The following is a 57,671-nucleotide window of genomic DNA, read 5'->3' as shown; positions in this document are numbered from 1 at the left end:
ATTTCGACCATGTGGGGCCGGTTCTGGACCTTGCCAACAAGTGGGACGTGCCTGTCTTCGCGCACCCGCTTGAGCGTCCTCACTTGGACGGGACAACATCCTATCCGCCGCCGGATCCGTGGGTCGGGGGTGGACTGATGGCCCTGCTTTCACCGCTTTTTCCACGCGGGCCGATCGATCTTGGCAGCCGTTTGGAGATCTTGCCGGGCGACGGATCGATCCCCGGAATGCCCGGATGGCAATGGCTGCATACACCCGGGCACGCTCCTGGGCACATCTCGCTCTGGCGCGAGGAAGACGGCTCGCTGATCGTGGGGGACGCGTTCATCACCACCGGCCAGGAGTCCGTCTATGAGGTTGCAGTCCAGGATCTCGAGATGCATGGCCCGCCGCGCTACTTCACGCCGGACTGGGAAGCGGCAGAAAGATCCGTTAAGCAACTGGCTGCGCTAAAGCCGCGGATGGTCATCAGTGGACACGGCGCGGCTGCTGCGGGAGCGGGCATGCGTCAAGCTCTCGACAGCCTGGCGGAGCGGTTCAGGGAGTTCGCCGTCCCGCCCAAACTGAAATTCGTGCGCGAGCCAGCGACGGTCCCAAATAGTTGAGTTCGGTCTGTACGAACGGCAGTAGTCCGCGGCTGCTCCGATAATCCGCGGGGCGAAATCGACGGGATCCAGAACCCCACACTGCGACCGCGACCGACAACGATGCGCAGGCGCGTCGGGAACAAACCAAGGCGGCGCCAGTTAGGACGTCCGTTCGCGGCGGCGAAGTGCATCGAAGTTCTGCGTCAAGGTTAGCCTTCAGATGGAAAACGCGATGAACGCGTGCCCTTATGACGCGTCCTCTCCAGGGTTCAAGGCGAAGCCGGTGTTGTTGCCATCCAGCGCCAAGTTGGCGAACGCACTGCTCTGGATCCCGGCAATCGCAGTCTTGCCCGGTTGCGCGGGCGGTGTGCTCGACGCGCAAGGGCCCATTGGCTGGGGCAACCGCACGATCCTGTTGAACTCGCTGGCGGTGATGCTGGTGATCGTTGTTCCGACGGTTGTTGCGCTCCTAGCCTTCGCATGGAAATTCCGCGCCTCGAACAGCAACGCCCGCTATGATCCGGAGTTCACCTATTCGGGGCGCATCGAGTTGATCGTCTGGTCGATCCCGACGCTCACCATCCTCTTTCTTGGCGGGCTGATCTACTACGGATCGTACCAGCTCGATCCGCGCAAACCGATCCCTTCCGCGCAGCCACCGCTCGACATTGAAGTGGTGGCGCTCGACTGGAAATGGCTGTTTCTCTATCCCGAGCAGGGTGTGGGCGCGGTCAACCAACTGGTCATCCCGGCCGGCGTTCCGGTGCGTTTCAAGCTGACCTCAGGCAGCGTGATGAACACGTTCTTCGTGCCCCAGCTTGGCAGCATGATTTACGTTATGAACGGCATGCAGACCGAATTGCATCTGCAGGCCGACCGCGAAGGCAGCTATTTCGGTCAGTCGGCGCACTTCAGCGGCGACGGCTTCTCGGATATGAACTTCAAGGTGAGCGCGGTTTCAGCTGATGCCTTTGCCCGCTGGGCCTCGTCGCTGCGCGGCGGCGGCGGCGTGCTCAACGCCAATGCGTATCGCGAGCTCGCCCGGCAAAGCACAAACGTGCCGCCGGCCGCGTTCGGCCATGTGCAGCCTGGGCTGTTCGACGCAGTTGTTCAGCAGACACTGCCGCCCGGTCCGGGACCTTCTGAAAGCGCGTCCAGCGGCGAGCCACAGGTGAGGCCAAAGGCAAGCCCCGCGGCGGCGGCGCCACCGATGGCGCATAGTCCACAGGCAGAAGGGGCAGAATGACGATGCTGGGCAAGCTCGATTGGTCGGCCATTCCTTTTGATCAACCCATCCCGCTCGGTGCAGCGCTCGGCGTCTTTCTGGCAGCAGCCGCCGTGCTTGGCTGGATTACGGTGAAGGGCTATTGGCCCTATTTGTGGAGCGAGTGGATAACCTCTGTCGACCACAAGCGCATCGGCGTGATGTACATTGTGCTGGCGATGCTCATGCTTCTGCGTGGCTTCGTCGATGCCATCATGATGCGCACACAACAGATGCTGGCGATCCACGGACCGGGCTACCTGCCGCCGGAGCATTACGACCAGATCTTTTCCGCACACGGCACGATCATGATCTTCTTCGCGGCGATGCCTTTCATGGTCGGCCTGATGAATTTCGCTGTACCGCTGCAGCTTGGCATACGCGATGTCGCTTTTCCGACGCTCAATTCCGTCAGCTTCTGGTTGACGGCTTCCGGAGCCCTGCTGGTCAACATCTCGCTTGTCGTCGGCGAATTCGCGCGCACCGGCTGTCTGCCCTATGCTCCGTTGTCGGAAATCACCTACTCACCGGGTGTCGGTGTCGATTACTATCTGTGGTCGATCCAGATCTCCGGTGTCGGAACGCTGCTTACCGGCGTCAACCTGGTGACGACTATCCTCAAGATGCGCGCGCCCGGAATGGGTTATCTGCGAATGCCGATGTTCTGCTGGACCTCGCTCGCATCCAACCTGCTCATTGTCGCGGCCTTCCCGATCCTCACCGCCACGCTGGCGATGCTGACGCTGGACCGCTATCTCGGCTTCCATTTCTTTACCAATGAAGCCGGCGGAAATCAGATGATGTTCGTCAACCTGATCTGGGCCTGGGGCCATCCCGAAGTATACATTCTGGTGCTTCCCGCCTTCGGCATCTATTCCGAGATCTTCTCGACTTTCTCGTCAAAGCCGCTGTTCGGATACCGTTCGATGGTTGCGGCCACGATGTTCATCTGCATCGTATCCTTCATGGTTTGGCTGCACCATTTCTTCACCATGGGCGCCGGAGCGGACGTCAATGCAGCCTTCGGTATTGCCACGTCGGTCATCGCCGTCGGCACCGGCGTGAAGATCTACAACTGGCTCTTCACCATGTATGGCGGGCGCGTTCGCTTCGACACGCCGATGCTTTGGGCGCTCGCTTTCGTGACCACCTTTACTGTCGGGGGCATGACTGGCGTTCTGCTTGCCGTCCCGCCGGCCGACTTCGTGCTGCACAATTCACTTTTCCTCGTCGCACATTTCCACAACGTCATCATTTCGGGCGTGTTGTTCGGCGCGTTCGCCGGCTTCACCTACTGGTTTCCCAAGGCGTTCGGCTTCCGCTTGCACGAAGGCTGGGGAAAGGCGGCATTTTGGGTCACCTTGGCCGGCTACATGCTGGTCTTCGTACCACTCTATATCGTCGGTCTGCTCGGCATGACGCGGCGCCTGCAACATATCGACATGGATCTTTGGGCGCCATGGCTGGTGGTGGCCGCATTCGGCGTGCTGGTGATGATCGCCGGCGCCGCACTGCAGATCGCACAGCTTCTCGTCTCGATCCGGCATCGCGACGAACTCCGCGATCAGACCGGCGACCCGTGGGATGGGCGTTCGCTGGAATGGTCGACATCGTCGCCTCCCCCCGTCTTCAACTATGCGCGGCTGCCTCACGTCGAGGACGAAGAGCCCTACTGGCGCATCAAGCAACGAGGGATCGAGCAGAACGCAGCCGAGGAAAAGGAATACGAGCCTATCGAGATGCCGCGCAACAGCCCGACAGGCTTCGTCACCGCCTTCTTCAGCACGCTGATCGGTTTCGCGCTGATCTGGCACATATGGTGGCTAGCGATCGTCGGCTTCATCGGCGCCTACATCACCTTCGTCGTCTTCGCCTGGCGCGATCATGGGGACTACGAGATCGCCGCTGACGAGGTCGCGCGCATCGACCATGACCGCGAGGCCGCGCAGTCGGCCTGGCTGCGGCGCTGGGAGCGGCCGGTATGAGCAATCACGCATTCTCCAGCGTCATCACCGCCGGCACCCGGACACGCGACCCCTACCGGCTTGATCGCGCCGATCGGCATGGCGCGCGATCCGCGACAGGCCACGGAGAGGGTGGCCCAGCCTCCAAGTTCGTCACCGTGGCCTACGGGTTTTGGATCTTTCTCCTGTCGGACATCATCATATTCTCAGCCTTCTTCGCCGCCTATGCCGTCCTCGCCAAGGCGACCGCCGGCGGACCCACCGGCAAGGAATTGTTCGAGCCCACCCGCGTTGCCGTGCAGACGGGTCTCCTGCTCACGTCGAGCTTCACCGGTGGCCTGGCAACGCTCGCGACCCACCGCAGATCGATGGCTGCCACGCAGTTTTGGCTTCTCGTCACCGGGTTGCTCGGGGCAGCCTTCCTGTTCCTGGAGGTGCAGGAGTTCGCGGCAATGATCGGCGAGCAGGCAGGCCCCTCGCGCAGCGCATTTCTTTCAGCCTTCTTCGCGCTCGTAGGCTGCCACGGGACCCACGTCGGACTTGGCCTTCTCTGGCTAGGCACAATGATGGCGCAGCTGTGGGTAAAGGGCTTTCGGCCGGACACTTTGCGACAGCTCCATTGCTTCGGCCTTTTCTGGCACGCACTCGACATCATCTGGGTTGCCATCTTCACCCTGGTCTATCTGCTGGGAGTATCGCCATGACCGAGACTGAGAGCAGGCCCGGCGAAGTACAGGACCGCCGCGATTCAGCACCGGGCGAGGAACGCATCACAGAGCACGAAATGGCTGGGGGGCTTTTTGGCTACCTGCTCGGCTTCGGCCTCGCCATCCTGCTGACGATTGCCTCATTCATGGCGGCGCTAACGAACCTGATATACCAGCCGGCGGTGATCTCGGCCCTGGTGGTGCTCGCGGTCGCGCAGATGGGTGTGCATCTCGTCTTCTTTCTGCACCTGACCACCGGACCGGACAACACCAACAACATCCTGGCCCTCGCCTTCGGCGTGCTGATCGTGGCGCTAGTGGTTCTGGGCTCGGTCTGGATCATGGCCCACCTGAATGAGAACATGGCTGCCATGACGGCCCATCAAGCCGGAACGATGCCTTGAGCGAGCAGCACCCCCGCGCGAGCACCGGAGCTCATCTACCGGGATTCAACAGGCCAAACGAGCGCTCTCTTCCAGCTCATTTGGCCGACACAAGGGTCTCTTTCCTGCGCGCCGGTGACTTGCGGCGAACGCGCCGCTTGACAACGGTGCTCAGCGCAACCGGCGGATCTCTCGATAGCGCCCCTGTCACCGCGCTCACCATGTCGAGCGCGACGAAGTCCGCATTGATGGCGTTGGCTAATTTACCGGTCGTCTCTCCATGGTTCTCGCCGTTTCCTCCCCAGAACACAACGCCCACCCGTATCGCTGGATTGATGCGTTTTAGGCGCCGCACCATAAACCGCGCATGTTTGACGGAGTTGCGGTTCAAGAACCCGATCACGACAGTGTTCAGCCCATCCAGCTGCAGCCGGCGAATGCTAGCCGGAAGCAGCTCTGCAAAACTGGCCTTTGACGTGACCGCGCCTTGGGTCAGCAACACCTGCCCTAGCATCGCTGCCGCCGCGTCGTCGAGTTCGCCGCGTCCGCCGGCACAAACTACGGCCAGGCCGGTACCGTCCGGGAGATCGATGTCCTGTCCCGCTTCCGCATCGATTGCCTTCTCCTTGTCCGAACCAGACGCATCACCGGCGGCGAGATCGTCCTCCTCCGCTTCCTCCTGAGCGCTGTCGTCAAGATTCGCCACCAATATCTGGGCGCTGGCAGCCAGCTGCCGCAGTTGGTGATCATCCATCACGCCCCTGACGCGGTCTTGTTCTCCGAGCAGCAGGGCGGGAACCGCGACCTTGCCGTAGAACTCGAACAGATATTGTTCCTCTAGAATTTCCTCGGCGTGGTCCGTGGCTTCATCTGGATCGCCGGCCAGCAGCCGCTGATACAGCCGGGCATGTGGCTCGAGCACCGGTTCGTTGCCAAACAGAACGTCAAGGAACTCGAACTGCGCCACATGCCTGCCCAGTACAACGAGACAGACCGTGAGCGGAGTAGACAAAACCAGGCCAAGAGGTCCCCACAGCCACGTCCAGAAAATCGCGGCGACAATGACGGCCAAGGGAGAGAGCCCTGTGCGGGATCCGTAGAGCCAGGGTTCGATGATGTTGCCAGTGATAATTTCCATGATCACGAACAGCGCGGCTGTCCATAGTACGAGCGACCATCCGGGAGCCACGGCCAGAGCAAGGAACAAGGGCAGCAGTGCACCGATGATAGGACCAATATAGGGAACGAAGCGCAGCGCTAATGCCAGCAACCCCCACAGGAGTGCATTGGGGATACCAAGGACCCATAACCCGATCGAGATGGGAACGGCATACAAGATGTTCACGACCAGTTGCATGAGCAGATAGCGGCCGAGCCGCTTGCCGGCGTCCTGTAGCGCTTCGGTGGTTCTGTGAAGGTCGCCGTAGCCGACCAACCTTATGAACCGATCGCGAAGATCCTCGCGCTCAAGTAGCATGAAAATAACGACGACGATTATGAGGCCCGCCGACGCCAGCGGACTGACAAGCGGGGCGATCAGTTTTTGCAGGATCTCGAGCGGCCTTTCGCGCGATACGATCTCAACGGGTACCGGCTCGCGTTGAGGCTGGCTGGCCGCTGGCTGCGAGGGCTCCTGCTTGTTGATCTCCTGGCCGACGCGCTCGATCACCCCGCTCAACCTAGCGATGATGCCGCCGCCGACGCCGGTTTCTTTAAGGGACCTGACCTTGGTCAGGATATTCGCTTGGTAAAGCGAAACATTCTGTGCCAGCTCGCCGACTTGCGTAACGACGACGAAGGAGAACAGGGCGAGCGCCGCGAAGGTGCCAAGCACGCTGGAGATGACGGCCGCAAGGCGGGGAATGCCGATCCGTCTGAGCGCGGAAACCACCGGCGCAAGCGCGAAGGTCAGCAGAAGCGCGATGGCGATGGGAAGGAACACCTCGCGACCGAAATACAAGGCGGCAACGACTGTCACGACAGTCGCCACCGTGGGCAAAGCAGTGCGCGGGTGTGCCGTGATACCTGTGTTGATGTCCCTCAACAGAGGAACAGAGGGTTGCGCGCCGTTTAGCCGACTTGTCGCCATCCAATTCTCCTGCCCAACTTCGCATGATCAGACATATTCAGGCGGAGCGCAACTTGTGCTGCCAGCTCGAGGGGAGTCCCGCTGGAGCCGGTAATCCGAGCAAATGCCCCATGCGCGGCTCCGTCGCAAGGCGCCTTGGATCCGGCCGAATTCCCACGCACGCCGCAACAGTTGCGGGGGTGATATTGCGCGCTCGACAGTCGCTGCAGATTCAATCAATCATGTCACTCGACTGGCGGCGCGCATGGCGTCAAGTGCCATGCGAACTGCTGCGGTGTCTGACACGCGGGACTGGGTCGGCCTGAAAATCAAGCGGCCGTTTCGGTATTCCAATCCCTTTCTATTGCCCGATTCGGACGCCACCGGCTTGTTGCGCAAGGTGATCGCGATGGCTTCAGGACCCACATCGACTTTGGCCACACCCAGTTCCGACGCTGCTATTCGCAACCTGGTAAGCTCCAGCAAAACGGCTACTTCGCCGGGCATGTCTCCAAAGCGGTCCTCGAGCTCTTCGCTGAACGCGTCGAGGTCCGACTCCGAACGCATACGAGAGAGCCGCGCATAGAGGCCAACACGCACCGTCGGCTCGTTGACATAGGTCTCGGGAAAAGCCCCTCTTTCCAGGCCAGCGATGTCGGCAAGTTGCCTGTCAGGGCCGGGTCTTCTTCCAGCCGCCGAAACCGCCCGCTTCAGCAGATGCGCATAGAGGCCCGCACCGATCAGCTTCATATGTCCAGCCTGATCTTCGCCGAAGAGATCTCCGGCCCCGCGCAGGTCAAGGTCCCTTTGACTGATCGCCAGGCCGGAGCCAAGCCGATCGAGCGCAAGCATCGTCGAAAGTCGGGCCTTGGTGCTGTCGGCCAGTTCAACGCCAGGCTCGGTCAGAAGAAACGCAATGGCCTGCACCGCTCCTCTACCGACCCGGCCGCGAAGCTGGTGTAACTGTGCCAGACCGAACCGATCCGCTCGCCACACGATGATTGTGTTAACCCGTGGAACATCGAGCCCGCTTTCGATGATGTCGGTGCTCAACAAGATGTCGCCATCGCCGTCGGCGAAACCGACCATGATTTCGTCCAGCTGTCTCCCTTTCATTTCGCCATGCGCCGTCTTGACCTCGAGTTCCGGCGCCAGTCTGTTTAGCTGGTCGCGGACCTTGGCAATCTCCTCGATGCGCGGGAGCACGAAGAAGCTCTGTCCACCCCTTTGAAATTCACGCAAAAGGGCCGCGCGCACCGATGCCGGATCGAACGCCGCCAAGATCGTGCGGACGGGGCGCCGTTTGGCGGGCGGAGAGTTTAGCACGCTGACATCCTGGATACCCGACAACGCCGATTGCAGCGTCCGGGGTATCGGCGTGGCGCTCATGCTCAGCGTATGAAGGCAGGGCGCCCTGTTCCGCAGGGCCTGCTTCATCTTGACACCGAAACGGTGCTCCTCGTCGATCACCATCAGTCCGAGATCGGCGAAGGTGACGCTCTTGGACGCCAAGGCTTGGGTGCCCACAACGATCGCAACATGGCCGCTCCGCAGGCCCTCTTTTGCCGCTCTTGCTTGGGCTGCCCCGACCATTCTTGAAAGGTGAGCGACCTTGAGCCCCGTTCCCGCAAAGCGGCGGCTGAACGTCTCGTAATGCTGGCGCGCCAACACAGTTGTCGGCGCTGCGACCGCAACCTGTTTTCCGCAGAGAGCGGCTGCCGCGCAAGCACGCAGGGCAACTTCCGTCTTGCCGAAACCGACGTCGCCGCAGACGAGCCGGTTCATTGTTCTTCCCGACGCAAGATCGTCGAGCACAGCGCGGATCGCGACAGCCTGGTCGGGCGTCTCGGTGTAGGGGAATTTCGCCGCAAAACGGGCCAAGTCCGCGCGGGAGGGCTTCATGATCTCGGCAGACTGGCTGGACCTGACCTTTGCGAGGCCTACCAGGCGCTTGGCCAGCCTATCGATCTCGCGCAACGCAGCTTCGCGTCGCTTGGGCCAGCCCTCGCCGTTGAGGCGATCGAGCGACACTGCCTCCGGTTCCGAGCCGTAGCGCCATATTCGCTCAAACTCATCGACCGGAACCAGCAAGGAAGCGCCGCCATCATATTCCAACCTGACGACGTCCTGTCTTTGGCCGGCCACGTCGACCTGTTCGACGGCCATGAGCAAGCCCAGGCCGTGATCTTCGTGGACGACGACGTCGCCGATGCGCAGCTCGGGTTCGGGCATGCCTGTGGCCGCGCTCCCATTCGCCTTCAAAGCGGGACCAAACAGGTCGGCCGCGGTCACCACCGCTATATCGGATTGCGCGTCGACAAACCCTTCGTCGAGAACGAATTCAGCCTTGAGAAGAGAGCCTCTCGCGGCCGAAAGGATCTGCGGCAAGTCGGCGGCTTTCTCGGCCCGTCGACCTAGCTTCCTATCGAGCAGCCGATCTGCTCGCTGCAACTCGGAGGCATCGCCGGTGAACACCACGCTGGCCCCGGTGCTCGTCTGCCTTTTGACGAATTCCGCGAATTCATGCCCTGGTCGGGCCCGGCGAAAGAATTTGGGAACTGGGGCAGCAGAAACGGCAAGTCTTGTGGAACAGCGGCTACGCACAGCAGCATCCCACTCGTCTCGCGACAGGTAGAAATGCTCAGGCAAAGGTTCTTTCCGTCCGGCAGCTACCTGCCTGGCACGGCCTGCATCCTCGACCAGAGCCAGAACCCTGCCGAGCGGCTGATCGCCGGCCTCCTCAAGGAAGGAGATCGAGGCGCCCGACGCCGCATCGAAGACAGACGGCATATTGCCGTACAAGGCGACTAGGCGTTCTTCCATCGAGGTCGTGCGCATGGCTGCCAACGCGGGGTCGTCCCCGGCTTCAAAAATGAGCTCGGATGCCGGTCCGACGGTAATCGAGTGACGCGTCCGTTCGCTGAGCTGACTGACTGGATCAAAGGTCTTGAGTTCGCGAATGCAGGTGTCCGGGCCGACGACGATGCGAACGGGGCCATCCGCGCCAGCGGGAAAGATATCCACCACATCGCCCCGAAAAGCGATCTCACCCGGTTCATCAACCCTCTCGTCGACAAGATAGCCAATTGCTTGGGATCTAATTCTGAAACCGTCCCGGTCAAACTTTTGTCCCACCTCCAGAACCGCGAAACCGCCAGCAATGACCGGAGCAGGCGGCACCCGTTGCAGGCTGGCTTCGATCGACATTACAGCGATCCGCGGGCGTTCGGGCTCTGTTACGATCTCACGCAACGCGCGAAGTCTCCGCCCCATATTGGCGCGTGTCGGCCACACCCTGTCGTAAGGCAAGCAATCCCAGGACGGCAGGAAGATGATGTCCGCGCGGGGGAGGAACTGACGCAAAGCCCCGACGATCTCCTCGGCGCTGTGTTCCGAGGCAGCTATATGGACGATGTGCTTGTCGGGACTGGCCTCAAGCCCGCCGGCCAGCGCTGCCGCCATTGCCGAAGATGGCGGGACGACGTGCTCTGTCGCGAAGCAGTTATCATCCGTGTGACCGATTTGTCCGACATCCGTCCGCGAAACATGCCTGTTCACTGAAATCTCACCTTGCCCGCAGGAGAACGCCAGCGGAGCCACCCTGTTCCGTGGCACGCATTGAAAGTGTCCCAGGACCGGGCCGCGGTGCGGGCTTGCAATGAGAGACGAGTGGCAAGGTCAAAGCCGAACCACCATGGCGAGTTCCCGAAGCTGCTCACCAGCGGGACAATTTGGGACCGAGCCTATGTCATAGGTTAATGCACTGCTGTCCGGGTCCCTTTATGGCTGCCCTGAAAAGTTGGTGGCTTCGATCATTTCCGGAATCTTCAATCGCGCTCGACGTCGGCAGGATGCTCTACGCGTGAACCACGCCGATCGGTGCCGTCTCCGCCGCCTCGCCGTACCTCACCGCGCGATGCATCGGTCCGGAAACTGGCCTACCGGAACTTTTGGCGCGAATAATAGTTCGATCACCAACATCAGCTAGGTAGTCAGTTTGTCTCCCACCTCATCCTCGGATGTGCTCGTTCGCAAACTTCAGACCATCTCGGATATTCGGGAGGCTGATATCGGCGTCCTAAGAAGCATTCCGATCCAAGAGAAGGATTATTTGGCCAACCACGACCTGGTGCGTGAGGGCGACCGTCCTGTTTACTCGTTTGTCGTGCTGGATGGTTTGGTCGGTTCGACCAAACATACAGGCGAAGGAAAGCGACAGATCACATCCTTCTTTGTGGCCGGCGACATTCCTGATCTGCACGGGCTGCATCTATCGATCATGGATTGTAACTTCTCAACTCTTACGCCGGCCCGAATAGGTTTCATGCGGCACGACACGCTACGCTCCATCTGCGACCAACACCCCCGCATTGCCGCCGCATTTTGGCGATCGACATTGATCGACGCCGCGATTTACAGGGAGTGGGTCACCAATGTGGGAAGGCGGGAAGCATACACCCGCATGGCTCACATTCTGTGCGAACTTATTTTTCGTTTGCGCTCGGTCGGACGAATCCGGGATCACGTGGCGGATATTCCCATCACACAGGCAGCCCTCGGCGATGCACTGGGCTTGTCTACGGTCCACGTCAATCGCATGCTTCAGGAACTACGACGGAGAGGCCTCATTGCCACCTCTGGGTCACAAGTGCATGCCCTGGACTGGGCTGGCCTCACTCATGCAGGAGATTTCGACACGACCTACCTGCATCAAAGGAACCCCGCAGATTAGTGGTGACGGAAGCTCTCCGATGGCACGATTTTACTTCGATAGCGGCGATCGTGATTTGTTTTTCGAGGATGAGATAGGTGTCGAGTGTGCTGGCCTCGATGAGGTGCGCCGCGCGGGATTCGAGGGCCTTATCGACCTCACGAGAGAGTCCCTGAAGAGCGTCGACGGGGAGCAATTGTTTGTCGAAGTGCGTAATGAGAATGGCGATAAGATTTTGCGGCTGAGCCTCTCACTTCAGGTCAAATTGATGAAATAGGTCTGGACGCTCCCATTCGCGCCAGGCCGGCCGGATTGGGACTGCATACATTTGTTGCGGGCCACATCTGCCCCAGGAATACGGCATCGGCGATCATCGATACGGGAAAGTGATGATCCGACCCGCCTCCAGGCAGCATCTTCATGCCGGTCGACCATCGGGGGGCCAATCAGCTGACCGCCTGAACCTGCGGCGTGACACGCGCCGGTTTCTCCACCCGCCGCGGTTTGTGATGCAAGACCGGGAACCATCAAAGAGCCGCCGAGTTCGACCCACGGACAAGCCCGGGTTCTCAACATGGAAGAAATCGGCAAGGCACAACAGAAGGCCATCGCCCGTCTCATACGTCAGTGGATTTCATCGGACGCCAGTCGCCGCCAGTTGCGCCAGTTGCTGGATCTGCCGACCGACGCCGACATACCCAGCGAGCATCGGTCATTGCTTGACGAGCTCGACCGAAAGCTCGAGCAGTGAGAGCGCCCTGCTTTCAGGAGGGCTCCCGAGAGGATTGATTGTGAGGGGCCAATTTTCTTTGAAGCCCTTGGAACCGCAATCCCACAGGCTGGTTCATGTTATCTGACCATGGACACCGCAATGAAACGAAAAGCAGACAAAGTGAGCCGGGTGGCGAAAGGACAGGAGCTTGAGGTCGAACATCTGGTCGAGGTCACCGACGTTGACCCGAAGCAGGCACGCACGCTACTGCGCCGACATGGCGCCGATTGGCCGAAACTCAAGGATCAGGCGGAAGCCCTGAAGAAGGAAGACTAGCAGTTACCTTCCCAGCGGTTGTCGAGAAAGCTGTTCGAGTTCGGTCTCGTCGGTTATCCCCGCTTGGTAGTAAGCCAGGATGCGCGATGCCCGCTGTTCTCTCTCGGTTTCAGTTTCGTTTTTGATATTGCTGCGTGCCAGGACGCGGCTCAGTATGGCAAGCTCTGACGGGGTGAATGCGTCTCTGTGCATTGGATCTCAACTCCGCGCCGCCCGCCCCGCGAGGGAGCCGAGGCGATCTGAAGCAGTGGGGTTCCTACCACCGACGCCGGACAATATGGGATTGTGCAACAAGGATTGTCCAGCGTGCGCCAACGCTGGACAGGAAAGAATGTTCCGTCGGTTTTCGCGGGATGATGAAGGCTCGGGCAGCCAGGAGCTTGCGGATGTTTTTGGGAATTGCGCCCAGGAACATGACGCGGGATACGGGATTCAAGACTTCGAGTTGCGGCATGTGAACCGAGCCGAGATCCGATACCTAGACGTGAGCTTCTGGACCTTGCTGGGCGTTTAAGAGTTGGGAGACGGCTGTTATGATCTGCGGCAGAAAGAAGGGTTTGGTGATCATTATGCTGTTGGGCACACCTTCCGCTCCCCAGTGTTCCGCGCTATCGCCACTAATATAGACAACCGGGATGGTCGAATTGGACCTTCGCAAATGCCGAGCGACCTCCCACCCCGATTGTCCCGGTCCCAAACGGATGTCCGTGAGGACGGCCCTGAACTTGGTTGGATCGGGATCGAAAGCCGCCAGCGCCTCGGCGGTATTCCGAGTGCCAACGACCTGGAAAACGGCCTCCTCCAAGGCTGACTCTAGGTCGAGCAGGATCATGGTCTCATCTTCGACGATCAGACAGCACCTTCGCTCAACCGGGATTTCCCAAGTCGCCACCGCTACTACGATTTCGGCATCAACGTGGTTCCATCCGACACGCTCCGGCCGGTTGGTTGCATTTGAACTCCGCGCTGCCGCGATTGCGTGACGTCATGAAGCCGACTTGGAGAACGGCGACCGGAATAAGCTGCTTCGACAGCCTCGAGGCCCAGATAACGGGCTAATCACAGGCCTGTAGCGAACTCTTGAACCGCGCGAGGTTCCTCCGCTGTAAGCCCTTGTGGGTCGGTCCGCGGCCGAGGCTTGCGATGATGCCTTTGATCAAGGTTCCTCCTGAGCTCCAGATGCTTGCTGGATTTGCGTCATCACCTTTCGGGGATCGACATTCTCGGCCAGTTGCGGCAGCTCTTTGTCCGCCGGTGTCGACACGTTCAGACGCGCCGTCAGGGCAGCCACCATCTCGATCAGCCGCGTGGTTTCTTGTTCGTTGAGAAGGCTGATCTGCAAATCCAGTTCCGCTCGGCGTTCGCTGGTTTCGGCCATTCTGTTCTGGTTGATCAGCACGAAAGTTGACAGGAAGATTGCCTCGACCGAGGCCACCATGGCCAAGATCACAAAAGTCGGGTCCCAAGCTGGGATGGCCGGTATCGCGCCAAGGTTCGCTAGGATCCAGGCGACAAGGATTGCGAGATGCAGATAGGCGAAAGCCATGCTTCCCGCGAAGCGCGAAATAGCGCCGGCAATCCGCACCTGAACGCCTTGGTGCTCCTCCTCTTTTCGCCTGTGCTCGACCAGGGCCTGGATGTTCTGGTGGAGCACCGACTGCATGTCGGCCGGACGTTGGTCGCTCATTTGGGGCCCCGTTTGAACAACGATTTCGTGCAAGCGGCGTCACTTGTCGCCCGCCTGGAACCCCTGCGAGGTCGAACCCGCCTTGCCGGCACGCGGCTTAAGTCGCGGCCGACGGGGTCCTTGGGACAACGCGTGCGATCCCGCAATCGCGTGCACCATGCCGACCACTGCCTGCGGTGCGCTCTGATGAACCATATGGCCCGTGCCGGGAATCACATCGAGGAAAGATCCCCCGATTTCGGCATGCAGGCGTCGTGCATCCCCTTCCGCATCGAACAACCGGTCTTCGGATCCCGCCAGAATTCCGGTCGGCACGGCAATGTCCTTATAGCTGGCCTTCCTCGACAGGGCCGCGGCTAGCATCAATGCCGACTCCGAGCAAATCGCCCGCAGTTGGGAAGGGCGGCTGGCGATGTCCTTGGCGAATGCGGAGAAGTCGCTGGCGATCACGCCGGGTTGAAAGATCTTCTCCATTGCCCACGGCCAGGTGAGCCTCACGAGCAGAGGCAGCAAGGTGTGGCGAAAGGCCGTGCCGATCACAGGCAATGCCGGCAGCGCGGCCAGTGCAAGATCCAACCGCGGTGGCGGATAGTAACAGCCGGAGACCAGCACAATGCCGGCCACCGATGGAGAATGCCTTCGCGCCGATTCGAGGGCGATCCAAGCTCCCCAGGAATGTCCGAGCACGAGATATTTCTCTATGCCCATCCGGCTGACGGCGGCATGTATGAGGTCGGCTTGGTCGCGAGCGGACCAGCGCCGGCCGCGCGGCCGTGGGGTTCGCCCGAAGCCGGGGCGGTCAAATGCGAATACCCGGTAGGTCTTTGCCAGCTCATCGAAGATGCCGCTCGACCTGAAATCGTCCGCCATGGACCCGTTGCCATGCAGGAGGAGCAGCGGCATGCCGGTTCCGGCTTCGATAACATGCAGGCGCAGACTAGCGATCTCAATCACCCGTCCGTGTGCGCGGCTGGCGATCGCACGTTTGGCGCGGACGGCGTTATATCCCGCCAATGCCGCCAATATGGCCACGAGCAGCCCGGCCGCGAGTTTCGATCCATCTCTGTCGAACGCCATGCTCGTGCCTGTTGGAAGCTGTGTGCGCGAGCCCAACCTTCGGGGTCACAGCTTGTTCCGTCAGACAAGGAGGACGCGGGAGCCGGCGAAACCTTCTTGGCGGCTGGCAGTTAATGCTGATTGGCAAGATGAACTCACCAAGCGGAGAGCACCATTGAATGGGGCACCTCAAAGCGTCAGATGATCCGGGTCGCGACCTTCAACGTGAACGGCGTCAACGGACGATTGCCGGTGCTGCTCAAATGGCTGGGCGAGACGCATTACGACATCGTGTGTCTTCAGGAATTAAAGACATCGGACGAGAAGTTTCCAGCCCAAGCCATCAGGAACGCCGGCTACGGAGCGATATGGCATGGTCAGAGGTCATACAATGGCGTAGCCATTCTCGCTCGAGGCAAGCAGCCGCATGAGCGTCGCCGCGGGTTGCCGGGTGACCTCGATGACATGCACAGCCGCTACATCGAAGCGGAGATCGACGGCCTTGTCGTCGGCTGTCTCTACTTGCCCAATGGCAATCCAGCGCCCGGTCCGAAGTTCGACTACAAGCTCCGCTGGTTCGAGCGGTTGATCGACTACGCACGGCTCCTGCTCAGGGACACGCCTGCCAGCGTGCTCTGCGGCGACTATAATGTCGTGCCGAAGCCGATCGATGCCGCGGTCCCGGCGAGATGGCTCGGCGACGCCGTCTACTTTCCGGAGAGCCGGCAAGCTTACGCCGACATGCTGGCTGAGGGCTGGATCGACGCAGTCAGGCTGATCCATCCCGAAAGGGGCGTCTATACCTACTGGAATTTCTCCTACCGGGGCGGTTTCGACCGCAGTTCCGGCCTTCGGATGGACCATCTGCTGGTAAGCCCCTCGCTTATGAACAGGCTGGGCGGCGCGGGCGTGGACGTTGCAGTGCGGGGATGGGAAAAGCCGAGCGATCACGCGCCAGCCTGGATCGATTTGGATTGGCCCGGCTGAATTGAAAATCCGAACTTCAGCCCGAGCGCATGACGCCAGGTTCTTCCATCTCCTCGGACTGCTCCGAATTCTCGGACCCGGCGATCAGATCTTGGAATCCAAGGGTGGCGACCAGATAACACGCTATGTCGTAAGCTTTCGCTACCCAACTTGTCGGGTCCGCGCCACCGACAATTCCGTCAAGCATGGCCTCCTTGGCAGCGAGCTTCGCCTGGCAGACAGCTTCATCTCGATCGGCCATGTCGGCAAAGATTGCAGCTTGGGGGGCCTTCGATGAAATTCGAAGCGAAATTTCGGCATCGATTCCTCCCATCAGCGGTGCCAGTGGATTGCTGACAAGTCGAGGGTCGACGCCAGCATCTCGAAAACGATGCAGCAGATGCGCCCGCCTGACCTCAAACGTCAGGCAGCGCTGCTGCCCTCCATTTTCCAATCCCCTTGCCAACGTGCTCGCACGGCAATTGTCAGCATGGCCGCTTCCGTCATCCCGGTCTGGAAAAGCCTGACCAGCTCTCTTGCGATGGAATGGGCCGCCGCACTGTCCGGCAGAATTGCAAATTCCTGGCACATCGCGTCGAAAACCGCGCGAAGGGTGTCCAGATCATTCGGGGAGAGAGCTTCGGTGTTCGTGCGAATAGGTCGGTCAAGCATCAAGCGTCTCCAAACGAGCAAGAGTACGATGGTCGCTCCCAAGCAGCGGAGCTCGTTGCATGCCCGCTGATCCGACGTTTATGCGGCGCGCCGCGCCGCGTGTCATTAACCTATGATGTACCGGCACAAGGGTCCGTGCCCGCAAGATCCCAATCTGCAAAGCGATATCGGCCCGTATTGCGTGTACTGTCGACCCGTCAGTCGGGAGCGTTCCATACTGTAACGGAACTCTTGGCCGTCGACCGCATTATCCAGTCCGGGCAAAACGGGGGCGATATGGGGGTCACTTCGCGCGATGATCGATCTGAACTGCAGCGCTTCGAGCTTCTGGCAGCGCTGGGCGATCGCATTCGCGAGATTGTTGATCCTGCCGATCTAGCCTACGCAGCCGCGGAACTGCTGGGTAACCATTTTGGCGTCAGCCGAGCCGGATACGGCACGATCGATCTCGATAATGAGACGATCACCATTGACAAGGATTGGAACGCGCCGGGCATCAAAAGCCTGGCTGGGACGCTGAATTTCAGGAACTACGGCTCGTATATCGAGGATTTGAAGCGAGGCGACACCGTTGTTTTCGAAAATGCGGAGACAGACCCGCGAACCAGCGACCATGCGGAGGCCCTAAAAGCCATCAGCGCTCAATCTCTCATCAACATGCCGATTACTGAGCATGGCGGTCTGGTGGCGCTGCTTTATCTGAACCACTCCGCGCCCCGACGCTGGGCCAAGGAGGAAGTGACCCTCATTTCGGAAGTCGCGGACCGGACGCGTACCGCGATAGCGAGACTTCGCGCCGAGAAGGCCTTGCGAGAGAACGCCGAGCGCCTCGCCTTTTTGGACCGCCTCGGCAGAGAGATTGCCCTCGCAGCCGACGCCGACGCTGTCATGGAGATCACCACACGGCTTCTCGGCGAACATCTTGGCGTCTCGATTTGCGCCTATGCCGACATGGAGCAGGACCAGGATCATTTCACAATCCGAGGCGACTGGAGCGCACCCGGCTCGCCCAGCATCAAAGGACATTACAGTCTTGCCGATTTCGGTCGCCTAGCTGTCAGCAAGCTCGGCGCCAACCGGCCGCTTATCATCAACAACAACCTTGAGGAAATTGCTCCCGAGGAAGCAAAGACCTTTCAGGATATCGGCATAACGGCAACCATCTGCATGCCTTTGGTCAAACAGGGCCGGCTGGCCGCCTTGATGGCCATCCATGACAAGCAGGCCCGCGTCTGGTCGCAGCGCGAACTGTCTTTGCTGACCGAGGTGACGGAACGGTCCTGGGCTCACATCGAGCGCGTTCGCTCGGAACAGGCGGCCCGGGCGAGCGAGGAGCGGCTGAGGCTTGCTACCGACGCGGCCGCTATTGGCATTTGGGATTACGATCCCATAACCGGGGTGCTGCGTTGGGACGCCCGGTGCAAAGCCCTTTTTGGCCTGCCGCCGGACGCGGAGGTGACATATGAGAGCGCCTTTTTGGGGGGCCTCCATCCAGAAGATCGGGCACGGGCCGACGAGGCCGTGCGCCGGGCGTTGGCGCGGGACACGTCGTCGCGCTACGACATTGAATACCGGACCATCGGCTTGCGGGATGGCAAGGAGCGCTGGATTGCCGCAACCGGCGAATCGTTTTTCCGATCCGGCCGCGCGGTCCGCTTCATCGGCACCGTCATGGACATCACCGAGCGAAAGCGGGTGGAACATCAGCTTCAGTTGATGAATGCCACCGCTGCCGCCGTGGCGGCCGAGCTTGACGTGGAGCGGATTGTCCAGACAGTCACTGATGCCGGCGTAGCGCTGTCGGGCGCACAATTTGGAGCTTTCTTCTACAATGTAATCGACGACAAGGGCGACAGCTACATGCTCTACGCTCTGTCGGGGGCACCTCGTTCTGCCTTTGAGAACTTTCCCATGCCGCGCAACACCGCGGTGTTCGAGCCCACTTTCCGCGGTACTAGCGTTGTGCGCTCCGACGATATCCTCGCCGATCCGCGTTACGGAAAGAACTGGCCGTGCAAGGGCATGCCGGAGGGCCATCTGCCGGTGCGTTCCTATCTTGCCGTGCCGGTCGTCTCGCGTTCTGGCGAGGTGCTGGGTGGTCTCTTCTTTGGTCATTCAGAGACCGGCGTCTTCGCCGAACAGCAAGAGGCGGCCTTGCTGGGGCTTGCGGGCCATGCCGCGACGGCAATCGACAACTCCCGATTGTTCAAGGCGCTGCAGACACTCAACGCCACGCTCGAACAACGCGTCATAGACGAAGTCGCCGAACGCACCAAGACAGAAGAGCACCTGCGCCAGGCTCAGAAGATGGAAGCTGTCGGACAGCTCACCGGTGGCATCGCGCACGACTTCAACAACATGCTGGCCGTCATCATCGGCGGCCTGAACCTTGTGCAGCGCAAGCTCAGAAACGGCGACACCAACGTCCACCAATTCGTGACCGGCGCAGGAGCACAACGTGCGGCAGAACTTACCAAGCGACTGCTTGCTTTTTCCCGCCAGCAACCGCTGGCGCCGAAACGGCTGAACCCAAATCGCCTTGTCTCGGGCATGAGCGAATTGCTGAACCGGACGTTTGGCGAGACCATCCAGATCGAGACCGTGCTCGCTGCGGGATTATGGCATGTGGAGGTGGACGCAGGGCAATTGGAAAGCTCGCTGCTCAACCTTTGCGTCAATGCACGCGACGCCATGCCCACCGGTGGAAAGCTGATGATCGAGACGTCCAATGCCCACGTCGACGATCGCTACGCCAGGGAGAACGCAATCCCTTCGGGCCAGTATGTGATGATAGCGGTTACGGATACCGGAATCGGCATGACTGCCGATGTTTTGGCCAGAGCCTTCGATCCGTTCTTCACCACCAAAGGGGTCGGCAGGGGCACTGGGCTGGGGCTGAGCCAAGTCTATGGGTTCGTTCGTCAGTCGGGCGGCAGCGTAAAAATCTACTCCGAGAAGGGTATCGGAACTACTTTGAAAATTTATCTGCCGCGTTCGCATGGCGGCGTGCTCGACAGCCAAACCGAGGCCGTCGCGGGCGAGCACCCCGGACGTGCGGACGAGATCATCATGGTTGTCGAGGATGAAGATCGCGTCCGGCTGATGGCTGCGGAAGCGCTGCGGGAGCTGGGTTATTCCGTGTTTGAGATGCAAGGGCCACGGGACGCTCTGGCAGCCGTCGAAAGCGGGCAAGTGCCTTCGCTTCTGTTCACTGACGTGGTCATGCCGGAGATGTCGGGACGCGAGCTGGTGGACCAGCTCAAGAGGACGCACCCGTCGCTAAAAGTGCTTTACACCACCGGCTACACGCGAAACGCCATTGTCCACAACGGCACGCTCGATTTCGGAACGGAGCTTTTGACCAAGCCCTACACGATCGACGAATTGGCGGAGAAGATCCGGAAGGTGCTGGATAGAAAGTGAAAGGGCAACGGCCGCCGGTGCTCGCTCACCAACCCTCTCCGCTTCAGCCGCGTCACCGAAGCCCGCGCTTGCCGCGCAAGGTGTGCAGCGAAACGGGCCGGAAGTCCCAGCAGTCGACACCAACATCATATTGGCGCGTCAGCGGCTTCAATTTGCCGTGCGAATGTCCGTGCAGATCTATCGACTTCGTGCCTATCCGTTCCACGTCCGGAACGGATAGGTCGATATTTGTGTTGAGCCTATCGCGTCCCTGCCCGAAATAGCAGTGCGAAACGATACGCCTTTGGCGGGACGGGTTGGCAGAGCGCACGAGAAAGTGCTTCCGCGGTGCGCTGATCAAGTTCAAGCATGACATTGTCGTAAGTGTCCGAGAGGCCGCAACTGGGGCAAGCTAACAGGTCGGACCCTTGAGACCCAGTGACACCAGTAAGGGGCACTTTGCATCGATTGCAGCCAACCTTAGGATCACTTTCGATCATGTAGGGAGTATCCCGCTTGTCTTTCAGAACAAGCAATTGCGGTGCCAAACGCGGTTGATCCGTTTCGGGACATCCTTACAGCGGCCTCGCCGTGTCCTACACGATCATTGAGACCACGCCTTCGATATGCCTGCATGGTCGATCAACTGGAAGGTGGCAGCCTCCACGGCATGATCTGGCTGAACTGGATACGGCTATCCGGCGCGATGATACCCACGGTCGCGACGCTCACGTGGCTTTGATACACAAACGGCTTAGCCATTGCGGGTGTGCCTCGAGGAGCGTGCGGGCACATCGGTAACCGGCTGGTCTATTCCAATCATCCTCAATGAGCTGGATAGCGGCCATTCAGCGCGCCAGGTGGCGCGATGCTCTTCTATCTCTGCTGAGCAAGCTTACGAGCGCACCAGTGTCATCATCCCCAGTCTCAGCCAACGTCTTCGGAGACGCCAAGTGGGCCACGTCGCAGCTCGACCGTGCGACCCATTGCGTCGGGGACGCCGAGCTACAGGCCCAAAACGCAAGCCAGTTGCAGCCTCTCGTGGCTGATATCGTCGGGCGAGGGTTGCGGCCGGCGGGAACGAGGACGATGGCCTCCTTACCATTGTGGAACTCGCGCCGGATCTTACGAGAAACGTCGGGAGGATCTGTAGCAGCCCACAATCAGCGACGGCGGTTGCGTTTTCCTACGGGCAGATCGTGACTTTGCCCCGGCCCGGCTGGGATTTCACGCCAGAACTTCGGTTGCTCGTTCGGGCTTGACTGCGCCCAGCGCGGCTTGCCGGGGCCATCCGACCACCAGTCGATATGAATATCCGAAAAGATGCGCGCATGGGGGCAAAGCACGAGAATCCTGGTTCCGTCCTTGGGCGCAGATGAAATATCTTCCCATCTTTCATCCCGCGCCCGTGCAGCCGCGATGACCTTCTTCGCGAAGAGCTCGTAGGACTCGATCGAAGACGGCAATTCACATGCGACCAGGAACTCTTGCGTAAGTGCCCGCGCCAACGTTGCATCAGCCTCATCTATCATCTGTTAGCTCCTTGAGGTGAAAAGCGGTCATGCGCTATGGGCAGTTCGTTGGCGACTTCCTGGATACCGTGCGCAGCAGCGCGCTCAAGCCGAAGGCGACCGGCCACTAGGTTGTGCTCCCCGGCGAGACTGTTGGAGAGATACCGCCCGAGCATGAGTTGAGCTTGACCATGCCCACGCTCAGCGGCGGCGGAGAACCATTTCTGAGCCGCCGTCTGGTCGACCGGCAGGCCCTGGCCGGACGCGTACAGCGCGCCAAGCGCAAACATGGCCCCTGCGTGACCGTCGTCGGCCGCCCGCTCGAACAGCTGCATCGCGGTCTCTGGCGAGCGTGAGCCCCCGCGCCCATTGAGCAGCATCTCGGCAAGCGCTACCTGCGCGTCGAGCACGCCGGCACTGGCCGCCCGCGTAAACAAGACGCGTGCCCGCGGTTGGTCGGCCGCCACCCCGCGCCCGTCCTGAAGGAGGCGGGCGTACATATATTGCGCCTCGGGTACGCCTTCGGCCGCGCGCCTCAACCATTGCGCCGCTTGCCCCTCGTCCTGGCGGACGCCGATGCCCTTGGCGAAGCAGAGCCCAAGATTGAATGCCGCGACCAGATCGCCCGATGTTGCGGCCGCCTCGAACCATCCGGCAACGCTTGCACGGTCGCCAGGCTCGCCGCCACCTCCGAGGATGAGATTGGCGAGGTCGATCTGTGCTTCCTGATTGCCGCCATCTGCGGACGCCCGCAGCAAGCGTGCCCCCTCTTCGACGTCCTGTGCCACGCCGTTCCCCGTCAGGTAGAGAGACGCCAAAGCGCGGGCAGCGGGCTGGTGACCCGCTTCGGCCGCCCGTCGATACCAGGTTGCAGCCTCCGCATAATCCGGCTGCTGCGTTTTCGCATAACGGTCGCCAAGGAGGGAGGCCGCCTCGATGTTGCCGGCCAAGGCGGCACGCCGCATCCAGACCTCTCCGGCAGCGGGATCATGGTCGACGAGCCCACCCTCGATCAGTGCTAGGCCCAACCGGAACTGGGCGGAGGGAAGGCCCTTCTCTGCGGCAGCCTGGTACAATTGAGCGGCTGCAGTGATGTCGCGTACCACGCCGAGCCCGTGCTCGGTGAGGACCGCGAGAAGATAGGTTGCGGTCGGGAGGCCGGCGTCCGCCGCGCGTCTTACCTCGTCCGCAATCCTGATCCGGTCTTCACGTTTGCCACGCCGGGCCAGCGATAGGGCAAGGCCCAGACACCCTTCGGCGCAGCCGGCCAAAGCCGACTTCTCGTACCAGTGGTGCGCCGCATCAGCATCGCGCTTCGGTTTGGGGCCGCTGGTCAGGATATAACCAAGGATCGCCTGTCCTGTTGCCGAGCCCGCCTCGGCCGCTTTGGTGGCAAGGTCGAGCGCTGCCGCGAAGTCCGGCTTGCCCGAGAAATCTCGTTCGAACAAGCGCTCCGATCCAGGGGCTTTGCCATCGGCTTCCGCCGGCGCTAGCCCGGCCACGTAGAGTGCGGCGAGCAGCGCCTGCGCTTCGGCGCTCTCGTGGTTGGCCGCCCGCCGCAGCCAGCGCGCGCCCTCCATGCGGCTCGGCGGCACGCCCGAACCTTCGAGATAGCAACGCGCGACCCGAAACTCGGCGTCGGCGATCCCAGCACGCGCGGCGATCGCCATGAGCGGAAAGGCTTCAGCGGGCTTGCCGCTGTCACAGAGTTGGATCGCCCGGCGCAAGGCAGCTCTCGGGTTGGCGAGACCAGTCAGCCGATCCAGAATTGTCATCGATCCAAGTCCTAGATTACTCCGTTTGCCGCCTCTTGCGCCGAGCTTTAAGGCTCCCGCATTGCCTCCTGGCCGATTGGCAGCATGACGCCAAGAATGTATTTGAGCACCGTGCGCCGGCCGACCTTGACGTCGGCAGTCACGGGCATGCCGGGGCTGACGGTGAAACCGGCTGGTACGCCGTGGAGGGCCACCTGGTCGATGGAGATGCGCGTGCGATAGAACGGCTCGGCGTCCGAAGGCAGCATGGCTAGGGAACTGTTTGGATCGCGCACTTGCTCCTGCGCCGAAAAGGCATCGGGGCTCAGCGTGCGTACGGTGCCGTGGGCGAGGCCGTATTGCGAATAGGGGAAGGTGTCGAACTTGATCACCACTTGGTCGCCGACATGGACGAAGCCGCTGCTCCGGCCGATGATGTTCGTCTCGATCTCGAGCGACGCATTGGCCGGCACCAACGTGATCAAGCGCTCGCCTGACTGCAAGACCGAGCCGACCGAGACCTTCGCCACTGACTGGACGATGGCGTCTGCTTCGCTCTTCAGTTCGACCAGCTGCTTGCGCAGCTTTGCCTTATTGAGAAGTTCGCGAGCGTCGGATATCCGCGAACTGGCCTCCGACAGGCTCTGCGAGACATCCGCTCGCCAACCTTGGATATAGCCGTCGCGCTCGGCAGCCACCGCCGCCTGCTGGAGCTTTGCGGCTTCTGCTGTCTGCTCGGCATTGCCGAGCGCCCGGGACATTTCAGCGCGATTGTCCTCGGCGAGCAGTGTGTTGAGGCGACTGCCCACCTGCCTCGCTTCGAGCTGCTTGCGCATATCTTCAATCGAGGCCGCGACCGCGAGTCGCTGGCGGTAGCCCTCGGCGTCCGATTGCGAACGCGAGATTGCGGAACTGAGTTCGTCGTGCTGGCGGTCGAAATTCTCGATCTTGGCGTCGTAGACCGCCTTGCGACGCTCAAAGATCGATGCCTGCAAGGTCCAGCTTGGGTCGAGGCCGTCATAGTTAAAGGCCTTGCCATCCGCTTCCGCCCTCAACCGCGCCACTTCGGCTTCAAGCGTCGAAACCTGCATCGCAAGCGCCGCCAGGTCGGCCGAGGCGAAGGTGGCATCGAGGCGAGCAAGAACTTGACCGGCCAGCACGTGCTGTCCTTCGCGAACGTCGATCGAGCGCACGATCGCTGTCTCCAGCGGCTGGACGACGATGTTGGGCGACTTGGAGATTACGAGCCCTCTGGTCGTCACAACCTGATCGACTGGTATCAGTCCTGCCAGGGCGATCAGCGCGATGACCAAACTGAAAATAGCCCAGACGATGCCGCGCGCCGCCCGCGGAATGGGTGCGTTGGCCACAGCCGTCGACGGCCACTGGAATTCGAGTATGGCTGGGGTCGTCGGATCGTATGCTTGCGTGCGAGGCCAGCGAGCCGGGCGGGTGGTGAGCGAAGTGCTACTCATGGGCTACCAATCTCTGGCGAAGCGCGACATCGTCAAACCAACCGCGGCAGGATGGCGACCGGGCGACCCTGGTGGCCGTCGAGATGTCGGTTCTGCTGTGCCCACAACTGGCGATAGAGCGCGCATCGTTCGAGCAGGGTTGCGTGCGGGGCGACATCGAGAACCTTGCCCTGCTCCATGACCAGGATCTGGTCGCACTCTGTCAGCGAGGAGAGCCGATGCGAAACGATGATCATTGTGCGCCCGCTTGCGATACGCATGAGGTTAGCGCTCACGATCGCCTCACTCTCCGGGTCGAGTGCGCTGGTCGCTTCGTCAAGGATGAGGATGGTCGGATCGTGGATCAGGGCACGCGCGATAGCCAGCCGCTGTTTTTGACCGCCCGACAAATTGGGCGAACCTTCCTCGATGTAAGTGTCGTAGCCATTTGGCATTCGCTCGATGAATTCCTGGGCGCCCGCGAGGTGCGCGGCACGCATGGCGTCGGAAAGCGTCAGGCCTGGGCGCCCGGCGATGATGTTATCGCGGATCGACCCGCGGAACAGGAAATTGTCCTGGAGGACCACGCCAAGCCCCTGGCGGAGGTGGCGAAGGTTAATTTCCTTGAGGTCGACGCCGTCTAGTTTAAGGAAACCGCTATAGTCGCGGTTGATGCCCTGCAGCAGGCGGGCAATGGTCGATTTTCCCGACCCGCTGCGCCCGACAATGCCGAACATGGTCCCTGCCGGGATGTCGAAGCTGACCCGGTCGAGCGCCGGTGTCTTGGTGCCGATATAGCTGAACGTCAGATCGCTGAACTTGACCTCGCCGACGAGCTTTGGCCTGAGGCCGATTGAATTCGAGCTGGTCTCCAGGGGCCGGTTCAGGACGGAGGCCGCTTCGCCTATCGCAGCGCCAACTTCCTCGTAGTCTTCGACCAGCCGCGCCAGGCCAACCAGCGGCTGCGCGACGCGCTGGGAGATCATCATGAAGGCGAACAGGCCGCCGACCATGTAGCCCGAGCGGTCGTTCATCGCCAGATAGGCGCCGATCAGCATGGTGCCCAGCACCATCAGCCGTTCGATCGGCGTGACCAGGGTCTGTGGCCAGCTGGCGAGTTGCCCGAAGGCGAGACGCGCTTTTCCCGCTTCCGCCACCCGCTCGTCCCAGAGCGCCTTGCGCTGCGGTTCGAGGCCGAGTGCCTTCACCGTTTTGATGCCGACGACGGTCTCGCCGATCGCCGCCGACTTCCAGGTCTCGGCCTCGACCACGCGCTGGTACCTTCGACGCAGCGGTTTGAGGAAGGCGAGGATGATCAGCAGGATGACGACCGCGCAGGCCACCACGATCCAGGCGAGCGTGGCGTTGATGTAGAACATCACTGGTAGCAGCACGCAGAGCGTGATCAGATCCAGGAACGTGCTAAGCAGTTTTCCGGTCAGGAACTCGCGGATGCGGTAGACTTGGGCCAGGTGGTACATCGTCTCGCCGGCAGGATGACGCTCGAAATAGTCGAGAGGCAGGCGCAGCAGCCGGCTGAAGACGTGCAATTGCAGCTTGGTGTCGAGACGAGCGCCGACGACGTTGATGATGAGCCGTCGCGCGTGGCCGAGCAGCGTCTCGTAGGCGAAGACCACGGCGATGATCGCCGACAGCAGCACAAGCGTCGAGACGCTGTTGAACTGCAGCACCTTGTTGACCAGCGTCATGACGATGAGTGGCGGCAAGATGGTAAGGACACTCAGCGTCAAGGAGGCTATGGCGATGTCGCGCAGGGGCCGGCTTTCCAGCCGCACCAGCTCGGCGAGCCAGTGCAAGGTGAAGGGCGCATCCGCAGCCACCTGGGACCGTGTTGCGCGCAGCATCACCGCGTCGCCCGTCCACACCTGCGACAACCGCAGCTCGTCGACGGCGATGGCTTCGCCGTCCTCGGGCGCGTCGGCGCTCTTCAGGAAGACGATATTGCGCTCGGCGCTCGCCCCGGTAAGGAGACCCGCGCCGCCATCGCTGAACAGCAGGACGACCGGTCCGGTGTCCTGGAAGCGCAAAAGATGGGACCAGCGGACGCGGATGGCGCGTGACCACATGCCGGCGTTCTGCGCCCACTCCGAGAGATCGGCGGCAGTTGGAACAGCGGTCGCTGACCTCAATTCATTGGGGTCGAGTTCGACGCCGTGATAGCGGGCAGCCTGCAATACCGCCTTGAGGCGCGGCCCGACCTGGTCGTGCTCGGCGGGACCGCCGGGAGCCCGCGCCGTGTTCTGGCCGCCCGCCTGCTCCGCCGTGGCCTCGACAGCGCGGAGCGAGACCGGCTTGCTTTGGGCGTTAACGGGGAGGTTCACCATGGCCTTCTCATCCGGTACGCATGGCGAAGATTCAAGAGTGCCCGGTCCTCGGTTTCCGCCGAGGTTTCCCAGAACTTCGCATTGTACTCCGAACCGATCGGCCGCGCGACTGTCATGCCACTCCCTGTTTCGAGATGATGAACGCGGAGCCCGCTCTTGAGCGAGGCCCCGCATGTTTCAAATCTGGATCAGTCTCCGTCACTGGTCCATTCAATGCTCACTCATGCGGCTTCAAGAGATCCTTCAGGCTCGTCTTGACCGTGTGGTCGTTGCTGACGGAGCCGGCCCCAGGCTTTGCCTGATCCGAGGTGAGATCCGTGCTCGCCCCCGACGGCTTGTTCTGGTTCTGACCAAATCCGCTGATCGTCTTGAGGACGTTAAGAAGGTCTGTCGACACCGATGTGGCGGCCAGGCCGATCAGATTGCGGAACGACGCATGATCACCGCTGCCGTCGGTCGAGCCCGACTTCAGGAACTGCGTCGTGTCCTTGAGCCCGAGCGAGTTGGCCGTGACATTGGCGGTGTGACCGCCACCCGCCGAGCCATCGTTGTCAGTACCATCGTTGGGATGTCCCTTTCCTGGGTTGCTGCTGTCGCTTCCGTCAGGATCGTTGCCGCCACCATTGTTGCCATGCTCATGGTCACCGGTCCCACCACCCGAGCCGGTTGAACCTGTCGGGCCTGTTGGACCACCCGGGCCTGTAGAGCCGGTTGCTCCGGTCGAGCCAGTCGAGCCTGTCGCACCAGTAGCTCCGGTGGAGCCTGTCGCACCGGTCGAACCAGTAGCGCCGGTCGAACCAGTAGCGCCGGTCGAGCCTGTCGCACCGGCGGAGCCTGTCGCACCGGTCGAGCCAGTAGCACCAGTCGAGCCGGTTGCACCGGTGGAACCAGTCGCTCCGGTCGAGCCAGTTGCTCCGGTTGCTCCGGTCGAGCCTGTCGCACCGGTCGAGCCAGTTGCGCCGGTGGAACCAGTCGCTCCAGTCGCTCCGGTTGCTCCGGTCGAGCCTGTAGCACCAGTGGCACCAGTGGCACCGGTCGCGCCGGTCGCGCCGGTCGAACCGGTTGCTCCCGTCGAGCCAGTCGCTCCGGTCGAACCGGTTGCTCCGGTCGAGCCGGTTGCACCGGTGGAACCAGTCGCTCCGGTCGAGCCAGTCGCTCCGGTGGAGCCAGTCGCTCCCGTCGAACCGGTTGCTCCGGTCGAGCCAGTCGCTCCGGTCGAACCAGTCGCTCCGGTCGAGCCGGTTGCTCCGGTGGAACCAGTCGCTCCCGTCGAGCCAGTTGCTCCGGTCGAGCCAGTCGCTCCCGTCGAACCGGTTGCTCCGGTCGAGCCAGTCGCTCCGGTCGAACCGGTTGCTCCGGTCGAGCCGGTTGCTCCGGTCGAGCCAGTCGCCCCGGTCGAACCGGTTGCTCCGGTCGAGCCGGTTGCACCGGTGGAACCAGTCGCTCCGGTCGAGCCAGTTGCTCCGGTTGCTCCGGTCGAGCCAGTAGCACCGGTCGAGCCTGTCGCACCGGTCGAGCCAGTTGCGCCGGTGGAACCAGTCGCTCCAGTCGCTCCGGTTGCTCCGGTCGAGCCAGTAGCACCAGTCGAGCCGGTTGCTCCGGTCGAGCCAGTAGCACCGGTCGAGCCTGTCGCACCGGTCGAGCCAGTTGCGCCGGTGGAACCAGTCGCTCCAGTCGCTCCGGTTGCTCCGGTCGAGCCAGTAGCACCAGTCGAGCCGGTTGCTCCGGTCGCACCAGTCGAGCCGGTTGCTCCGGTCGAGCCAGTCGCTCCGGTCGAACCGGTTGCTCCGGTCGAGCCGGTTGCACCGGTGGAACCAGTCGCTCCGGTCGAGCCAGTCGCTCCCGTCGAGCCAGTAGCACCAGTCGAGCCGGTGGCACCGGTGGAACCAGTCGCTCCGGTCGAGCCAGTCGCTCCCGTCGAGCCAGTCGCTCCCGTCGAACCAGTCGCTCCCGTCGAACCGGTCGCTCCCGTCGAACCGGTCGCTCCGGTCGAGCCGGTTGCACCGGTGGAACCAGTCGCTCCGGTCGATCCAGTCGCACCGGTTGCGCCGGTGGAGCCCGTAGCACCAGTGGCACCGGTCGAGCCAGTCGCACCGGTAGAACCAGTGGCGCCGGTCGAACCTGTTGCACCTGTCGAGCCAGTTGCCCCGGTTGAGCCTGTTGCACCGGTCGAGCCCGTAGCACCTGTGGCTCCGGTCGAGCCTGTAGCACCGGTTGCCCCGGTGTCGCCAGTTGCACCGGTAGAGCCGGTCGCGCCCGTTGACCCAGTCGCACCGGTCGAGCCAGTTGCCCCAGTCGACCCAGTCGCACCGGTAGAGCCAATGGCGCCGGTCGAACCTGTTGCACCTGTCGAGCCGGTCGCGCCTGTTGCCCCTGTGGCTCCGGTCGAGCCAGTTGCCCCAGTCGACCCAGTCGCACCGGTAGAGCCAGTGGCACCGGTAGAGCCGGTTGCTCCAGTCGCGCCCGTTGCCCCTGTGGCTCCGGTAGCGCCAGTAGACCCTGTGGCGCCGGTATCACCCGTTGCACCGGTCGACCCGGTGGCACCGGTCGAGCCAGTGGCACCTGTGGCTCCGGTTGCCCCGGTCGAGCCTGTGGCACCTGTGGCGCCCGTTGCTCCGGTCGCACCTGTGGCTCCGGTAGCGCCAGTAGACCCTGCGGCGCCGGTATCACCCGTGGCGCCGGTATCACCCGTGGCACCGGTCGAGCCAGTGGCACCTGTGGCTCCGGTTGCCCCGGTCGAGCCTGTGGCACCTGTGGCGCCCGTTGCTCCGGTCGCACCGGTCGAGCCAGTGGCGCCCGTTGCTCCGGTCGCACCGGTCGAGCCAGTGGCACCTGTGGCTCCGGTTGCCCCGATCGAGCCTGTGGCACCTGTGGCGCCCGTTGCTCCGGTCGCACCTGTGGCTCCGGTAGCGCCAGTAGACCCTGTGGCGCCGGTATCACCCGTGGCGCCGGTATCACCCGTGGCACCAGTCGAGCCAGTGGCTCCGGTCGAGCCGGTTGCACCCGTGGCGCCAGTCGCGCCCGTTGAGCCGCTCGCGCCAGTCGAACCTGTTGCTCCAGTCGAGCCGCTTGCGCCAGTCGAACCCGTCGCACCTGTTGCACCGGTAGAGCCGGTCGCACCCGATGAGCCGCTGGCGCCCGTAGAGCCTGTGGCTCCCGTCGCTCCGGTTGCTCCGGTCGAGCCTGTGGCACCAGTCGCACCCGTGGCGCCGGTTGGGCCCGCAGGGCCTGTCGCTCCCGCAGCGCCAGCACTGGCGAGGGTTATGAGGCCACCTGTAAAATGATCGCCGTCGTTGCCCGCGGCGCCAATGTTGTTGATGGGCTGGGTAGCAAAGCTATAACCCGGTTGGTCGCCCACCGTGTTGGTGTCAGCGTCGGCGACGTACGTAAGTGTGCCGTATAGTCGGAAGCCTGAGTCATAGATGAGATAGGTATCTCCAACCACGGGAACTGTTACGGTTACCGAGAATTTCGGAGCCGCAGCATTGGCAGCAGATGGCAACTGAAAGCTACCTACAACCGTATCATCGGTTGTAGGTCCGGTACCGTTTGTATCAATCAGATAGTACGTGTTGATATTGTTACTCGATCCAGTATCTACAGTACCGGTAAGTGTCAGATCGCCTGCTGTAAGCACCCCGGTGTAACTTGCCACACCATGCGAAGTCAGCGGCGGCAAAGGCGCGGAGGCTCTAGCCGGTGCGGATAATTCCCAGGCGCCGCCCAGGGCTGCCGCCCCGACCAACGACCTCGATGCGCGGACGTCCGCGCCGACTGCCCGTTCCAAAGCCGCTACGAAGGCCTCGCCAACATTCCCCGATGCCGTCTCGCAGCTCCACAGCCGCAGTTCGCCGTCCGCGGCAAGCGCCCTGCCGATTGCGGCAAGATCCCCAGCCGCTTCCTTCAATGTGGCGGCCGACCACTCTCCGGCGCTGAAGCTAACCCGGCCAGGCACGCCATGCGCGATGATGTGCACCGCGTCGAGTCCGTTGTGCTCGGACAATGCGGCAGCGATCTGCTTCGCAACTGGTCGACGGCGATCAAGCACAATCGCTTTAACCTCCGTTCGCATGTTGCCGAGAACCGTCTGGAGGTCGGAGACTAATGGATCGACAAAAAGAATTTCAGAGGCACGGGCCATGACTGGCTCCTGTTGGCTTCAGATTTAGCTCAAGGCATGGCCGCGCCGGCCTAGCCTGCGCGCGGTAAGGAGATCAGGCGGTCATCTGCCGGACGGCCCCACGGCGCCGTCGGGACGTGCAACAGCGGGGCTCTCTATGCGGAGAAAGCTGCAAGCCTGGAAATTCCCGCCATCATCAAACGTGCCAATTGCAAATGAACCGGCCGCGGCCGGAACCTTGACGGTGACAGCGACGGCGAGGCTTCGCTTGACGGCCTTGGGAAGAATGACCTGGCCGACGATGGTGTTCTTGGCCGTGTCCAGGATAAAATAAGGTACATTTTCGGTCGTGTCGCCGATGGGCAAAACGCCTCTCACCGCGACTTCCATGACCGCAAACCCTGCTATGTAACTCATCGTTGTTCTCCTCGTGGGCGCCTGCTGCGCCGCTGCTTCTCTCGTGTCGTAAACTTAAGTTTCAATAGCCGCGGAGCGCTGGCGTTCGCGGAAGCCACAGCTGTCGGCGGTGCGCGCATCGGCGTAATAAGAGGCAGGGCAAGCAAGGTTAGACGGCCATTTCGTTCCGCTCGATCGAACCGTGCGCCAATTGTCTTCGCTGAGGTGAGTGCGGAGTCCGCGGGTGCCCGGGAGCACACCGGGTGCATCCGCTAAGAATTGCTCATCAATTGCCGGAGAACGATGGCTGGCGGCCAGGTGCCGATAATTCTGAGGCCGATCGAATCGGAAGCCTGCGTCGCGGCCGCATCGTTTCGTGCGCGGTATCACTCCAACCACAGCCAACTCCCATCACGCATATCGCGATTTCTCGACGACGACTTGCAGGGAACCGACGATTGCGAGGGAATATCGGGTTGGAAAAAACGCTGGCCTCGAGCTCAAGACAACAAACATCTTCTCACGCACGACACACGCTCGGCGCCCTCATGCACCAAGCGACATGCTCCAGATACTCTCCTGGCTTCGCAGATTGCGCGGACCGGCAGGCCCTCTGCCCGCTCCGCCGCTGCCCTCTCAATAAATTAGACATTACTAAAATCTAAAATTAGCAAGTTGTAAATAACGAAGTTAACAATTTATTAACTTCGGCCGGACAAGCAACTTCCTCTAGTCGACATCCGGATGGCGTTTGCGGGCCAAATGCATCGAGAAATCCAACGCTTACAGGCGCCCGCTTTGTTCGCGGCTGAAGCTCGATATCGCTGCGGATTCGGTGCGTGAGCGATCGAGCCGAAGGGAACGTTTGTTGGCGACGGGTGGTTCAGCGGGATGGTGAGACCCTTGCGGCGCCGGACAGCGCTGGCTAACAATGGCTGGGGCCAGGGTCGCGTTGCAAAGGAGGGGGACGACCTGTCCTTTGCACACAGAGGTCATGCAAGTGGCCGAGGCTGGGGAACGTGCATGGAGCATGAAGGTCGGACAAATCCGCTGTCACAGAGGGCACCACGGCACAAATGTGACCGCCTCAGCCGGCGGTCATCCGGGGAGCAGACAGTCAGCATATGACAAGCGGAAAGCGCCTCTGCCTCAACATGATCGTCAAGAACGAGATGGCGAACCTTCAGCGCTGTCTCGGGGCTGTCGCCGAGCATATCGACTGCTGGGTTATCGGCGATACCGGGTCGACCGACGGGACCCAGGGTTTCATCAAATCGTTTTTCGCCGCCCGTAACCTGCCAGGCGAGCTCCACGAATTTCCATTTCACAATTTCGAGCAGGCGCGCAACGCCGCGCTCGATCACGCCTATGCCTCGCCGCTCGCTTATGACTATCTGCTGTTCGACGACGCCGACATGGAGCTGGTGGTCGAGGATACGAACTTCCGCAAGGGACTCGACGGGCCGGGCTGCCGATTGCTGCAGCGCTCGGATTCCGGCCTCGCCTATTGGAACACGCGCCTTGCCAGGCGCGATGCCGGTGCACGCTATCACGGTGTAACCCACGAATATCTCGACGTGCCGGGTGGCGTTCAAGAACTGCGTGGCGCCTGGTACAAGGACCACGCCAGCGGCTCGAACCGGGTGGACAAATTCGAACGAGATGCCAGGCTTTTGCTGGAGGCCCTTGAGAAGGATCCGGAAAATCAGCGCTACTGGTTCTACTTGGCGCAATCCTACCGCGACGCCGGGCGGACAGCGGAGGCCGCAGTGGCCTACGCCAAACGTGCCGCGATGGGCGGTTGGGACGAGGAGGCGTGGAACGCTCGCCTGCAGGAAGCGCGCTGCCTGCGCAAGCTCCACGACGAGGCAGGCTTTATAAGCCAGGCGCTTGTCGCCTGCAATCAACGCCCGCAACGCGCCGAGCCGCTCTACGACCTGGCACAGTTCTATCGCGAGAAGGGGATGAACCACGCCAGCGTGCTGTTTTCGGAAGCAGGGCTGGCGATCAAGCGACCTGAACAGGACATCCTGTTTATCGAGGATTATGTCTATACGACAGGCATGATCGAGGAGTTTGCGATAGCCGCAAACTATTCGCGCGATCCGGTGCGCAAGGACCGCGGCTTCGCGGCGTGCAACTGGCTGGCACTGAACCGGACCATCGGCGACGGCCCCAAGGAATTAGCGTGGTCCAACCTGTTCTTCTACGCGCAGCCCGCTAAGACAATGATGCCGTCCTTCGGGGCCCGTCCGGTCGGCTTCACAGCGCCCGATGGCTATCGGCCATCAAATCCGTCGGTGGCGCGATTGGGGGACCAGATCGTGTTCTTGCAGCGGACGGTGAACTACACCCTGGCCGAAGACAACCTGCAATACCACACGCCGGGCGGAGCTCCGGTCCACACGCGGAATTTCCTGCTGCGATTGAGCGATGAACTCGCCATCCAGTCCGCAAGCGAGATTTTGCCGCCGGTTGATATGCCGGAGCCCGCCAACGACCGGGTTCTCGGATTTGAGGACATGCGCCTGTTCACCTGGCAGGATGCGCTGTGGGGCGTCTCTTGCGTGCGCGAGCTGACACAGGAGGGTTGGTGCGAGCAGGTCATCGCGCGCATCGACGAGAGTGGTACGTGTCGGCTGACCGACTGGCGCGTGCTGCATCCGGCAGGACCTCGGGTACACGAGAAGAACTGGATGCCGCAAGTCAAGCCCGGCACGGGAGGGGCAGAGACGCTGCAGTTCATCTACTTCTGCGATCCCACCCGGATCGTGGATGAACGAGGTGCGACTCTGGGCGAGACATCTCCCGCGATTGCAGCCCCGCGGTTCAGAGGGGGAAGCCAGCTAATCACATTCGCCGGTGGTTGGCTCGCATTGATACATGAGGTGCAATGGCGGACCGCGGAAAAGCGGCGTTACTACCTGCATCGGTTCGTCTGGTTCGACGATGCCGAAACCTTGCGAAAGGTAAGTCGTCCGTTCTTCTTCGACAAAAAGGGCGTTGAATTCGCTGCCGGGCTGGCGTGGCACCCCGATGAAAGTCGTTTGCTGATTTCCTACAGCGTGACCGACAGCGAGTCCTGGCTCGCGACTGTCGACGAGGCGGAGGTGAGGTCGCTGCTGGAGGATGTGGGTAGCCTGCCATCGGGCGCGGCCGATACAACTTCCAGCCTGACGCCGGCCTTTGGATCTGGCGCTCCGCCAACGAAAACGATGATAAAGGCTGACCGGGCCGACGACGGAGCCATGGGTGAAGCAAGACAGGCGTTGCTGGGAGGCAAGGAAGTCGGCGCCGGCGGCATGAAATCGACAGACGAGATCTTTCATGAGCTCGCGCCGTTTCTGCGCGATGTCGATTCTCCGGTGGAACGACGGGAAGGATCGCGCCAGTTCGACGCACGGATTTCTCCCTTCCTTGGCAGCGACGACACCGCACTTGCGCAGATCAACTGCTTCTACCAGGTGATGTCCGACAAGGCCGAGCATCGTACCCTGATTGCGGCCACGACGTCGATGCGGGCAGCAGGCCATCCGGTACGGGTGTGGAGCTACGCACCGGAGAAGCTCGGGTTCCTCGTCCCGCATGGCGTCGAAGTCCGCAATGCCGATGATGTCATGCCGCGGGCCTTGTTCGAGCGGATCGTTGCCGGCTCCGAGATCAGGTATTTCAGCGATATCTTCCGCTACGCCCTGCTCTATGAGCATGGCGGGCTATGGATGGATTCCGACGTCGTCATGCTGCGGCCGTTCCCGTTTCGCGGCGACCATTTTTTCAATCTGCAATGGCACGGATCGCACAAAGGCCATTTCATCTGCGGCAACGTCATCTATGCCAAGCCCTACAGCCGGCATCTCAGGGTCCTTTACGAGTTGTCGATCGAGCGCTTTCACGCAGCGCACGGCAAGGAATTCGGAGACATCGGCCCCAAGCTTTTGTCCGACTATATTGCCTCCGACGCCGGGGCCGAACTGCGAGAATGGTTGTTCAGCCCAATGTTCTTCAACACCATCGATTGGAATGAGATCGACCGGTTCGAGAAGCCGATAGCGGAATTGGTCGACTATCTGAACGATGAGCGGGTGTACGGCATCCACCTGTGGACGGCGCGCAACGAGGCCCGGCCGGGCGGCGAAGGGGCGCCGCTGATCTCGTTCCTCATCAACCCGCTCGACAGCTTCCCAACCTTCACCAGTCTCGCTGACCGCTTCAACACCGACAAGAACAGGCACACCGGCAACCGCCACTGCTACGCGAGGATCTACGATCGCCTGCTGTCACCCCGCCGCTTGTCCATGAAGCGTCTGATGGAGATCGGCCTGTGCCGTGGTTTCGCCGAGGGCAACCAGACCGAAACCCCATCCGTCTCGCTGTGGCAGAGCTATTTTCCGTTCTGTCAGGTGATCGGTGTCGACCTGACGGATTTTTCGCAGCTCAACACTGAACGGTTCAAGTCGTTCATTGGCGACCAATCCAAGCTGGGCGATCTGCGTGCCGTCGCTGCAAAGCTCGAAGCGGGATCGCTCGACGTGATCATCGACGACGGCAGCCACGCTTCGTTCGACGAACAGTTGACGCTGAGCGCTTTTTTCCCGCTGCTTGCCGAAGGCGGCTGGTATTTTCTCGAAGACCTCGACTGGCAGCCGCCCGGCGAGGATCTCGGCAAAGTCACGCTGACCAAGACCCTGCTGCGCGAAATCAAGGACCACGGCACGGCCCGCTCGGTCGATCCGCTGGGTGTGAGTGCGCTTGCCGGTCAGTTCGCAGAAATTCTGTTCTTCGACAGCCATTATGAGTTGAATCGGGCGAAGCTGCTGGGTGGCTTGGTGGCCATTCGCAAGGGCGCAGGAACTGTGGATACTCGATAACAATCAGAGCAAGAACCGTCGGTTCAATGTTTGAGAATTCGAACGATATTCAGCTGTTGTCAGTCCCGCGCGACCCGAGGCGATATCTGGTTCTGATACGCGCCGGGTCAAAGCGCCGCCCTTCCTTTTTTTCTGAGATTCCACACGAGGAGCGCGAGTACGACCTAGCCATAAATTATTACGCCACGCCGCACCCGGATGATATCCTTCGAAAGAGGGCCGAAATTGTTTTTGCGGGCGGCCGATCAAAAATGCATGGCGCTAAACGGTTCTTCGAGGCTACAGGCCTTCATAACGACTATGAGGGAGTTTTATTCCTTGATGACGATATAGAAATTCTTTTCAATCCAGACGCGTTCTTTGCCGTTTGCAATGAGTATTCGCTTGATCTCGCTCAACCCGCCTTGACCCCGGATTGTATCGACGCGATGGGGCTGACGCGCGAGCACCCCGGTCTCAGGCTGCGGACCACGAATTGGGTCGAGGTCATGGCCCCGTTCTTCAGGCGCGCTTTCCTGAAGGAGATGCTCCCTTCCTTTGACCTATCAATATCAGGATGGGGACTCGATTTATATTGGGGTCATCATCTGGCGGACCGCTGGACAGCGGGGATTGTCGACGAATTTCTGATGCGGCATACCCAGGTTAGTAATCACGAGACGGGGGCGTTTTACTCGTATCTTCGCTCGATCGGTATTGATCCCTATGACGAAATGAAATCAATTCTCACCATGATTGATATCAATCCATATATCGCCAGGCCAATACGTTTTATCTACCGAACCTATTCCTTTCGAGCGTAGATCCTATGGAAGGCCTCGAGTGAAAATAGCCGTCTACACCATCGCCTTGAACGAAGCCGCAAACGCGGAGCGCTGGGCCAATTCGGCCGTCGATGCCGACTATAGAATTGTGGCCGACACTGGCAGCACCGACGACACGGTGGAGCGGCTGACTGCGGCAGGCGTTACCGTGTATAGAATAGCGGTTCGCCCATGGCGTTTCGACGACGCCCGCAACGCCGCGATGGCGCTGATCCCGCCCGACGTCGATGTGTGCTGCACGATGGACATGGACCGGTTCCTCGAGCCCGGCTGGCGGCCAAAGCTCGAGGCTGTCTGGGCCCCCGAGACGACCGCCCTTTATTGTCAGACTGTGTACAGATCGAGCGTCGATGATCCGGCACCGCTGCGAAGCTGGCCTGCGAAAAACTTTCACCATCGCTGGCGATATCGCTTCAGACGGCCGGTCCACGAAGCTCTGGTTTTCAGTGGAGAAACGGAAGTCGCCGCGAGCAGCAGCGACATCGTCATGGTTGAGGTACAGGATCTCGCCAAGCCGACGAGGAGCAGCTACCTGCCGCTAATGGAGGTGGCGCACAGGGAAGACCCCGGCGATTCTCAGATCTGCTTCTGGCTCGGACGGGACTTGATGTGGGCCAATCAACATGAGCGAGCCGTTCCGTTGCTTGAGCGCTACCTTGCATTGCCGACAAGCAAATGGGCGGAAGAACGATCCGAGGCGATGCGTTACATCGCCCGCATGCAGCCGCAGGAGAGATTGACCTGGCTGGACAAGGCCAGGATGGAAGCGCCGCACCGTCGCGAGATCTGGCTCGACCTGGCCGAGGAATTCCACGGCAGGGCGGACTGGTTGAACCTGTTCTGGGCGGCCACCAATGGGATCGAGAAGACGCACCGCACCGGAAGCTATCTGGACGACGCGAACTGCTGGGGCTTTCGATTGTATGATCTCGGTGCGATCGCGTCGTGGCGCCTCAATGCCATGGACCGGGCGGTGGAGTGGGGACGAGCAGCGCTTGAACTGGATACGCGGAACCAGCGGCTCAAGGACAACCTCGATTTCTTCATTCGGCGGAAGGAAGAATTACGGGCTGGCGCATGAACGATGATTTGCTCAAACCTGCCCAATTGTTCACGGCGTTCGGCACCGTGCTTTTTGTCGATACGGCATCAGGCCAACTACGCCATGGTCCGACAGAGAGCAGCCCGGCCAACTTGCTGTTCGAACCAGACGAAAATATGCCACGACACTTTCGGCCGGGGCGCTTGGTTCATGCTGCTAGCGGCTCGTCAGAACCCATCGATTGTTATCTTGATATCTGTCTATCCGCCTCCCAGTCGCAACACGAGAACCGACCATCTGGTTCAACAACGCTCGAGCTGATCCCACTCGAACGTGGTCTGCTGACGCTAAAATCCGGTGGGCTTTTTCTGTCGGCTATACCAGACGGACAGATGATGCTCAGGGCACCTGTTTGCAGTACCTGGGAGTTGTTCATCGCTTCAGAAAATTGGTGCACCGAAGTCAGTTCTGGACTGAAAGGCGCGTGGCGTACTGCGGAGAATGAATACGATAAGTCCAGAATCCAAAACCACATTGTTCATCCTGTTCTAAGAGCAATGTCGAACAGGCGGCCAAACTGCGCCAAGCTGTTGATATACGGATATACCAAATGGTCACACGGCAGGGTCTATTATGATGTCGCATGCCAGCTTAATGACAGGGGCTTTGTCGTTGATATAATCGATTGGCAGCAGGATAACGGTACCTACTTCGATAGCGTTCGAGATTATTACGATTTGTACCTAACTGCGCTCGATGGCGTATCGACTTTGGTCGACCGATATCGAATTCCCTTCGATAAGATAATCGCGATATCGCACCATGAGTTCGATATCCGTATGCTCATCGAACAGAAGGGGCCGGGCGTTTTCGACAGCTTTGCCGGTTATGGGGTCGTCGGTGAATCGGTATATTCGGCATCGATTATGCTCGGTATACCTCGAGCGCCACAGGTAGCATCGCTCGGAATTGACTATGAGACTTTTTTCAGCGCCTTGCCGGAAAGGTTGGCGACAGTTGGCTACGCCACATCGATGTCTGTAAGGACTTTCGGCGTCGAGTGGAAACGTGGCGACCTCGCAGAGGCGGCGGCGCGTGAGGCCGGCTTGGCATTCAAGGTGGCAGGTTCGACTGCAAATCAGATTTCATTTCACGATATGCCGAACTTCTATCGAAGTGTCGATGCTGTGGTGTCAAGCTCCGTGAATGAATCCGGTCCGTTGTCGGTCATGGAGGGGGCTGCTGCCGGAAGGCTCGTGATAGGCACGCCGGTGGGTCACTTCCCGATAAAGGCGTACCAGGGGGGCGGGATTCTTGCCCCAATCGAGGCTGAAAAATTCCGAGCCTTCACCTCTGCCACCTTACGGTACTATAAAGAGAACCCGACCGCCTACGTCGACAAGTGTCGTGCCATACAACAGGCCGCTAGGAGTTTCGATTGGCAATACGCAATTGGTGATTGGATCGAATTGATCGAGGGAGCAAGGTCGGCCTAGACCAACTCACAGCGCGACGGACGATGATACCAAGAGAGCATGACTTGCTGCCGGGTTTCATAGTACTATGCCATACTTCTCGGCAACTTGTTCGCCGTGAAACCCAAAACTCCTGCCTAACCAATAATTCGTGAACGGATGATCTTCAAACAAGCTAAACTTTCCGGCCAATTCCGGTGGACAAAATCTTACTCCGTAGCGAGTTTCCAATAACTTTCTGGCTGCAATCGAAATTACTATGTCCTCGCCAAGGCATTTTTGCCCCTTCTGGTTTGTCACATAATATGCAAAGAGTCGTAGCCTGTCTTCGTAAGGTATCCAATCCTCTATATTCCAAGTAAGTTGCTCCTTGAGAAGGGCGTCGTAAAGTTTCCTGCTCCGCAACGAAAAGCCGCCATTCCCAATGATTGGTCCACACCAATAAGGCCCCCCGCTCCATAGTCCACAGAACGGAGCGCCGATGTAATCGTAGTTCAGAAAAAGGGGATCCCAAGCCTGCGGGTTAACTGCAAAGGCGTGATCTTGTACGATAAGATTGAAGTCAGTTTCTACGAGATTGGGCATTAGTCGTAGGCATATGTTATTAATGTCCTCGATAAAATCGGCGAATACGGCAACTCGAATGTGCCTGATTTCTGTTCCAGGAATTGAGAATGGGAACGACGAGTTGCTGAACCAATATACAATATCAGTTCGAAGAAGCGCCGCAGTCCGTTCAACAGCCCTTGCGGCTCGATCAATGTATTTTCTGCCTCTGGTTTCAATACAGCTAATGCTGAGAGTATGACCCGAAGCAGCTAAGGTATCATAATTGTATTCTTGCGGGGGAACTGGATCGGCGAGAATGAACGATTCCCAGCTGCTGCAGGTTGTTTGCGTCAGAGTGACATGCCCGTCAGGCAGAGCCGTCAAATAGGCGTCGCCCGACTTGAGAGCAACCCAGCCATTGTCGAGTCGCACGATCTCAAACATGGTTGGGTCTATCGGCTGGCTTCCAGTGCGGTCGATTGCGCGACAGTGGGTTGTTTGGCAGGCTATTGGGTCGAACGCGTTCGGACCGTCATACACAACAATTCGACCGTGTCTGCCTTCGAGGACGACCCTGGCGCAACCATGCCCGTCCCCGCGCTTGTCATGACGAAGTTCGCGGGAACCTGGCTCAATGTGGAGGGCTGTCCCATGCGCGGTGAAGAGCCGCGGCGATAGGATGGCTAGGCTGTGCATTTTGGTGCTGGCTCCAAGCGCAATGTTTTGAGTTCCCAAGCCGGTGCGGTTGGCTTGGTAAGCTGTGCTGGAACGATGAGTGTCCAAGCCTTCGACCGCCCTCGACAGTAAGCCGCATATGATGCAATTATCCAGAGACCAAATGCGCGATTTTTGGTTGGGGGTTTGAACGTTCTGGAAGCGGGCTGACCGTATGCCGCCGAGAACGTCCAGCTGTGTGTCTGCTCAGCCAGCGCCTAGCCTTGTCGGTCCAGGGGTTTGCAGGTAGGGTACCTGGCTAAGATTTCAGCGCTGACAATTACCGGGTAGAAAGAGATTAGGTTGAATAACGAGGATATAAGTACGTCCGATGACGCGGATCACTCCGCTGTTATTTGCGGTGAGAGTTATTCCGCGTTTATCAACACTCTCCATCTAAGCCTAAAACCAAAGACCTACTTCGAGATTGGCACTCTTAACGGCGACACACTTAGACTGGCAAACGCCGCTAGCGTGGCAGTCGACCCCTATTTCAGAATCGATGGCGACGTGGTGGGTAGGAAACCAAGTTGTATGCTATTTCAGCAATCTAGCGACGACTTTTTCGCCTCTCACAACACCTCTCAATTATTCGGCGCGCCGATCGATCTTGCGTTCCTCGACGGGATGCATCTTTTCGAATTTCTGCTTCGTGATTTCATGAACACAGAAAAGCATTGCCGCAAAAATTCGATCATCCTTCTCCATGACTGTCTTCCCCCGGGGTTTTTTATGACCGTTAGAGACCCCTCGGACCCTCTGCTGGCCAAATCGCGCTTTGCACAATGGTGGACAGGAGATGTGTGGAAAGTCATTCCCGTGCTTCGGAGTTATCGTCCCGATTTGTCCATAACCATGTTCGGCTGCCCGCCGACAGGGCTCGTTTCCATCACGAATCTCGACCCGGCGAGCCAAACGCTTGACCGTGCATATGCCGAGATTCTTGACCGGTTTTCGTCAAAAGATATCGATCGAGAGGCTTACGACAACTACTGGACGACACTATCCATCGAAAAGAGCAGTGAATATTCCACAGCTCATCATATGGCGACGAAATTTTGGCTTTAACTAGGTGTCGGTCCGGAAGCGGCCAATGCTGCCATAGTGGTTTCAGCCTTTCCCACCTAGGTCAGTCCTCGGCTGGATTCGGTTGATGAGAAGGCGGGAATTTGCCGAATTGGTGGTAGTCAGCGCGACTGTTGGTTTGGTTTCGACGCTGGCTATGCCGCAAAGTAGCTCGCAGAGGAGTCTAGCCACGCCGCGATCATCTCCCCAGATCGGTCCCCCAACGAGCCTCCTGTCGGCCGCCATCGAGCTCGCCGGCGATTGGGGCCACATGCTGCCGCGCGCAGCCGAGCAAGTCGTCGAGCGCATGCGGTACGCCTGCCTGGGTGGTGTCCGCCTGGTCTCCGATCGCCAGCCGACGCGGCTTCGGGTCGACGAGCATACGTCCGGCCCACCGTCCGTTTGGCTGCATCCGGACGGCAGCACCATGGCGTGGATTATCGTGGACATCGGCGAGCGCGACTGGTCGAAGCTTGCCTACCAGTTTGGACATGAGCTCGGCCATGTCGCAGCCAATAGCTGGCAGGCCGATGCCAAGCCGGAACCACCCTGCCAATGGCTCGAGGAGGCGATGGTCGAGGCTTTTTCGCTGCGTGGCCTGGCGCGCCTGGCCAAGGACTGGAAGAAGAACCCGCCCTTCGCCGGCGACAACGCTTTCGGCGATGCCATTGCCGAGTATCGCGAGAACATCATCCGGGGCTATACCGCGCTTGCCGACAGCCAGGGGCTTGTCCGCGACGCCGCAGCGTGGTTTGCCGACCATCGCAGCGAGATCGAAATGCCCGGGCTCAATCCATTCGCCCAGTCGATGTCCATGACCATCCTCGCCGAATACGACCGCGCGGCCGACTGCGTCGAGGCGCTGGGTGCACTCAACCGCTGGCCCGGCCGCACGGGTATCCCGATCGCGGAATACCTCCGGCGATGGGAACAGAGCTGCACGGAAGTGCATGCCTCGCCGCAACTGCCACTCCGCTTACGGGAGTTATTGCGCACTTCGTAATAGCGGTGCGGCTCGACGCAGCGGCCGAAGGCTGTGGCTCAGAACCCCTTTATTGTGGTCGTTGCCGCCGTTGCAGCCATCGCTGAGGGGTCTGCTACCGCGCTCATCCGCGGCGCCTTAGCCCCCTACCCGCCTGACTGCTTTCATTCCGGGAGGACGCTCTGAGCTATCCGAGATTAGATTAGCGAGGCGCAGACGTGATTGTTGCCAAACCATCAGGCCTCTAGCTAGGGCGAAAAGAACCTCTCCTGCCGTCGGCACGAGCGAGAGTGCGTTACCGCAAGGATAGCTGGTCCTTCGGCAACCGGCCGCTCGGGTCGAATACAGCTACCTTGTGCGGCAGATCCGGACCCCAGTCCCAAAGTACCAGGTTACGATCCTCCATCTCGGCGCTCGGCGCGAAACTTGGCACAACGATGCCGGCCATACTTCGAGACTGCAGCCGGTCGTAGACGGACCAGGACGCCGGGCGCTTCCCGTCGCTAAGCGCCGTTGCCCAGGCGCAGGCCATGTCTTCAAGCGCGATAGAAAATTCTCCCCTCGTCTCGTTCGTCGTCAGATCCGCGATCGCGCTGTCGCTGCCGGAGATGATCATCCTGCGCTGGGGCTGCGGTTGAGCCAGGCAGTGTCGTCGGTTGGGGGATGAAGGCAGAGATGACGGCCCAGCTCGTCACTGACTGGGGAACCTAAGGACGACGATCGAGATTGACCACTGGCTTTGTGATGTCGACGCTGTCGTTGCGAGTCGCCAAGAACTTCCTTCTAGTGAAGGTCCGAAATGGGGCCGGTAGACGCCGTCTCGTATTTTGGAAGGTCAGCGAAAAGCTATCATTCGGCGATCGTCCAATTGCCGACGTTGCGACTGCTGGAGCAACCATGAAAACGCACGCCGCAAAAATGCTTCGCCACCCGTCCTGACAACCTCACCGTGCGCAACGACGACGTGCTCGGGATGCTTTCCGATCAACTCACGAATCTTTGGGCGCGCGGTTGCGCGGTTGCGGAAACTGATCCGATAGTCGATCGGCGGATAACCCCACCCTTCGATCATTTTCGAAAGTTTCGCGATTGGCCGCATCCACCAAGGCCAATGACGTTTCAAGAACGTCTCGCTAAAGGTCTGCGAGAGGTCGGCGATGATAGCGGTGCGCGACGCGCGGTGAAAGAAGATCAGTTCGTCCATGAAAGGCGAATTGGTGAATAGAATTGGTCGACTTGCCCGTCCCATTCGGCGGGCGGATGGTCGGCCAGTACTCCGGAAAAGCGAAGTTCGCTGCACTTGGCGATTGTCGCCGCCGTCGCCCACAGGTTCGCTCCCGGAAAGGCAGCCTGCCACTCGCCTAGAAACAGGTAGTGCAGCTTGTTGGGGCATATGTCGAACAGGCCCCAGCGCTCGAATCTCAGCCTCAATCGCAGCCGTCCTTTCGACTGGCGACCACAACCACAGCCCCCCATCGGCAAGACGCACGACGGCCATGCGCGTCGGATAATCGAATCCTTTGAACGAGACGATTCCGCCATCCACAATCCATAAGTTTGATCCCAGCGGCTCCAGCATGGCCGTTAAGTCTAATGCGCAAGGTGGGCGCTTTCCATAAAAAAGGACAATCGCCGCGCCTGTTGAGGTGACGAATCGTGAAGCGCATCCAGATCTTGGCTCTATCAGTGCCTAGCGCTACGTCCCTCCCAAAGGTTCAACAGCTACGGCTGACGCGCCGAGCCCCGACCAAAACCGACCAGAAGCTGATGGTGGTGGTGCCCGCCGGCACGAAGCTCGAGAATCGAGGCGATGCTGCTCAACCGCGACAAGGGGTTTGTCCGTGAGGGGCAGGAAGTTCGGATCAAGCTCGAGGCTTTCCCATTCACGCGCTACGGCACGCTCAACGGCAAGATATTGACGGTATCGAATGACGCGATCCCGGCCGGCGCGCCGCAGCAGGCGTCAGGGGCCAAGCAGGAGACCGCGCATGATGCCGCCGGCCCGCTCGTGTTCACGATGCGAATTGCGCTCGACGAGACATCGACACGCGTCGAGGATGAGGATGTAACGCTGACGCCGGGCATGTCGATGACGGCGGAGGTGAAGAGCGCGCCCTTCCGGCAGGCGCTCACCGAGCGCGGTCTCGCCTGGGCGGTCGGCATCCCGTTCAAGCAGAATGGAGGCGCATAGCTCACGTTCAGCAGAACTATCGGGCTCGTGCTACGTGCACGACTAAGGAGGGGGCACACGCGCCAGAAAGTCCATGCCTCTTGAAATTTTTCCCGACTCTAAGTCACAATTTGTCCCATAAGCACTCGCAATTCGGGCTGAGGCGCGACGCAAAAAGTTCGAAAAGCTTCCAAGAACCCCAGGCGAATTGGACGCGCTCTGTGGCCTGGGTCTCGGTAACCATCTAAATATTATCCGATGGTGGAATTTCTCTCGGCATCGGTCACAATTTCGGTATAGGACAGACGCGTGGGGCGAGCTTTATCCCTATCGTAGGAGCTGATACTTGAGCGATCAAAACGAAGCCCAGACGGCCGATCTCGTGGAGCTAACTGCAGACATTGTCTCTGCCTATGTAAGCCAAAATCCACTACCCGTTGCTGGGTTGCCAGATCTGATCGCGGCGATTCATTCGTCACTGACAGGTCTTGGCCAGCCGAATGTGGCCGAGCTGCCTAAACAGGAGCCAGCCATCAATCCAAAACGGTCGGTAGCGCCGGACTACATCATCTGCCTCGAAGACGGGAAGAAATTCAAATCGCTAAAGCGCCATCTCTCGGTACACTACCGACTCGCTCCGGACGAATATCGCGAGAAATGGGGATTGAAGCCGGATTACCCGATGGTTGCGCCGAACTACGCGGCTCAAAGATCAACGCTTGCGAAGGCGGCGGGGCTAGGACGCAAACCGCAGCCGGTCTCTGCTAAAAAAGTTCCTGCCAAGCGCAAGCCCAAGGCCTAGTACAGACAAGATTCTGGAGCGTCCCACCTCGGGCGCTCTGGTTTCGAGCAAAACGACCCACCGGCCACGTGCCGGGGCGCACTCCAGAAGGCGGACACTATTGCGAGCAAGCGGCAACGTGGCCAGAAGCTGGATAGGAAGGACCGCTATATCACCATCCTGTCGCGCGAGGATTCGCAACACTCGCGCTACGAGTGGCTTATATTATGGGTAGCCTAGACTAGGCGGAAAAAATCAGCCCTATCGTCAGTGCCCCCGCGGCGTAAACAGCCGGTAAAATCTGACGATTCACACCAATCCGAAGCAAGGTGTGACCAAGGTGGTCCGTGCCGCCCATCCAAGGCCTCCGCCCCTGTAGCAAGCGGCGAGAGGTTACGAATATGGCATCAATCAGCGGGACGGCAATCCACGCTAGCGAGGCGTCAAAACCTCTTTTCGAAGCAAGAAGCACGATTGCTGCGCCGAGGAGAAGACTGCCGCTATCGCCCATAAAAACGCGGGCGGGCGGATAGTTGAAGCAAAGAAACCCGACACACGCGCCCGCACCGGCCATCCCGATATCGCCGCCCAGCCCCAGGAAGGCAGCCGCGACCGCGCTCGCGGCAAGACCATCGGCATGATCGAGCATGTTGACCGCGTTGCAAGCTATCCAAATGACGATCGGAACCCACCACACGCCTGTGATGATCCCAGCTGATACAGCCGCAGCGGCCAATGCCGCTGCCTTGGCACCGGCGGAAAGGGATCGGACGTCATCCAGCGCGCCGATCAAACAGAAAACAGCCAGCAGAAGAATATGCTCTACCGGAAGCCACGGAGATATCGCGATCAGCATGGCGGGGCCTGCCAGTCGAGGGATCTCCCCCGATGTGTGCCATCGATCGCTCTTGACCTTTGAGACCGCTCCGATGCGGGTCGCCAGACGCGCAAACAGCCACACACCAACAACCGCTAAGAGCAGGGCCCCGATGAATGGTACAAATGGGCCAAGCGTCAAGCCATCACTCGTTGGGTGCGCATGTGCTCGATGCTGTCGGTGATTGTCTGCTTTGTGCTTCGCAGCGGGCGCCACCCTGTCATGGTAGTCAAAAGACTGGTGTCCGGTACGCGATCATACGTTACGGCAAACCTCTCGCCATACACCGCGGTGGAAGGCTTCGTGACGATCGGGGCGCCGGACTTGGCGGCCTCAACCACCATCTTTGCAAGATTGCCGATCTGCACCGCCTCGCTGCCGCCCAGATTGACTGGTCGTCCCCGCAAGGATCGACATTGGATGATCAGGAGTAACCCTTCGGCGGCGTCGGCAACGTGAAGAAATGCCCGCCTCTGTTCGCCGTCGTCGTGAACAACGAGCGGCTCGCCTCGCAAGGCTGCGTTGACAAAAACCGGCAAGACCAAGCCGGTCACCGGTCGCTGCCGTGGACCAGCCATGTTGAATGGCCTGACGATCCAGGTGGGGATACCGAAATCGAAAAACAGTCCGGCAACCAGATGCTCGACCGCCGCCTTGGCGGCAGCATAGCCCCACCGCGGCCGGAGATCCGTCGTCACGGGATCGGACTCAGTGATTGGCCGGTCCCGGCCGGAGCCATAGACTTCGGAGCTTGAGGTATAAAGAAGCGGGCGCCGGTGCAGTCGGCATGCCTCGACAATCGCACAGCCTGACTCGAGAATGCCACTGGTAACGGCAAAGCGTTCCTTATGGGCCAGTTGAACCCCGATCGGGCTCGCCAGATGGAACACGGCGTCCGCCTGGCGAACCTCATCGTGAACCGCCGCACTGTATGCTGGATCACCAACCCTGAAGGTCCGGATCGTTAGGCGGGGATCACTGGCAGGAAGATTATGAAGCGAGCCGTTCGAAAGGTCATCGATAACGGTCACGCTGCAATTGCGCGCTAGCAACAGATCGACCAGTGCCGACCCAACGAAGCCTGCGCCCCCGGTAACCAGTAGGTGAGTTCGCGGGCCGAATTCAACCATGTCCGCGCTATGGTTGTCCACAGTTGCCACCCTCCAGAACGACCCGTGGCCTCGCAACGCACGGGACAGTCTTTCTATACAATCATGGACAGGGCAAACAATCCCGTTTTTTCACCAAGGCGATCGAGTTTTCGCCATCTTGATATCGCCAATGAACGAGTACCCATCCGAAATGTTGCCAGTAGTCCGATGCCGTGGCTCACGAGAGCAGAACTGATTCTGACACATGCCTACCAATGTGTAGGTTTTCGTCGCTCCAGCGTAAAACAAATTGTGAGGGTATCCCCACGTTTCTCGCAATGCGGCTTGTAAATCGAACCGCGAGTGCCGCCACTGCGGATGTCCCGTCATCGACTCATGTGGCGCAACCAGGCTATGAAACTTGGGGGGGCACTGCAGGAGGCGCTTTGAAACCCGACTATCGGCCAGATATCGACGGATTGCGCGCAATCGCAGTGATCGCCGTCATTCTTTTCCATTTTGAGGTGCCCGGTTTCCCGGGCGGGTTCGTCGGCGTCGATATCTTCTTTGTCATTTCTGGTTACTTGATAACGCGCCTTCTGGTGGCGGAAGGCGGTGGACCATCCCTTGTCGAATTCTACGGCAGGCGGATGCGCCGAATACTGCCGGCGATGCTGGTAATGATCAGCCTCTCACTCGTCGCAGGGTGGTTTCTGTTGCTCCCGGGGGATTATGCCGCTCTAGGACGTAGCGCGGCGTATTCCACGTTCGGGCTGGGTAATTACTACTTTCTCTGGAACACAGGCTATTTCGACCGCGAGTCGACATTTCTGCCGCTGCTCCATCTCTGGTCGCTCGGCGTCGAAGAGCAGTTCTATCTCATATGGCCGGTGCTGCTTCTGATTGCCAACCGGCTGGCACGCGGCCGCCACCTACTGGTTGTTGTGCCGATCTGCATCGTCGCGCTAGCCAGCTTCTCGATCTCCCACCATCTGATAGCGGTCGATCCGAAACAGGCATTCTATGTTCCCTTCAGCCGAGCCTGGGAATTGGCCCTCGGCGGCCTACTCGTCTTTGCACCGCCGATCGGCCGCCGGCATACGTCCGAAGCGTTCGGGCTGATCGGCCTTGGCCTGGTAGCCGCCAGCACCCTCTGGCTATCGCCGAGCCAGCCGTTTCCGGGCCGTGGCGCGCTCGTTCCGGTGATCGGCGCTGTCCTGCTCGTTTGGCCGCGGTCGCAGTCAAGCATCTCGGCGCTGCTTGCGCGCCCGCCTTTGCGATCGACGGGCAAAATTTCCTATAGTCTCTACCTCTGGCATTGGCCGATGCTAGTCTTCTTCCGTCACTACGCCGGCACCGCATTGCCGTCAGCGGTCGAATCGTCCGTGCTTATAGCGATGGCCTGGTTGGCGGCGTATCTATCCTGGCGGTTCGTCGAGGAACCCGTTCGCCGCTTGCGGGCTCCGCCGTCGAGGGCACTTATCGCTGGTACCACCGCCCTGGCGATGGTTTGCCTGAGCGCCAATGCGATCTTCGAAGCCGGCGGGTTCAGCAGCAGGATTTCGAAGGAAGCCGAGGCAATGCGCAGCCTTGATGTGATGTGGGATTGGTCATGCCCGCAAATGGTCAGCATTCCTGAGCTGGGCAGCACCTTTTGCGCGTTCGGTGCGCCTTGGGAAAAAGCGGCGCGGCACGCTGTGCTGTGGGGCGACAGCCATGCCGAACATCTCGCCCCGCTATTCGACAGCGCAGGCAAAGGAGAAAATACGGCTTTCTTTCTTTATCGCCCCTGCCCCGCCGCCTTCGGGGAGGGTGTCCACCGCGACTTTCCCGATTTCCCCGGCTATCGGGAAAGTTGCTCATTGTCACGAAAGGCTGCGGTCGGCATGCTGAGACAGCGGACAGACATCGACCTCGTGGTGTTGTCCTCCGCCTGGACAAGTCTTGCCACCACCGATGTCGTTGCTGATGATGGACAGCGGACGGATAAAGTCCTGTTGTTGCGTGATGGCCTGCGCAGCCTTGTCGAGGAAATCAGCAACCCGGATCGACGCATCGCAATCATTGGCCAAGTGCCCGGTCCAGGCATTGACCTGACTTCGTGCGCGGCGATGCGCGAAAGCGGTATGCTTAGGCGTTGTTCGACCGAGATGAACAGCGAGCAAGTCTTCCGTACCTGGTCGCCGATGGTGACCGCGCTCGGATCGCTCGTTCAGGATAATGCCGTGGTCTTTATCAATCCGGTCAAAGGCATGTGTCTGGACAGACATTGCCCGACCTACATCAATGGCGAGTTCATCTACCGCGATGGCTCGCATATACGCAGAAACCTGAGGCCCGAGACCGACGATGCCATTGCTCGAATGATGGGTCTCTATTCGGCCTTGCCGGACCAGGAGCAGACCCGGATATCGGCTGCGAATGCCGCGCCCTCTCCAACAGCCGGCAAAAGCAATTGAGTGAGATGCGATGCGGCGAAGCTCTACCTTCGACGGCGACTGGAGCGGCCTGCCGCGAAAGCAGCAACGCGCTGCCCGATGGAGGGCAGGCCGGCTCCCTGTCATCTACGGCTTCTGCCGCAATTGACCGTCATCGCACAGACATAGACGGGCTTAGAGCTGTCGCCGTTCTGGCGGTAGTATTTTTTCATTTGAGAATTTCAGGTTTCTCCGGCGGCTTTGTCGGCGTCGATGTGTTTTTCGTAATTAGTGGTTTTTTGATCACCCGCATTGTGGCGACCGAAATCGACGCAGGGCGTTTCAGTCTGGCGCAGTTCTATTCGCGTCGGGCGCGCCGCCTCTTGCCGGCTTTCTTCACGACGCTGTCGCTTTCATGCGTCGCTGCGTTTCTGTTGTTTACGCCTCAGCATCTTGAGACCTTCGGGAAATCTCTGGCAGCAGCGGTTTTAGGCGTATCCAACATCTTTTTCTGGCGCGAGTCCGGTTATTTTGATCTCGCCGCGCGGATGAAGCCGCTCCTTCATACGTGGTCGCTGGGCGTGGAGTGGCAGTTCTACCTCGTTTGGCCATTGCTGCTTTCAGTTTTGCTGGCCCTATTCCCACGGCGAATGGTTTGGCCGATCATGGCCATTGCCATTTTTAGCTACTGTCTCATTTTTGAATTCCAGGACGGATCGGTTTGGCTGCTTTCTCGAACGGGGGCCGCCGAGTGGATCGCCGACGGACGTGCCACCGTCTTCTACAACACGCCTTTTCGCGTGTTCGAGTTCGCTTGCGGCGCTGCGCTGGTATGGCTTCCGGGGCCGCGGTCCATCATTGTCCACGAGTTGCTCGCCCTGCTCGGGCTGACACTCATCTTGAGTGCCATCTTCGTTCTCGGAAGTGGTTCGGGCAATCCCGCCTGGAACGTCCTTCCGCCTGCAATCGGCGCCGCGATGGTGCTGCATGCTGACCGTTCGCGATGGACAGGCCTTATCTTGCGCAACGGTCCTGTCTCTTATGTCGGACGCATCAGTTACTCGCTCTACCTCGTCCATTGGCCGCTGATCGTGTTCTGCGAATATGGCCTCCTTCGGCCACTGCTGCCGGCAGAAGCCATTGTCGTCGAGCTGCTGTCCTTCGCCCTGGCCATCTTGATGTTTCATTTCATCGAACAGCCTTATCGCAGCCGCCGTGGCCTAGCCGGACTTTCAAGACTTGTCTTGATAGGTGTGGTCACATTCTCGGTGGTCAGCTACGCGATGTCGGGCGGAATGTCCTGGCGACTTCAGTTATCGGTTGCGGGAACCGAACTGGCTGATAGCACAGCGTTGAAGGCAATCAGCGGCTCGCTGGGGTGCGAGGATTTCTGTGAGTTCGGAAATCTTAGCAGCCCAAACAAGATCCTGGTGGTTGGCGACTCCCATGTCGACCACTACACGCGTGCTCTCGAGGAGCTTGGGGGTAAGGAGTTCCATTTCCTGCTGGCGCAGGCTGGCAACTGCTATTTCGGTGCGGATCTCCAGACCCGGACAACCGGCGCCGTCACACAGCACTGCCGGAAAGCGAACGACCAGGCCGCGCGTTGGCTAACGGCCGGCGGCATCGTGGCCATCGTCCAGGCGCAGCGCTGGCCCGGATATCGCAACATGCTTGAGAGCAAGGCCGACGTCACGCCTGTCGACATGCCAGACGTTGCAAGGTTGTTTCCGACCATGCTCGGAGATATCGCGAAGCTCTATGCCGAGTTTCACGGCCCGGTCATTCTGGTAGGGCATGCTCCCAACACCAATCTGATATGCAATACAAGACCGGCCTATTTTTCCCTGCCTTGCCCTGTTCTATCGCGCGCCGAGCATGTCGCCTTCGAGGCGGCGTTTGCAATTTTCGCACCAGCGCATCCCGGCTTCGAACTGGTTGATCCCATCGCAACGATCTGCTCGTCAACAGCGTGCCAGGCGACCGACGAAGCCGGACATAGCCTCTACGTGGATGAACATCATCTCTCGATATTCGGGGCAAGGCTCATCGTGCCGATGATCATCTACCGACTTCGGAGCGATCTGCCGGTGGCATCGCGATAGACGAATAGGCACAGGGCGCCAGCGGACCCTACCGGCGATCAAGTCGACGGGACCGGCGCAGCGAAGCCAGCATCGCGAGAGACCACGCTACCGTCATACACAGGAGAAGATAACAGAGCGGATTGATTGAGAGCGGGATACCGACTTCGTAGTCGCGTCCATTCTGGCGGGGGTCGCTGCCATCCGAGGCAGCGAACAGCAACGTGCCGCGCCGGCGGAACGTGTATTCGCTGGGCCGGACCGCCGGCCTTGCCTGTGGAGACCATTCGACCCGTTGGAGCGATGCCGTGTCCTCGCGCATATAGGAAGCTGCTGAAGAAGACAGCCCGGGGGCAAGGTCGCTGAACCGGAACAGGCCGGGAAATTGCGGCGGCGCAAGAAGGGTCTCGTATCCACCCCTGGCAGCGTAGATGGTGTCGGCCTGCAGGCGTTTCACAGCGAATGGCGGCGTCAGCAACAGGATCGCGATACAGCCGGCGACGAAGAACGCAACGCCACTCACCGTTCCGAACGCAAAGCTCCCAGCTGTTCCATCGTTGTCCACAGGCGCCATCCGCCCGGCAATCATGCCGCCGACACCGAGAGCTGCAGGCAGGAAAAGGCTCGGCGTGAGCAGAAGGTCATGCGATGTCAGCATGACGCCGACCAGTGCGACACCCAAAGGAAGATCGCTCGCATCCCGCACGAACCAGAAGGTGAAGGCGACGACCCCGAGCGGGATCAGCCAGCCGAAATGGCCAAAGGCGATGGCGAACAGGACGAAGGTGTTGTGGGGGGCAAGCGGCTGGGCCTCCTCAAGCCCGCGGCCAAAGAACCCGCCCTCTCGATAGGCGAGCAGGCCACGCTCGAGAAAGAGAGCCCGGGCCGAGATCGAATTTCTGCCGCCTTCGCCTGTCAGGCGCTCACCGAGTGCCTCGATCTTGGCGACATTGCCGGTCGGGCTGGCTTTGGGCGACGTCGGCGGGACCGCAGCGGCCGGTGCGGAGGACAATGGAGAGGGCGCGGCTGTAACTCTGGGGCTGGTTTTGGGCGTGGGCGACGAAAGCGCGGAAGTTGGTGCTCCCGACGATGGGGGGGGCGCTGGGACTGATGGCGGCGTAGCAATGGCAGGCGCCTGATCAACCGATGCGTCGACGGCCCTCCCCGCCGCATCAAGTGCATCGGCCAGGGACACTATTCCGGTAACCGACCCATCGATGGCGGCGCGGAAATAAGCGTTCACGGTTAGGGCGGCGCCGATCGTCCCGAGTAGCACAAGACCGACGGCACAAGCACGCGCCCTGCCCTTCGGGTCAAGTTGGAAACGCCGGCCATCGCGGTATCGCGGCCAGATGCGGACGGCAATCGGCACCGCGACCGTGGCGACGGCTGCGAGAATGGTCGAGCGCGAGAGAGTGACCAACAGTGCTGTACCGACAAGAATGAGGAAACTCGCGCGCCATGTTTTCGATACGGCGCGGTGGCTCGCCGCGGCGCCGAGCAGCAGCCCCGCTGCGGCGACGTTCGGGTTGATCGCCAGACCCGCGGCCCGGCCGGGGGTACTGGTAAAGCCGTCGGCAAAAAACAGGTCAAGGAGGCAAATCACGGCGTTAAGAGCCGTGACCGACGCCGACAGTCGCAACGCGACCAGAGGTGCCGAGGCAAGCATGAGAACGATCGCGGCGCCGCCGAGAAAGAGGGTGACCAGATAGCTCTTGGCAACGATCCCGATGGAATGCAGCGCCGTCGCGGCAACCGCAATTGCGGCGGCGATCGCAAGCGGCAGGATCCTGGCGCTCACGTCCCGGCGCGTAGCAAGAATGGCGATTGCAGCGATGAGGACGCCGCCGTAGATCGCGTAGATGACAGATCTTGCGAGGTCGTCCCTGCCCATGAAGAATGGCAGAAAGAACGGCATGAACCAGGATTGGTAGACGACGACCACAAACGCGCAGAGCCCTGCGGCAGGCTTCACGAAGAACGACCGCGGCGGAGTCGTCGCCTTCGAGGGACTAGCAAGGGCGTCAGCGTTCCCGCTCATTCATCTGCCCGCGAGGTAGAGGCGTTCATAAGCGTCGACCATAGTCCCGATCGAGTAGCGCAGCCGCATCCTCCGCTGCCGGAATTCGCGGTCAGTTGCCGGCTCCGGCAACCGGCCGACAACGGCAAGCAATCCACGCGCCAGATCGACAGGAGCCCGGGGCTCCACCAACTCACATCCGGGCAGGCCGGAGATCGCCTCCGGATTGCCACCGACATTGGTGGCGACGACCGGAAGACCGGCAGCCAGCTTCTCCATCAAGGCGTTGCAAAAGCCCTCTTCGTGAGAAGCGATCACCCCGACATCCATGCCGGCAAGCAGACCGGGGATATCGTTCTGCGCGCCCAAGGCATGCACCTTCGATCCAACGCCGAGCCGCTGGGCCTGCTCCGCCAGAGCCGGTCCGATGCCCCGGTCCTGGCCGACTACGAACAGTTTCAGATTCGACCGCTCCTGGCATGCAAGAGCGAAGCCCTCGATCAAATCGCGATGCCCCTTATAGGGGATCAGATTGGCGACTATGACGATGCCGATCTCTTCCGGATCGAGGCCGAATCGGCGCCGCGTCTCCTCCCGGCGATGGCCGATATCATCGAAGCGGCGCAGATCCAGCCCGTTCGGGATAACGCGGATGCGGTCGATGTCGTAGTCGTCGCGAGCCGCCATGTCGGCCGCGACCGCATGGGAATTGGCGATCACGACATGGGAAAGCCAGTTGGCGATCCGATCCATCCGTTTCAGCCGGGGCCAACGATCCTGATGGTTGCCCAAGCCGCGTCGCGAGGTGATGATGAGCGGCGCAGACGCGATCCTACCGGTCACCGCGCCGATGAAGTTGGTTAGCGGCAGAAAGGCATGAACCACGCTTGGCCGTGTCAGGGCAACGCGCCCAGTGAGCCACACGGCAGCCGCCGCGAGAACCGTTATCGACTTCAAGGTTGGCCGCTTCTTCGGAGCGACGCGCTTTTTGGCGTCCATCTCGACTGATGATAGCGACGCGGGCGTCGGGTTCCGCCGATTAAGGCCACTGAATACCCGGATGCCGGCCCGACTCAGGGCCTCAGCCAGCACGCCACCCCCGGAAAGCGCAAAGACCTCGACCCTCCAGCCGCGCTGCTTCAGTCCCTTGGCGAGCAACACGAGTTGGCTCTCCGTCCCACCGAGATCGAGTGTCCCGATGACAAAAAGAACGCCGCGGCGACGCTTTCGGGCGATCGCTACAGAGGGTACAATAACGTACCCCTCTTCCTGGACGTCATCCATGGGAACTTCTTCTCGCAGCGCCATCAGCCCGCCGCCGAGCATATCGCTTGGCCTTCGCTTGCCACAGACACATGCCGCACGCAAGCGCATGGCACGTCCTTAGCGACCGGAATTGGACTGGTTATCACGAGCGAACTATATCGAAAAAAGATCGTATCCACGGGCCGTCGCGATCGCTCGTTTTGTGAACCGGGCGACTTTTTCACGGCGATTGAGGAGCGCGCCACCAGCAGCGAACAGCATCCCCATGGCCAACAACATCAGCGGCGGAAACCACTTCAAATTTTCGAACTTCGCCTCATATGCACGCACCTCACGAAAGCCTTCAGCGGTTCCGAGCGGTTGCCAGGATTGGCCATAAGCGTCGCGCAGCACAGGAAGCATCGGCTCGAAACCCGCATAATAGGAATCGATTATTGACGGATTCTGCTCGATCGACGCGAGAGAATAGGGGACGAAGACGCCGTAATCCGAATCGAGAATGTTGCCATTCGATTCGACGACAGTGTGGTGGGGCACGCTGTATATCGTTGCTTCGATCGCTTGATCGGCAAGAATGGAATAGACAATTTTCGAGACTTGGGAGCAGAAGCCATAGCCGCGATCGATCGCCTTCTGCGGCGTCACGAATTCATAGTTCTGAAGGTTTTCTCCATATTGGGGAAGAAAACTCTGCATCCAGAGCAGGTAGTTGTCGAAGATGCTGATCCGTGTATAGCGGGCATCGGATGCCGTCCAGATATCGCCTTCCGTCCAATGGTGCACCATTCCGCCCGCCACGGTCCTTGTCAGGCGCCCGAGATAGGCTTGCATCGGCTCATCCGCCCTGCGGGAGAGAGCGGCGAGGTGTTCAATCTTCCGCTCGAACCCGAGCGGACCTTTGATTGCCGCAGCGGGAGGCGCCGGATAGGCACTGATCAAACCGAGCGGATAGGCGGCGACAAAAAGCAGGAAAACCGCTCCAACTCCGGCCAGAAAGAATCCCAGCGATTGCAGCCGCCGCCCGGGGGAGGAATTCGCATGTGGCCTCAACCCTGGAACCGCTTCGTCATCGTTCATGAATACAGCATATCTCAAAGCCGTGTTGGCGGACTGTACTTAATAGCCGTAATGGCCAGAATTGTGAATCGCCGCCAAGCCGATCTTATGTGAGAAATTGTCGGTAGGCACCAGTAGCGCCTTGTCGCCGGGCACTGAACGTGCGCATTGGGCGTTCCTTTAATGTGGACATCGATTTGGCATTGAACGGAAATCGGACCCCGGACAGCACGGTCGACGCACTTCGACGCTTGTGGCGACAGCTGTCGAAGCGCCGGCAGCACCAGTTTTTCGG

At 60.4% G+C, this 57,671-nt stretch carries 44 protein-coding genes and 3 pseudogenes (2 of these 47 cut by a window edge); 23 read left to right on the top strand and 24 right to left on the bottom strand.

Translation table 11 applies throughout. The annotated features are described in order from the left end of the window. The 5 genes from AC0NIH_RS20085 to cyoD form a co-directional block, all read left to right on the top strand. Window positions 1-605 carry the 3' portion of an MBL fold metallo-hydrolase gene (locus AC0NIH_RS20085; protein ID WP_224687940.1) on the top strand. The gene continues 265 nt to the left of window position 1, outside the view, so 605 of the gene's 870 nt are visible here — the last part of the coding sequence; its start codon lies off the left edge, out of view; the stop codon is at window positions 603-605. 202 nt (window positions 606-807) lie between these two features. Further along, on the top strand, window positions 808-1,833 hold the full coding sequence (gene cyoA, locus AC0NIH_RS20080; RefSeq protein ID WP_473467467.1) for a ubiquinol oxidase subunit II: 1,026 nt from the start codon (window positions 808-810) through the stop codon (window positions 1,831-1,833). A 2-nt stretch (window positions 1,834-1,835) separates the two neighbouring features. Next, window positions 1,836-3,836, top strand: coding sequence for a cytochrome o ubiquinol oxidase subunit I (gene cyoB, locus AC0NIH_RS20075; RefSeq protein ID WP_473467544.1), 2,001 nt, complete (start codon window positions 1,836-1,838; stop codon window positions 3,834-3,836). After that, a complete protein-coding gene (locus AC0NIH_RS20070) occupies window positions 3,833-4,519 on the top strand; it encodes a cytochrome (ubi)quinol oxidase subunit III (protein WP_473467465.1) in 687 nt (228 codons plus the stop codon). The genes cyoB and AC0NIH_RS20070 overlap by 4 nt, the downstream gene beginning before the upstream one ends. Then, window positions 4,516-4,926 (top strand): cytochrome o ubiquinol oxidase subunit IV, encoded by a 411-nt coding sequence (gene cyoD / locus AC0NIH_RS20065; protein ID WP_473467463.1) that lies wholly within the window; start codon window positions 4,516-4,518, stop codon window positions 4,924-4,926. The genes AC0NIH_RS20070 and cyoD overlap by 4 nt, the downstream gene beginning before the upstream one ends. A 76-nt stretch (window positions 4,927-5,002) precedes the next feature. Here cyoD and AC0NIH_RS20060 read toward each other — a convergent pair whose 3' ends face one another. Both AC0NIH_RS20060 and AC0NIH_RS20055 read right to left on the bottom strand, forming a co-directional pair. Continuing rightward, a complete protein-coding gene (locus AC0NIH_RS20060; protein ID WP_224687857.1) occupies window positions 5,003-6,994 on the bottom strand; it encodes an AI-2E family transporter in 1,992 nt (663 codons plus the stop codon). A 219-nt stretch (window positions 6,995-7,213) separates the two neighbouring features. Beyond that, the gene (locus AC0NIH_RS20055) at window positions 7,214-10,435 is read right to left on the bottom strand and encodes a DEAD/DEAH box helicase (RefSeq protein ID WP_473467461.1); all 3,222 of its coding nucleotides are present in this window, start codon (window positions 10,433-10,435) and stop codon (window positions 7,214-7,216) included. 535 nt (window positions 10,436-10,970) lie between these two features. On the opposite strand from AC0NIH_RS20055, the gene AC0NIH_RS20050 reads away from it, so the two are divergent. From AC0NIH_RS20050 to AC0NIH_RS20035, 4 genes are all read left to right on the top strand, one after another. Beyond that, window positions 10,971-11,705 carry a Crp/Fnr family transcriptional regulator gene (locus tag AC0NIH_RS20050; protein ID WP_473467458.1) on the top strand — a complete coding sequence of 245 codons (735 nt, stop codon included), beginning with the start codon at window positions 10,971-10,973 and terminating at the stop codon, window positions 11,703-11,705. A 19-nt stretch (window positions 11,706-11,724) separates the two neighbouring features. Beyond that, window positions 11,725-11,961: a DUF6894 family protein gene (locus AC0NIH_RS20045; protein WP_023780041.1), complete on the top strand. Its 237-nt coding sequence runs from the start codon at window positions 11,725-11,727 to the stop codon at window positions 11,959-11,961. A gap of 297 nt (window positions 11,962-12,258) precedes the next feature. Then, complete coding sequence (locus tag AC0NIH_RS20040) at window positions 12,259-12,435, top strand: hypothetical protein (RefSeq protein ID WP_023767901.1); 177 nt, start codon at window positions 12,259-12,261, stop codon at window positions 12,433-12,435. Window positions 12,436-12,555: 120 nt separating this feature from the next. After that, on the top strand, window positions 12,556-12,732 hold the full coding sequence (locus AC0NIH_RS20035) for a hypothetical protein (RefSeq protein ID WP_084555606.1): 177 nt from the start codon (window positions 12,556-12,558) through the stop codon (window positions 12,730-12,732). A 478-nt stretch (window positions 12,733-13,210) separates the two neighbouring features. Here AC0NIH_RS20035 and AC0NIH_RS20030 read toward each other — a convergent pair whose 3' ends face one another. From AC0NIH_RS20030 to AC0NIH_RS20020, 3 genes are all read right to left on the bottom strand, one after another. Beyond that, window positions 13,211-13,624 carry a response regulator transcription factor gene (locus AC0NIH_RS20030; RefSeq protein ID WP_473467455.1) on the bottom strand — a complete coding sequence of 138 codons (414 nt, stop codon included), beginning with the start codon at window positions 13,622-13,624 and terminating at the stop codon, window positions 13,211-13,213. Window positions 13,625-13,888: 264 nt separating this feature from the next. Next, on the bottom strand, window positions 13,889-14,419 hold the full coding sequence (locus AC0NIH_RS20025; protein ID WP_473467453.1) for a DUF1003 domain-containing protein: 531 nt from the start codon (window positions 14,417-14,419) through the stop codon (window positions 13,889-13,891). 39 nt (window positions 14,420-14,458) lie between these two features. Further along, window positions 14,459-15,496 (bottom strand): alpha/beta fold hydrolase, encoded by a 1,038-nt coding sequence (locus AC0NIH_RS20020; protein WP_473467451.1) that lies wholly within the window; start codon window positions 15,494-15,496, stop codon window positions 14,459-14,461. Window positions 15,497-15,676: 180 nt separating this feature from the next. Between AC0NIH_RS20020 and xth the strand changes: the two genes are divergently transcribed. After that, on the top strand, window positions 15,677-16,462 hold the full coding sequence (gene xth / locus AC0NIH_RS20015; RefSeq protein ID WP_473467449.1) for an exodeoxyribonuclease III: 786 nt from the start codon (window positions 15,677-15,679) through the stop codon (window positions 16,460-16,462). 16 nt (window positions 16,463-16,478) lie between these two features. Here the strand turns inward: xth and AC0NIH_RS20010 are convergent, their stop codons facing one another. Together AC0NIH_RS20010 and AC0NIH_RS20005 are read right to left on the bottom strand one after the other, a co-directional pair. Further along, window positions 16,479-16,895, bottom strand: coding sequence for a hypothetical protein (locus tag AC0NIH_RS20010; protein ID WP_473467447.1), 417 nt, complete (start codon window positions 16,893-16,895; stop codon window positions 16,479-16,481). After that, window positions 16,865-17,113 carry a hypothetical protein gene (locus tag AC0NIH_RS20005; protein WP_023780033.1) on the bottom strand — a complete coding sequence of 83 codons (249 nt, stop codon included), beginning with the start codon at window positions 17,111-17,113 and terminating at the stop codon, window positions 16,865-16,867. The genes AC0NIH_RS20010 and AC0NIH_RS20005 overlap by 31 nt, the downstream gene beginning before the upstream one ends. A gap of 276 nt (window positions 17,114-17,389) precedes the next feature. Between AC0NIH_RS20005 and AC0NIH_RS20000 the strand changes: the two genes are divergently transcribed. Continuing rightward, window positions 17,390-20,536: a GAF domain-containing protein gene (locus tag AC0NIH_RS20000; protein WP_473467542.1), complete on the top strand. Its 3,147-nt coding sequence runs from the start codon at window positions 17,390-17,392 to the stop codon at window positions 20,534-20,536. Window positions 20,537-20,588: 52 nt separating this feature from the next. On the opposite strand, the pseudogene AC0NIH_RS19995 reads toward AC0NIH_RS20000, so the two are convergent. From AC0NIH_RS19995 to AC0NIH_RS19970, 6 genes and pseudogenes are all read right to left on the bottom strand, one after another. Beyond that, window positions 20,589-20,755 (bottom strand): annotated as a pseudogene (locus AC0NIH_RS19995) (metallophosphoesterase); the annotation flags it as partial. 923 nt (window positions 20,756-21,678) lie between these two features. Then, on the bottom strand, window positions 21,679-22,047 hold the full coding sequence (locus tag AC0NIH_RS19990; RefSeq protein ID WP_224690516.1) for a hypothetical protein: 369 nt from the start codon (window positions 22,045-22,047) through the stop codon (window positions 21,679-21,681). Continuing rightward, a complete protein-coding gene (locus tag AC0NIH_RS19985; RefSeq protein WP_473469741.1) occupies window positions 22,044-23,801 on the bottom strand; it encodes a tetratricopeptide repeat protein in 1,758 nt (585 codons plus the stop codon). The genes AC0NIH_RS19990 and AC0NIH_RS19985 overlap by 4 nt, the downstream gene beginning before the upstream one ends. A gap of 47 nt (window positions 23,802-23,848) precedes the next feature. Then, window positions 23,849-25,255: an HlyD family type I secretion periplasmic adaptor subunit gene (locus AC0NIH_RS19980; protein WP_287273589.1), complete on the bottom strand. Its 1,407-nt coding sequence runs from the start codon at window positions 25,253-25,255 to the stop codon at window positions 23,849-23,851. Window positions 25,256-25,287: 32 nt separating this feature from the next. Beyond that, complete coding sequence (locus AC0NIH_RS19975; RefSeq protein WP_473469743.1) at window positions 25,288-27,579, bottom strand: peptidase domain-containing ABC transporter; 2,292 nt, start codon at window positions 27,577-27,579, stop codon at window positions 25,288-25,290. Window positions 27,580-27,796: 217 nt separating this feature from the next. Continuing rightward, window positions 27,797-27,976, bottom strand: coding sequence for a hypothetical protein (locus tag AC0NIH_RS19970; RefSeq protein ID WP_474025282.1), 180 nt, complete (start codon window positions 27,974-27,976; stop codon window positions 27,797-27,799). 39 nt (window positions 27,977-28,015) lie between these two features. Here AC0NIH_RS19970 and AC0NIH_RS19965 point away from each other — a divergent pair, with 39 nt between their 5' ends. Further along, on the top strand, window positions 28,016-28,249 hold the full coding sequence (locus tag AC0NIH_RS19965) for a hypothetical protein (protein WP_249491046.1): 234 nt from the start codon (window positions 28,016-28,018) through the stop codon (window positions 28,247-28,249). A gap of 3,021 nt (window positions 28,250-31,270) precedes the next feature. On the opposite strand, the pseudogene AC0NIH_RS19960 reads toward AC0NIH_RS19965, so the two are convergent. Together AC0NIH_RS19960 and AC0NIH_RS19955 are read right to left on the bottom strand one after the other, a co-directional pair. Next, window positions 31,271-31,651: pseudogene (locus tag AC0NIH_RS19960) on the bottom strand (DUF4347 domain-containing protein); the annotation flags it as partial. Between the two features lie 150 nt (window positions 31,652-31,801). Beyond that, window positions 31,802-32,089, bottom strand: a complete 288-nt coding sequence (locus AC0NIH_RS19955; RefSeq protein ID WP_473562662.1) for a hypothetical protein — start codon at window positions 32,087-32,089, stop codon at window positions 31,802-31,804. Between the two features lie 1,130 nt (window positions 32,090-33,219). Between AC0NIH_RS19955 and AC0NIH_RS19950 the strand changes: the two genes are divergently transcribed. The 4 genes from AC0NIH_RS19950 to AC0NIH_RS19935 are packed head-to-tail and all read left to right on the top strand — an operon-like array spanning window position 33,220 to window position 40,325. Further along, window positions 33,220-36,963: a glycosyltransferase gene (locus AC0NIH_RS19950; RefSeq protein ID WP_473460257.1), complete on the top strand. Its 3,744-nt coding sequence runs from the start codon at window positions 33,220-33,222 to the stop codon at window positions 36,961-36,963. Window positions 36,964-36,989: 26 nt separating this feature from the next. Further along, window positions 36,990-37,766 carry a DUF707 domain-containing protein gene (locus tag AC0NIH_RS19945; protein WP_473460259.1) on the top strand — a complete coding sequence of 259 codons (777 nt, stop codon included), beginning with the start codon at window positions 36,990-36,992 and terminating at the stop codon, window positions 37,764-37,766. Window positions 37,767-37,785: 19 nt separating this feature from the next. Further along, window positions 37,786-38,868: a glycosyltransferase gene (locus tag AC0NIH_RS19940; protein ID WP_473460261.1), complete on the top strand. Its 1,083-nt coding sequence runs from the start codon at window positions 37,786-37,788 to the stop codon at window positions 38,866-38,868. Beyond that, window positions 38,865-40,325: a glycosyltransferase gene (locus AC0NIH_RS19935; RefSeq protein ID WP_473460263.1), complete on the top strand. Its 1,461-nt coding sequence runs from the start codon at window positions 38,865-38,867 to the stop codon at window positions 40,323-40,325. Before AC0NIH_RS19940 ends, AC0NIH_RS19935 begins: the two co-directional genes overlap by 4 nt. A gap of 57 nt (window positions 40,326-40,382) precedes the next feature. Here AC0NIH_RS19935 and AC0NIH_RS19930 read toward each other — a convergent pair whose 3' ends face one another. After that, window positions 40,383-41,297, bottom strand: coding sequence for a DUF5672 family protein (locus tag AC0NIH_RS19930; protein WP_224687570.1), 915 nt, complete (start codon window positions 41,295-41,297; stop codon window positions 40,383-40,385). Between the two features lie 573 nt (window positions 41,298-41,870). Here AC0NIH_RS19930 and AC0NIH_RS19925 point away from each other — a divergent pair. Next, window positions 41,871-42,635 carry a class I SAM-dependent methyltransferase gene (locus tag AC0NIH_RS19925; protein WP_473460265.1) on the top strand — a complete coding sequence of 255 codons (765 nt, stop codon included), beginning with the start codon at window positions 41,871-41,873 and terminating at the stop codon, window positions 42,633-42,635. An 85-nt stretch (window positions 42,636-42,720) separates the two neighbouring features. Continuing rightward, window positions 42,721-43,635: a hypothetical protein gene (locus tag AC0NIH_RS19920; protein WP_473460267.1), complete on the top strand. Its 915-nt coding sequence runs from the start codon at window positions 42,721-42,723 to the stop codon at window positions 43,633-43,635. A 274-nt stretch (window positions 43,636-43,909) separates the two neighbouring features. Here AC0NIH_RS19920 and AC0NIH_RS19915 read toward each other — a convergent pair whose 3' ends face one another. The 3 genes from AC0NIH_RS19915 to AC0NIH_RS19905 form a co-directional block, all read right to left on the bottom strand. Then, the gene (locus AC0NIH_RS19915) at window positions 43,910-44,257 is read right to left on the bottom strand and encodes an RES domain-containing protein (protein ID WP_224687653.1); all 348 of its coding nucleotides are present in this window, start codon (window positions 44,255-44,257) and stop codon (window positions 43,910-43,912) included. Window positions 44,258-44,449: 192 nt separating this feature from the next. Continuing rightward, the gene (locus AC0NIH_RS19910) at window positions 44,450-44,818 is read right to left on the bottom strand and encodes a hypothetical protein (protein ID WP_224687573.1); all 369 of its coding nucleotides are present in this window, start codon (window positions 44,816-44,818) and stop codon (window positions 44,450-44,452) included. Continuing rightward, window positions 44,806-45,045: a hypothetical protein gene (locus AC0NIH_RS19905; RefSeq protein ID WP_473460270.1), complete on the bottom strand. Its 240-nt coding sequence runs from the start codon at window positions 45,043-45,045 to the stop codon at window positions 44,806-44,808. The genes AC0NIH_RS19910 and AC0NIH_RS19905 overlap by 13 nt, the downstream gene beginning before the upstream one ends. 379 nt (window positions 45,046-45,424) lie before the next feature. Here AC0NIH_RS19905 and AC0NIH_RS19900 point away from each other — a divergent pair. Both AC0NIH_RS19900 and AC0NIH_RS19895 read left to right on the top strand, forming a co-directional pair. Further along, window positions 45,425-45,661 (top strand): annotated as a pseudogene (locus AC0NIH_RS19900) (beta-barrel domain-containing protein); the annotation flags it as partial. A 469-nt stretch (window positions 45,662-46,130) separates the two neighbouring features. Then, on the top strand, window positions 46,131-46,586 hold the full coding sequence (locus AC0NIH_RS19895; RefSeq protein WP_224687576.1) for a Ros/MucR family transcriptional regulator: 456 nt from the start codon (window positions 46,131-46,133) through the stop codon (window positions 46,584-46,586). 220 nt (window positions 46,587-46,806) lie between these two features. Here the strand turns inward: AC0NIH_RS19895 and AC0NIH_RS19890 are convergent, their stop codons facing one another. Further along, window positions 46,807-47,421 carry an MraY family glycosyltransferase gene (locus tag AC0NIH_RS19890; protein WP_245264190.1) on the bottom strand — a complete coding sequence of 205 codons (615 nt, stop codon included), beginning with the start codon at window positions 47,419-47,421 and terminating at the stop codon, window positions 46,807-46,809. A 158-nt stretch (window positions 47,422-47,579) separates the two neighbouring features. After that, window positions 47,580-48,593, bottom strand: coding sequence for an NAD-dependent epimerase/dehydratase family protein (locus tag AC0NIH_RS19885; RefSeq protein WP_287273609.1), 1,014 nt, complete (start codon window positions 48,591-48,593; stop codon window positions 47,580-47,582). Window positions 48,594-48,979: 386 nt separating this feature from the next. Between AC0NIH_RS19885 and AC0NIH_RS19880 the strand changes: the two genes are divergently transcribed. Both AC0NIH_RS19880 and AC0NIH_RS19875 read left to right on the top strand, forming a co-directional pair. Next, the gene (locus tag AC0NIH_RS19880) at window positions 48,980-50,992 is read left to right on the top strand and encodes an acyltransferase family protein (protein WP_287273611.1); all 2,013 of its coding nucleotides are present in this window, start codon (window positions 48,980-48,982) and stop codon (window positions 50,990-50,992) included. Between the two features lie 5 nt (window positions 50,993-50,997). Then, on the top strand, window positions 50,998-53,055 hold the full coding sequence (locus AC0NIH_RS19875) for an acyltransferase family protein (protein ID WP_473460682.1): 2,058 nt from the start codon (window positions 50,998-51,000) through the stop codon (window positions 53,053-53,055). A gap of 28 nt (window positions 53,056-53,083) precedes the next feature. Here the strand turns inward: AC0NIH_RS19875 and AC0NIH_RS19870 are convergent, their stop codons facing one another. The 3 genes from AC0NIH_RS19870 to AC0NIH_RS19860 form a co-directional block, all read right to left on the bottom strand. Next, a complete protein-coding gene (locus tag AC0NIH_RS19870; RefSeq protein WP_473460273.1) occupies window positions 53,084-55,009 on the bottom strand; it encodes a hypothetical protein in 1,926 nt (641 codons plus the stop codon). 66 nt (window positions 55,010-55,075) lie between these two features. After that, window positions 55,076-56,338, bottom strand: coding sequence for a glycosyltransferase (locus tag AC0NIH_RS19865; RefSeq protein ID WP_474025024.1), 1,263 nt, complete (start codon window positions 56,336-56,338; stop codon window positions 55,076-55,078). Window positions 56,339-56,473: 135 nt separating this feature from the next. Then, window positions 56,474-57,397, bottom strand: coding sequence for a hypothetical protein (locus tag AC0NIH_RS19860; RefSeq protein WP_473460277.1), 924 nt, complete (start codon window positions 57,395-57,397; stop codon window positions 56,474-56,476). A gap of 164 nt (window positions 57,398-57,561) precedes the next feature. Between AC0NIH_RS19860 and AC0NIH_RS19855 the strand changes: the two genes are divergently transcribed. Next, on the top strand, window positions 57,562-57,671 hold the beginning of the coding sequence (locus AC0NIH_RS19855; protein WP_473460279.1) for an ABC transporter ATP-binding protein. It continues 1,684 nt past the right edge of the window; the window shows 110 of its 1,794 coding nt (coding positions 1-110); it begins with the start codon at window positions 57,562-57,564; its stop codon lies beyond the right edge, outside the window.

The organism is Mesorhizobium sp. WSM1386, assembly GCF_055901595.1.
This window is presented reverse-complemented; position numbering and strand designations above follow the sequence as displayed.

Excerpts from the sequence above, each read along its gene's own strand:
- cyoA (WP_473467467.1), top strand. The coding sequence starts at position 808 with ATGGAAAACGCGATGAACGCGTGCCCTTATGACGCGTCCTCTCCAGGG.
- cyoB (WP_473467544.1), top strand. The coding sequence starts at position 1,836 with ATGCTGGGCAAGCTCGATTGGTCGGCCATTCCTTTTGATCAACCCATC.
- AC0NIH_RS20070 (WP_473467465.1), top strand. The coding sequence starts at position 3,833 with ATGAGCAATCACGCATTCTCCAGCGTCATCACCGCCGGCACCCGGACA.
- cyoD (WP_473467463.1), top strand. The coding sequence starts at position 4,516 with ATGACCGAGACTGAGAGCAGGCCCGGCGAAGTACAGGACCGCCGCGAT.
- AC0NIH_RS20060 (WP_224687857.1), bottom strand. The coding sequence starts at position 6,994 with ATGGCGACAAGTCGGCTAAACGGCGCGCAACCCTCTGTTCCTCTGTTG.
- AC0NIH_RS20055 (WP_473467461.1), bottom strand. The coding sequence starts at position 10,435 with ATGGCGGCAGCGCTGGCCGGCGGGCTTGAGGCCAGTCCCGACAAGCAC.
- AC0NIH_RS20045 (WP_023780041.1), top strand. The coding sequence starts at position 11,725 with ATGGCACGATTTTACTTCGATAGCGGCGATCGTGATTTGTTTTTCGAG.
- AC0NIH_RS20040 (WP_023767901.1), top strand. The coding sequence starts at position 12,259 with ATGGAAGAAATCGGCAAGGCACAACAGAAGGCCATCGCCCGTCTCATA.
- AC0NIH_RS20035 (WP_084555606.1), top strand. The coding sequence starts at position 12,556 with ATGAAACGAAAAGCAGACAAAGTGAGCCGGGTGGCGAAAGGACAGGAG.
- AC0NIH_RS20025 (WP_473467453.1), bottom strand. The coding sequence starts at position 14,419 with ATGAGCGACCAACGTCCGGCCGACATGCAGTCGGTGCTCCACCAGAAC.
- AC0NIH_RS20020 (WP_473467451.1), bottom strand. The coding sequence starts at position 15,496 with ATGGCGTTCGACAGAGATGGATCGAAACTCGCGGCCGGGCTGCTCGTG.
- xth (WP_473467449.1), top strand. The coding sequence starts at position 15,677 with ATGATCCGGGTCGCGACCTTCAACGTGAACGGCGTCAACGGACGATTG.
- AC0NIH_RS20005 (WP_023780033.1), bottom strand. The coding sequence starts at position 17,113 with ATGCTTGACCGACCTATTCGCACGAACACCGAAGCTCTCTCCCCGAAT.
- AC0NIH_RS20000 (WP_473467542.1), top strand. The coding sequence starts at position 17,390 with ATGGGGGTCACTTCGCGCGATGATCGATCTGAACTGCAGCGCTTCGAG.
- AC0NIH_RS19990 (WP_224690516.1), bottom strand. The coding sequence starts at position 22,047 with ATGATAGATGAGGCTGATGCAACGTTGGCGCGGGCACTTACGCAAGAG.
- AC0NIH_RS19985 (WP_473469741.1), bottom strand. The coding sequence starts at position 23,801 with ATGACAATTCTGGATCGGCTGACTGGTCTCGCCAACCCGAGAGCTGCC.
- AC0NIH_RS19980 (WP_287273589.1), bottom strand. The coding sequence starts at position 25,255 with ATGAGTAGCACTTCGCTCACCACCCGCCCGGCTCGCTGGCCTCGCACG.
- AC0NIH_RS19975 (WP_473469743.1), bottom strand. The coding sequence starts at position 27,579 with ATGGTGAACCTCCCCGTTAACGCCCAAAGCAAGCCGGTCTCGCTCCGC.
- AC0NIH_RS19965 (WP_249491046.1), top strand. The coding sequence starts at position 28,016 with ATGATCACCGCTGCCGTCGGTCGAGCCCGACTTCAGGAACTGCGTCGT.
- AC0NIH_RS19955 (WP_473562662.1), bottom strand. The coding sequence starts at position 32,089 with ATGGAAGTCGCGGTGAGAGGCGTTTTGCCCATCGGCGACACGACCGAA.
- AC0NIH_RS19950 (WP_473460257.1), top strand. The coding sequence starts at position 33,220 with ATGACAAGCGGAAAGCGCCTCTGCCTCAACATGATCGTCAAGAACGAG.
- AC0NIH_RS19945 (WP_473460259.1), top strand. The coding sequence starts at position 36,990 with ATGTTTGAGAATTCGAACGATATTCAGCTGTTGTCAGTCCCGCGCGAC.
- AC0NIH_RS19935 (WP_473460263.1), top strand. The coding sequence starts at position 38,865 with ATGAACGATGATTTGCTCAAACCTGCCCAATTGTTCACGGCGTTCGGC.
- AC0NIH_RS19930 (WP_224687570.1), bottom strand. The coding sequence starts at position 41,297 with ATGTTTGAGATCGTGCGACTCGACAATGGCTGGGTTGCTCTCAAGTCG.
- AC0NIH_RS19920 (WP_473460267.1), top strand. The coding sequence starts at position 42,721 with ATGAGAAGGCGGGAATTTGCCGAATTGGTGGTAGTCAGCGCGACTGTT.
- AC0NIH_RS19910 (WP_224687573.1), bottom strand. The coding sequence starts at position 44,818 with ATGGACGAACTGATCTTCTTTCACCGCGCGTCGCGCACCGCTATCATC.
- AC0NIH_RS19890 (WP_245264190.1), bottom strand. The coding sequence starts at position 47,421 with ATGCTGATCGCGATATCTCCGTGGCTTCCGGTAGAGCATATTCTTCTG.
- AC0NIH_RS19875 (WP_473460682.1), top strand. The coding sequence starts at position 50,998 with ATGCGATGCGGCGAAGCTCTACCTTCGACGGCGACTGGAGCGGCCTGC.
- AC0NIH_RS19865 (WP_474025024.1), bottom strand. The coding sequence starts at position 56,338 with ATGGATGACGTCCAGGAAGAGGGGTACGTTATTGTACCCTCTGTAGCG.
- AC0NIH_RS19860 (WP_473460277.1), bottom strand. The coding sequence starts at position 57,397 with ATGAACGATGACGAAGCGGTTCCAGGGTTGAGGCCACATGCGAATTCC.